The sequence below is a fragment of the Streptomyces sp. NPDC029466 genome (genome assembly GCF_055574515.1).
This window is the reverse complement of sequence record NZ_JBVHZH010000003.1, coordinates 196336-252527: the sequence shown is the minus strand read 5'-3', so window position 1 is coordinate 252527 and position 56192 is coordinate 196336. Positions and strand designations below refer to the sequence as shown.

47 protein-coding genes and 6 pseudogenes (2 of these 53 only partly in view) are annotated in these 56192 nt (G+C 70.8%); 21 read left to right on the top strand and 32 right to left on the bottom strand.

Features of this window, described 5'->3' with window-relative positions:
- On the top strand, positions 1-1735 hold the 3' portion of the coding sequence (locus ACZ4XD_RS04720; protein WP_468038352.1) for an alpha/beta hydrolase family protein. The gene continues 134 nt to the left of window position 1, outside the view; the window shows 1735 of its 1869 coding nt (coding positions 135-1869); its start codon lies beyond the left edge, outside the window; the stop codon is at positions 1733-1735.
- A 60-nt stretch (positions 1736-1795) separates the two neighbouring features.
- Here the strand turns inward: ACZ4XD_RS04720 and ACZ4XD_RS04715 are convergent.
- The 3 genes and pseudogenes from ACZ4XD_RS04715 to ACZ4XD_RS04705 all read right to left on the bottom strand — a co-directional run.
- Positions 1796-2236: pseudogene (locus tag ACZ4XD_RS04715) on the bottom strand (flavin reductase family protein); the annotation flags it as partial.
- 69 nt (positions 2237-2305) lie between these two features.
- Positions 2306-3520: pseudogene (locus ACZ4XD_RS04710) on the bottom strand (styrene monooxygenase/indole monooxygenase family protein); the annotation flags it as partial.
- Positions 3521-3598: 78 nt separating this feature from the next.
- Positions 3599-4819 (bottom strand): styrene monooxygenase/indole monooxygenase family protein, encoded by a 1221-nt coding sequence (locus tag ACZ4XD_RS04705; RefSeq protein WP_468038169.1) that lies wholly within the window; start codon positions 4817-4819, stop codon positions 3599-3601.
- Positions 4820-5390: 571 nt separating this feature from the next.
- Here ACZ4XD_RS04705 and ACZ4XD_RS04700 point away from each other — a divergent pair.
- Positions 5391-6371, top strand: coding sequence for an AraC family transcriptional regulator (locus tag ACZ4XD_RS04700; RefSeq protein ID WP_468038167.1), 981 nt, complete (start codon positions 5391-5393; stop codon positions 6369-6371).
- Positions 6372-6482: 111 nt separating this feature from the next.
- Here ACZ4XD_RS04700 and ACZ4XD_RS04695 read toward each other — a convergent pair whose 3' ends face one another.
- Entirely contained in the window at positions 6483-7664 is a 1182-nt protein-coding gene (locus tag ACZ4XD_RS04695; RefSeq protein ID WP_468038165.1) for an acyl-CoA dehydrogenase family protein, read from the bottom strand.
- Between the two features lie 84 nt (positions 7665-7748).
- Between ACZ4XD_RS04695 and ACZ4XD_RS04690 the strand changes: the two are divergent.
- Positions 7749-7913: pseudogene (locus tag ACZ4XD_RS04690) on the top strand (IS5/IS1182 family transposase); the annotation flags it as partial.
- Positions 7914-8015: 102 nt separating this feature from the next.
- On the opposite strand, the pseudogene ACZ4XD_RS04685 reads toward ACZ4XD_RS04690, so the two are convergent.
- From ACZ4XD_RS04685 to ACZ4XD_RS04675, 3 genes and pseudogenes are all read right to left on the bottom strand, one after another.
- Positions 8016-8120, bottom strand: a pseudogene (locus tag ACZ4XD_RS04685) (IS5/IS1182 family transposase); the annotation flags it as partial.
- Positions 8086-9045: an NAD-dependent epimerase/dehydratase family protein gene (locus tag ACZ4XD_RS04680; protein ID WP_468038163.1), complete on the bottom strand. Its 960-nt coding sequence runs from the start codon at positions 9043-9045 to the stop codon at positions 8086-8088. The pseudogene ACZ4XD_RS04685 and the gene ACZ4XD_RS04680, both read right to left, overlap by 35 nt.
- A gap of 80 nt (positions 9046-9125) precedes the next feature.
- On the bottom strand, positions 9126-9461 hold the full coding sequence (locus ACZ4XD_RS04675) for an ArsR/SmtB family transcription factor (RefSeq protein ID WP_468038161.1): 336 nt from the start codon (positions 9459-9461) through the stop codon (positions 9126-9128).
- Between the two features lie 175 nt (positions 9462-9636).
- Here ACZ4XD_RS04675 and ACZ4XD_RS04670 point away from each other — a divergent pair, with 175 nt between their 5' ends.
- Positions 9637-10719, top strand: a complete 1083-nt coding sequence (locus tag ACZ4XD_RS04670) for an EamA family transporter (protein WP_468038159.1) — start codon at positions 9637-9639, stop codon at positions 10717-10719.
- Positions 10720-10780: 61 nt separating this feature from the next.
- Here ACZ4XD_RS04670 and ACZ4XD_RS04665 read toward each other — a convergent pair.
- The 3 genes and pseudogenes from ACZ4XD_RS04665 to ACZ4XD_RS04655 form a co-directional block, all read right to left on the bottom strand.
- Positions 10781-10921: pseudogene (locus tag ACZ4XD_RS04665) on the bottom strand (IS481 family transposase); the annotation flags it as partial.
- Between the two features lie 190 nt (positions 10922-11111).
- Entirely contained in the window at positions 11112-12563 is a 1452-nt protein-coding gene (locus tag ACZ4XD_RS04660) for an amidase (RefSeq protein WP_468038157.1), read from the bottom strand.
- Positions 12564-12865: 302 nt separating this feature from the next.
- The gene (locus ACZ4XD_RS04655) at positions 12866-14038 is read right to left on the bottom strand and encodes an epoxide hydrolase family protein (protein ID WP_468038155.1); all 1173 of its coding nucleotides are present in this window, start codon (positions 14036-14038) and stop codon (positions 12866-12868) included.
- A gap of 82 nt (positions 14039-14120) precedes the next feature.
- On the opposite strand from ACZ4XD_RS04655, the gene ACZ4XD_RS04650 reads away from it, so the two are divergent.
- A complete protein-coding gene (locus ACZ4XD_RS04650) occupies positions 14121-14696 on the top strand; it encodes a CGNR zinc finger domain-containing protein (RefSeq protein WP_468038153.1) in 576 nt (191 codons plus the stop codon).
- A gap of 173 nt (positions 14697-14869) precedes the next feature.
- Here the strand turns inward: ACZ4XD_RS04650 and ACZ4XD_RS04645 are convergent, their stop codons facing one another.
- The 7 genes from ACZ4XD_RS04645 to ACZ4XD_RS04615 all read right to left on the bottom strand — a co-directional run bounded on the left by ACZ4XD_RS04645 (position 14870) and on the right by ACZ4XD_RS04615 (position 24512).
- Positions 14870-15628, bottom strand: a complete 759-nt coding sequence (locus ACZ4XD_RS04645; protein ID WP_468038151.1) for an alpha/beta hydrolase family protein — start codon at positions 15626-15628, stop codon at positions 14870-14872.
- Positions 15629-15750: 122 nt separating this feature from the next.
- Positions 15751-17295 carry an FMN-binding glutamate synthase family protein gene (locus ACZ4XD_RS04640; RefSeq protein ID WP_468038149.1) on the bottom strand — a complete coding sequence of 515 codons (1545 nt, stop codon included), beginning with the start codon at positions 17293-17295 and terminating at the stop codon, positions 15751-15753.
- 531 nt (positions 17296-17826) lie between these two features.
- On the bottom strand, positions 17827-18540 hold the full coding sequence (locus ACZ4XD_RS04635; RefSeq protein ID WP_468038147.1) for a hypothetical protein: 714 nt from the start codon (positions 18538-18540) through the stop codon (positions 17827-17829).
- A gap of 314 nt (positions 18541-18854) precedes the next feature.
- Positions 18855-19757, bottom strand: a complete 903-nt coding sequence (locus ACZ4XD_RS04630; protein WP_468038145.1) for an FG-GAP repeat domain-containing protein — start codon at positions 19755-19757, stop codon at positions 18855-18857.
- 362 nt (positions 19758-20119) lie between these two features.
- Positions 20120-21643, bottom strand: a complete 1524-nt coding sequence (adh, locus tag ACZ4XD_RS04625) for an aldehyde dehydrogenase (protein WP_468038143.1) — start codon at positions 21641-21643, stop codon at positions 20120-20122.
- A 66-nt stretch (positions 21644-21709) separates the two neighbouring features.
- Positions 21710-23026 (bottom strand): GAF domain-containing protein, encoded by a 1317-nt coding sequence (locus tag ACZ4XD_RS04620; protein ID WP_468038141.1) that lies wholly within the window; start codon positions 23024-23026, stop codon positions 21710-21712.
- 214 nt (positions 23027-23240) lie between these two features.
- On the bottom strand, positions 23241-24512 hold the full coding sequence (locus ACZ4XD_RS04615; protein ID WP_468038140.1) for a glycoside hydrolase family 18 protein: 1272 nt from the start codon (positions 24510-24512) through the stop codon (positions 23241-23243).
- A 405-nt stretch (positions 24513-24917) separates the two neighbouring features.
- Between ACZ4XD_RS04615 and ACZ4XD_RS04610 the strand changes: the two genes are divergently transcribed.
- Positions 24918-26126, top strand: coding sequence for an acyl-CoA dehydrogenase family protein (locus ACZ4XD_RS04610; protein ID WP_468038138.1), 1209 nt, complete (start codon positions 24918-24920; stop codon positions 26124-26126).
- An 87-nt stretch (positions 26127-26213) separates the two neighbouring features.
- Here the strand turns inward: ACZ4XD_RS04610 and ACZ4XD_RS04605 are convergent, their stop codons facing one another.
- Complete coding sequence (locus tag ACZ4XD_RS04605) at positions 26214-27371, bottom strand: pyridoxal-phosphate dependent enzyme (protein ID WP_468038136.1); 1158 nt, start codon at positions 27369-27371, stop codon at positions 26214-26216.
- A 177-nt stretch (positions 27372-27548) separates the two neighbouring features.
- On the opposite strand from ACZ4XD_RS04605, the gene ACZ4XD_RS04600 reads away from it, so the two are divergent.
- On the top strand, positions 27549-28682 hold the full coding sequence (locus ACZ4XD_RS04600; protein ID WP_468038134.1) for an Rv3169 family protein: 1134 nt from the start codon (positions 27549-27551) through the stop codon (positions 28680-28682).
- Entirely contained in the window at positions 28679-29863 is a 1185-nt protein-coding gene (locus tag ACZ4XD_RS04595) for a phosphotransferase family protein (protein ID WP_468038132.1), read from the top strand. Before ACZ4XD_RS04600 ends, ACZ4XD_RS04595 begins: the two co-directional genes overlap by 4 nt.
- A 31-nt stretch (positions 29864-29894) precedes the next feature.
- On the opposite strand, the gene ACZ4XD_RS04590 is transcribed toward ACZ4XD_RS04595, so the two are convergent.
- Positions 29895-30320, bottom strand: a complete 426-nt coding sequence (locus ACZ4XD_RS04590; protein ID WP_468038130.1) for a hypothetical protein — start codon at positions 30318-30320, stop codon at positions 29895-29897.
- Between the two features lie 209 nt (positions 30321-30529).
- On the opposite strand from ACZ4XD_RS04590, the gene ACZ4XD_RS04585 reads away from it, so the two are divergent.
- From ACZ4XD_RS04585 to fxsA, 5 genes are all read left to right on the top strand, one after another.
- Positions 30530-30970 carry an Lrp/AsnC family transcriptional regulator gene (locus tag ACZ4XD_RS04585; protein WP_026170119.1) on the top strand — a complete coding sequence of 147 codons (441 nt, stop codon included), beginning with the start codon at positions 30530-30532 and terminating at the stop codon, positions 30968-30970.
- Between the two features lie 57 nt (positions 30971-31027).
- Positions 31028-32692 carry an amidohydrolase gene (locus tag ACZ4XD_RS04580; protein WP_468038127.1) on the top strand — a complete coding sequence of 555 codons (1665 nt, stop codon included), beginning with the start codon at positions 31028-31030 and terminating at the stop codon, positions 32690-32692.
- A gap of 526 nt (positions 32693-33218) precedes the next feature.
- On the top strand, positions 33219-34895 hold the full coding sequence (lnt, locus tag ACZ4XD_RS04575; protein WP_468038125.1) for an apolipoprotein N-acyltransferase: 1677 nt from the start codon (positions 33219-33221) through the stop codon (positions 34893-34895).
- Complete coding sequence (locus ACZ4XD_RS04570; RefSeq protein WP_468038123.1) at positions 34892-35647, top strand: polyprenol monophosphomannose synthase; 756 nt, start codon at positions 34892-34894, stop codon at positions 35645-35647. Before lnt ends, ACZ4XD_RS04570 begins: the two co-directional genes overlap by 4 nt.
- A 90-nt stretch (positions 35648-35737) precedes the next feature.
- Positions 35738-36337, top strand: coding sequence for an FxsA family membrane protein (gene fxsA, locus ACZ4XD_RS04565; protein ID WP_468038122.1), 600 nt, complete (start codon positions 35738-35740; stop codon positions 36335-36337).
- A gap of 113 nt (positions 36338-36450) precedes the next feature.
- Here fxsA and ACZ4XD_RS04560 read toward each other — a convergent pair whose 3' ends face one another.
- The 4 genes and pseudogenes from ACZ4XD_RS04560 to yczE all read right to left on the bottom strand — a co-directional run bounded on the left by ACZ4XD_RS04560 (position 36451) and on the right by yczE (position 38925).
- Complete coding sequence (locus tag ACZ4XD_RS04560; protein WP_026170122.1) at positions 36451-36828, bottom strand: RNA polymerase-binding protein RbpA; 378 nt, start codon at positions 36826-36828, stop codon at positions 36451-36453.
- Positions 36829-37133: 305 nt separating this feature from the next.
- Positions 37134-37349: pseudogene (locus tag ACZ4XD_RS04555) on the bottom strand (MFS transporter); the annotation flags it as partial.
- 104 nt (positions 37350-37453) lie between these two features.
- Positions 37454-38254 (bottom strand): glycerophosphodiester phosphodiesterase family protein, encoded by an 801-nt coding sequence (locus tag ACZ4XD_RS04550; protein ID WP_468038120.1) that lies wholly within the window; start codon positions 38252-38254, stop codon positions 37454-37456.
- Positions 38251-38925 (bottom strand): membrane protein YczE, encoded by a 675-nt coding sequence (yczE, locus tag ACZ4XD_RS04545; protein WP_468038350.1) that lies wholly within the window; start codon positions 38923-38925, stop codon positions 38251-38253. The genes ACZ4XD_RS04550 and yczE overlap by 4 nt, the downstream gene beginning before the upstream one ends.
- A 107-nt stretch (positions 38926-39032) precedes the next feature.
- Between yczE and ACZ4XD_RS04540 the strand changes: the two genes are divergently transcribed.
- Positions 39033-40538: an SCO1417 family PLP biosynthesis transcription factor gene (locus ACZ4XD_RS04540; RefSeq protein WP_468038118.1), complete on the top strand. Its 1506-nt coding sequence runs from the start codon at positions 39033-39035 to the stop codon at positions 40536-40538.
- Positions 40539-40608: 70 nt separating this feature from the next.
- Here the strand turns inward: ACZ4XD_RS04540 and ACZ4XD_RS04535 are convergent, their stop codons facing one another.
- Both ACZ4XD_RS04535 and ACZ4XD_RS04530 read right to left on the bottom strand, forming a co-directional pair.
- A complete protein-coding gene (locus tag ACZ4XD_RS04535; RefSeq protein WP_468038116.1) occupies positions 40609-42402 on the bottom strand; it encodes a hypothetical protein in 1794 nt (597 codons plus the stop codon).
- 147 nt (positions 42403-42549) lie between these two features.
- Positions 42550-42744: a hypothetical protein gene (locus ACZ4XD_RS04530; protein WP_018092434.1), complete on the bottom strand. Its 195-nt coding sequence runs from the start codon at positions 42742-42744 to the stop codon at positions 42550-42552.
- A gap of 196 nt (positions 42745-42940) precedes the next feature.
- Here ACZ4XD_RS04530 and ACZ4XD_RS04525 point away from each other — a divergent pair, with 196 nt between their 5' ends.
- Positions 42941-43369 (top strand): YchJ family protein, encoded by a 429-nt coding sequence (locus ACZ4XD_RS04525; RefSeq protein ID WP_468038114.1) that lies wholly within the window; start codon positions 42941-42943, stop codon positions 43367-43369.
- A gap of 52 nt (positions 43370-43421) precedes the next feature.
- On the opposite strand, the gene ACZ4XD_RS04520 is transcribed toward ACZ4XD_RS04525, so the two are convergent.
- Both ACZ4XD_RS04520 and ku read right to left on the bottom strand, forming a co-directional pair.
- On the bottom strand, positions 43422-43799 hold the full coding sequence (locus ACZ4XD_RS04520; RefSeq protein ID WP_468038112.1) for an RNA-binding S4 domain-containing protein: 378 nt from the start codon (positions 43797-43799) through the stop codon (positions 43422-43424).
- A gap of 47 nt (positions 43800-43846) precedes the next feature.
- Positions 43847-44992, bottom strand: coding sequence for a non-homologous end joining protein Ku (gene ku, locus ACZ4XD_RS04515; RefSeq protein WP_468038110.1), 1146 nt, complete (start codon positions 44990-44992; stop codon positions 43847-43849).
- A gap of 30 nt (positions 44993-45022) precedes the next feature.
- Here ku and ligD point away from each other — a divergent pair, with 30 nt between their 5' ends.
- On the top strand, positions 45023-45985 hold the full coding sequence (gene ligD, locus ACZ4XD_RS04510; protein ID WP_468038108.1) for a non-homologous end-joining DNA ligase: 963 nt from the start codon (positions 45023-45025) through the stop codon (positions 45983-45985).
- On the opposite strand, the gene ACZ4XD_RS04505 is transcribed toward ligD, so the two are convergent.
- The gene (locus tag ACZ4XD_RS04505) at positions 45959-46384 is read right to left on the bottom strand and encodes a hypothetical protein (protein ID WP_468038106.1); all 426 of its coding nucleotides are present in this window, start codon (positions 46382-46384) and stop codon (positions 45959-45961) included. The two genes, ligD and ACZ4XD_RS04505, sit on opposite strands and share 27 nt — an antisense overlap.
- A gap of 156 nt (positions 46385-46540) precedes the next feature.
- Between ACZ4XD_RS04505 and ACZ4XD_RS04500 the strand changes: the two genes are divergently transcribed.
- The 4 genes from ACZ4XD_RS04500 to ACZ4XD_RS04485 all read left to right on the top strand — a co-directional run bounded on the left by ACZ4XD_RS04500 (position 46541) and on the right by ACZ4XD_RS04485 (position 50200).
- A complete protein-coding gene (locus tag ACZ4XD_RS04500) occupies positions 46541-47167 on the top strand; it encodes a class I SAM-dependent methyltransferase (protein WP_468038104.1) in 627 nt (208 codons plus the stop codon).
- A gap of 274 nt (positions 47168-47441) precedes the next feature.
- Positions 47442-48314, top strand: a complete 873-nt coding sequence (locus ACZ4XD_RS04495) for an endonuclease I family protein (protein ID WP_468038102.1) — start codon at positions 47442-47444, stop codon at positions 48312-48314.
- A 127-nt stretch (positions 48315-48441) separates the two neighbouring features.
- Entirely contained in the window at positions 48442-49704 is a 1263-nt protein-coding gene (locus ACZ4XD_RS04490) for a D-alanyl-D-alanine carboxypeptidase family protein (RefSeq protein ID WP_468038100.1), read from the top strand.
- Between the two features lie 292 nt (positions 49705-49996).
- Positions 49997-50200: a cold-shock protein gene (locus ACZ4XD_RS04485; protein ID WP_006601696.1), complete on the top strand. Its 204-nt coding sequence runs from the start codon at positions 49997-49999 to the stop codon at positions 50198-50200.
- Between the two features lie 162 nt (positions 50201-50362).
- On the opposite strand, the gene ACZ4XD_RS04480 is transcribed toward ACZ4XD_RS04485, so the two are convergent.
- The gene (locus tag ACZ4XD_RS04480) at positions 50363-50557 is read right to left on the bottom strand and encodes an antitoxin (protein WP_387244028.1); all 195 of its coding nucleotides are present in this window, start codon (positions 50555-50557) and stop codon (positions 50363-50365) included.
- A gap of 125 nt (positions 50558-50682) precedes the next feature.
- Positions 50683-51708 (bottom strand): alpha/beta hydrolase, encoded by a 1026-nt coding sequence (locus ACZ4XD_RS04475; protein ID WP_468038098.1) that lies wholly within the window; start codon positions 51706-51708, stop codon positions 50683-50685.
- 196 nt (positions 51709-51904) lie between these two features.
- Here ACZ4XD_RS04475 and ACZ4XD_RS04470 point away from each other — a divergent pair, with 196 nt between their 5' ends.
- Positions 51905-52210 carry a hypothetical protein gene (locus ACZ4XD_RS04470; RefSeq protein ID WP_468038096.1) on the top strand — a complete coding sequence of 102 codons (306 nt, stop codon included), beginning with the start codon at positions 51905-51907 and terminating at the stop codon, positions 52208-52210.
- 57 nt (positions 52211-52267) lie between these two features.
- Here ACZ4XD_RS04470 and ACZ4XD_RS04465 read toward each other — a convergent pair whose 3' ends face one another.
- Entirely contained in the window at positions 52268-55348 is a 3081-nt protein-coding gene (locus ACZ4XD_RS04465; protein ID WP_468038094.1) for an alpha-mannosidase, read from the bottom strand.
- Positions 55349-55397: 49 nt separating this feature from the next.
- On the bottom strand, positions 55398-56192 hold the final stretch of the coding sequence (locus ACZ4XD_RS04460; RefSeq protein ID WP_468038092.1) for an endo-beta-N-acetylglucosaminidase. The gene runs 1299 nt beyond the window's last position; 795 of the gene's 2094 nt are visible here — the last part of the coding sequence; the start codon falls outside the window, past its right edge; it ends in the stop codon at positions 55398-55400.

Below are 56192 nucleotides of genomic sequence, written 5' to 3'. Positions count from 1 at the left end.
CGGTACATGGGAGTTGTACGAGTGGGACCGGGCCAGTGACGCACGCCGCAGGCTCACCGACCGCCCCCACGGCACCGCCCTGGGCTTCCTCGACCCGGCCGGCGCCTGGGTGTGGTGGTTCGCCGATACCGACGGGGACGAACGCGGCGTCTGGATGCGCCGCCCGTTCGGCGGTGACCACGACGAACCCGCCGCCCCCGCCCTGGGCCCCGCCCACCAGGCCGGACTGGCCCTCGGCACGAACGGCCTCGCCGTCATCGGCACCACTGCGACCGGCGACACCACCATGACCGGCGGCACCACGATGACCGGCGGCACCACCATCCACGTCTGCCGCCCGGAAACCGCACCCCGGACGCTCTACACCCACCCCTCGGACGCCCACGTGGGGGCGCTGTCCGCTGACGACACCCTCGTCGCGATCGGCCACAGCGAACACGGCGACAGCCGGCACAAGGCGGTACGCGTACTGAGCCTGGACGGCACGGTGGTGGCCGATCTGTGGGACGGCGAGGGACGCGGCCTCGGCGGGATCTGGGACGGCCCGGGCAAGGGCCTCGGGGGTATGGCGTTCTCCCCGGTCCCCGGTGACAACAGGCTGCTCATCGAGCACGAGCGCCACAGCCGGCCCGAGCCCATGATCCTGGACGTCGCCACCGGCGAACAGCGCGAGATCGCCCTCGACCTGCCCGGCGAGGTCAGCGCCGCCTGGTACCAGGACGGCTCGGCGCTGCTGATCTGGCATACCCATCACGCCCGCGACGAGCTCTACCGACTGGACCTGGGCACGGCCGAAACCGGCGAACTGATCCGCCTGGAAACCCCCAAAGGCGTCATCAGAGGCGCCGGGACACGTCCGGACGGCACCGTGGAGTTCGTCTGGTCGAGCGCCGCACACCCTCCGGTCGTCAGATCCACCTCGGGCGGCACCGTGCTGGCCCCGCCCGGACCGACGGCCCCGCCCTCCGTCCCGGTGACCGACGCCTGGGTCGACGGCCCCGGGGGCCGCATCCACGCGCTGGTCTCCCGGCCCCCGGGGGCCGACGGCCCGCTCCCGTGCGTCTTCGAGGTACACGGCGGTCCGATCGGTTACGACGACGACGCCTTCGACCCCGTGGTCGCCGCCTGGGTCGACCACGGCTTCGCGGTCGTCCAGGTGAACTACCGGGGCTCCACCGGCTACGGCTCCCGATGGCGGGACGCGATCGAGGGCCGCCCCGGCCTCACCGAACTGGAGGACATCGAGACCGTCCGCGCATGGGCCGTCACCAGCGGCCTCGCCGCCCCCGAGCGCCTCGTCCTGTCCGGCCGTTCATGGGGCGGCTACCTCACCCTGCTGGGCCTCGGCACCCGCCCGGACAACTGGGCCGTCGGTATCAGCACCATGCCGGTAGCCGACTACTTCGCCGCCTACGAGGACGAGATGGAGGCCCTGCGCGCCTACGACCGCTCCCTCTTCGGCGGCTCCCCCGACGAAGTACCCGAGCGGTACCGGGCGTCCTCCCCGCTCACCTACGCGGACCACGTCACCGCACCGGTCCTGGTGATCGCGGGCGAGAACGACCCCCGCTGCCCGATCCGCCAGATCGACAACTACGTCAACCGCCTGGCCGCACTGGGCAAGCAACACGAGGTATACCGCTACGACGCGGGACACGGCTCCCTCGTCGCCGACGAACGCATCAAACAGATCGGGGCGACGATCGCGTTTGCCTGCGCTCACCTACCGTCATAGGACCACCTCGGGAAGCCCCTCTCCACCGCGCAGAAGTACGGAACCGATCCGCCTCCTCCTTCACAGATCTGGATGCTTCGTCGCCACGTGGTAGTACCCCGAGTGGAACACCAGAGGGGCCCCGCCGTCGGCCTCGTACTCTTCGACCTCGCCGAGGAAGATGATGTGGTCGCCTGCGTCCAGGCGTTGGACGGTGCGGCATTGGAAGCGGGCGACCGCGCCGTCCAGGAGGGGGGTGCCGGCGATGCCGGGGGTGGTGGGGGTACCGCGGAATTTGTCGTCGGCCGGGGTGGCGAACTGGCGGGAGAGGTGGTGCTGGTCGGCGGCCAGTACGTGGACGGCGAAGTGCGAGGCGTCGGTGAAGTCCGGGAGGCTCGGGCTGTTTTTGCCGGGGCACCACAGGACGAGGGGCGGGTCCATCGAGACAGAGGTGAAGGAGTTCGCGGTCATGCCGACGTTGCGGCCGTCGGGGGCGCGGGCCGTCACCACGGTCACGCCGGTGGCGTACTGGCCCAGCGCGCGGCGCAGCGCGCGGCCGTCGAAGCGGGCGGCGTGCTGGGCTCGTTTCTCGGCGAGGAAGCGGTGTGCCTCGGCCTCCTCGAACCACCAGCGGTAGAGGGTGCGCGGGTCGTCGAATCCGGCGGCGAGGGCCCCGGCGACCGAGGGGATTTCGGCCGCCGCTGTCAGGAGGTCGTGGTGGTGGGGACTCAGATCGGTCAGGAGCGAGTTGGTCCAGCCGACGGCCCATTGAGCCCAGCCGCGCCAGAAGTTGTCGAAGGTGCGCTGCATCCACTGCCGGGTGAATTCGGCGGTGCCGTGGCGGAGGATGCTGTCGAGGTAGTGGGTCGCGGCCTGGGCCGCATTGTTCGAACCCTGGCCGGTGATCGGATCGTTGAGGACCACGGCGTCGGCCATGCCGAGGACATGCCGGCCGGAGGCCAGGCGGGCGATGGGGTGCCGAACGGTCGGGGTGAGTCGGCCGCGCAACACACCGCAGCTGTCGGTGAGTTGGGCATGCCGACAGCGTTCGTACTCGTCGGGGAAGAACCGGCGGAGGATGTCGAGTGAGCGGGCGAGGTGGGCTTCGGGCGTGCGGATGTCGTCCCAGCAGTCCATGGGGCCGCCGGGGACGCCCTCGAAGACCATGATGTCGCAGGGTCCGGTGGTGGTCAGGGCGGGGAAGGAGAAGTACTCACCGACGCCTGGGACCGTGCGGTAGTGGACGGCGGCCTCCCCCTCCCGCGGTCCCGTTCCCGTGACGTACGTCAGGGCAAGCGCACGGCGCGGCCGGTCGTACGGGGAGAGTTCGGAGTTGCGCGGGAAGAGTTGGCTCAGCTCGCCCTTGCCCGTGGAGACCACGACGAGATCGTGCGTACGGGCGTACCACTCCAGGTCGTTGACGCCCGCCTCGTGCAGCACGATCTCGCCGCGGCCGCCGTCCGCGAACTGCTCGATCCAGGCGGCACACTTGACCCGCTGGTCGACGGAGTGGGCAGGGCCCTCCAGCGGCGCGCGCCAGGAGACGTCCGGAGTGCCGTGCGGACCGATGAGAGAGAACGCGATGCCGGAGATGTCCGGGGCCTGGTCCTCCCAGTGGTGCAGGCCGAGTTCCCGCTCGCTCTGGAGCGCGGTGTCGAACATGCACTGACTGGACATGACCGGCCCGCGACGTATCTCGTCGGGGCTGCGGTCGGTGACCAGGGTGACGTCATAGCCGTGTGCCTGGAGCCCCAGGGCGAGTTGGGCACCCGCCTGCCCGGCACCGATCACCGCGATCCTTCTCATGGTCCTGCTGTCCTGCTCTCGTTACGTACGTACCACTGACATGGCCCTCAGGTCGTTGCCCGTTGTTCCTGGGGGCCCTCAGGCACTGACCTCGGTCAGGTAGTTCTTCGCGGCGACCGGGTCCATGAACCAGTGGAAGAGGTCGCGCGGGTCATCGAAGCCGTTGACGAAGCGGGCGGCAATACGGGAGTTGGCGCTCGCCGCGCCGAAGAGCTCCAGGACGTGCTGCGGCGGAGCGCCGAGCATCGCGTTGGTCCAGGTCGTGGCGGACTGCGCGGTGTCCCAGAAGCGGCCGAAGGCCAGCTCCATGAACGCAGCGTCGTACGGGCGCTCGCCGTGGTCCAGGATGGTGGCGAGGTAGGAGGCCGCGCACTTCGAGGCGTTGTTGGACCCCTGGCCGGTGATCGGGTCGTTGAGGACGACGACGTCGGCGAGGCCGAGCACCTGCGCGCCGGAGGGCAGCGTGGCGACGGGCTTGCGGACGGTCGGCGCGAAGCGGCCCGCGAGGGTGCCGTTCTGGTCGGTGAGCGCGACATCGGTGCAGCGCTCGGCCTCCCACGGAACGTACGTTCGCAGCAGCTCCTGGAACTTCGCCAGCTGCTGGTCGGGGGTGAGCCCGTCGAAGCAGTCGAGCGGGCCGCCCGGGATGCCCTCGAAGAACATGATGTCGCACGGGCCGCTGGTGGTGAGGCTGGGCATGGTGAAGTACTCACCCACACCGGGGATGACATTGAAGCTGACGCCGGGGCGGTCGGGCAGCGCCGCCATGCCGGTGACGTACGCCAGGGCCAGCGCGCGCTGCGGAGCGTCGTACGGGGAACGCGAGGCGTCCCGCTCGAACAGCCCGGCGATCTCGCCCTTGCCGGCCGCGACGATGACCAGGTCGGACTCGGCGGCGTAGCGCTCCAGGTCCTCGATACCGGCCTCGCAGAGCTCCAGACGGCCGCCGCGGCGCGCGAACTCGCCCATCCAGAGCGGCATCTTGACACGCTGGTCGATGGAGCGGGCGGTGGCCTCAAGGCGGGCGTCGAAGGAGAGCGCCCGGCCACCCTGGCCGTCGGCGATGTTCACGCCGAGACCGGCAATCGACGGGCAGGCGTCGCCCCAGAAGTCGAGGCCGAGGTTGCGCTCGTGGGCCAGCGCGGTGCCGAACATGGCCTGGCTGGACATGACCCGGCCCTCGCGGATCTGGTCTCCGGTGCGGTTGGACACGAGGGTGACGTCAAAACCGTGGTCGATCAGGCCGATGCCGAGCTGGAGACCGGCCTGACCGGCTCCGACGATGGTGATCTTGCGCATGAGGGGGATCTCCGGGGGTTGGGGTGTGCGGGTTTTTGAGCGGTGCCGCGCAGTGCCGTGCATTGCCGTGCGGTGCCATGCACCGCAGTGCCATGCAGTGCCGTGCGCTGTGCAGCGTTGCGTCGCGTGGTGGCGTCAGCGAATGGGCAGCGGTTGTGGGGAATGCGGCTGCCCGCCGGAGGGGGGCCGGCGGGCAGCCGCGGGAGCCGGGTCTCCCGTAGGACCGGGGGAGGGGTCCCGGGTAACCCGGCCGGCTAGAGGGTCCCGGCCGAGTCGGCGAGCCGGGGCAGCAGAGGCAAGGGTGCCGCGATGTGCGGGGGTACGGCCATGGCGGCCCCCGCCGCGCCGGTCGCGCGTAATAAGCACAGCGCGCATACGACGGGCCGTCGGCAGGGCGTGACTCCGCTTCTGACAAGCGCAGCCCGGCCCGGCACTCCCTGCATTGTTGATTCCCAGGATTCTCTCGGGTCCGCGGCGGTCAGGCAGCAATCTTGGTATGGCAAGATCACCTTCGCTATCCGGATCACGCGGGTTGCTGTCCCGATCGCGCATCTCGGCGGTGGAGGTTTATATGCCCGCTGAAGAGTCCCCCCTCGCAAATCACCAGCGGTTTCATACAACGGACATCTGGGAAGCGCGGGCCGAGGTCGGCCGCGCCTTCTGTCCGCATGAGCTGCGCATCACGCGGCGTTCGGCAACGCTCGACGCCAGGCTGCACGGCGCACCCTTCGACCGGACAGGTCTCTATTACCTCGATTACGGAACGGAAGTCCGGATCACACCAGGCGATTTGGAGAGCTTTTTCCTGGTCCAGATCCCGCTCGCCGGTTACGCCGAAATCACCTGCGGCCGCGAGGAGATCATTTCCTCCCCGGAACTCGCTTCTGTCCCCTCTCCGAACGGAAAGTTGGACATGCGCTGGGGTGACGGCAATCCGCAGCTGATCGTGTGGTTCGACCGATCGTCGCTGGAATCGCACCTGGGGAGTTTGCTCGGCCGCGCCGTGCGCCGCCCGCTCTTCTTCTCGCTCGGCATGAACCTCACCACACCGGGCTCCCGGTCCTGGCTCAACATCGTCGACCTCATGCGCCGGGAGGCCGAGGGACCCGGTGACATGACAAGCCGGCCCCTCGTGACAAAACAGCTTGAATCACTCCTCATGACCCAGCTGTTGATGGCTCAGCCCCACAACTACACATCGGCGCTGCTCGGCGAGCAGCCGCGCGTAGCACCACCCGCGGTCCGCCGCGCCATGGAGGTCATCGAGGGACACGCGGCCGAGCCGCTCACGGTCGCGGAGATCGCGGAATGCGTCGGCGTCGGCGTACGGGCCCTTCAGGAAGGCTTCCGCCGGCACCTCGACACGACACCGCTCGCGTACCTGCGCGAGGTCCGCCTGGACCGCGTACGCAAGGAACTCCTGGCCTCCGACCCTGGTGCCGCGACCGTCACCGCCGTCGCCTCCCGCTGGGGCTTCCTGCACCCGGGGCGTTTCTCACTTGCCTACCGCCAACAGTTCGGGGAGTCGCCTTCGGAGACGTTGCGGTCATAGGAGGAAGTCGGACTTTCGACCGCCCGTGTCGCAGCACGCACCACGAAATCCGGGAGCCGGGGGGGAACGCCGGCTCCCTGTCCTGCCGGTGCGCGCTCGCCGGCCCGGTGGTCACGGCGTCAGGTCGAGAAATTCCCAGTGCGCTTGCGGTTCCGCTCCGCTCAGCCATTTCCCGCAGTTCTGCAGGACCGTGGGGCTTGAGGTGATGTGCTGGGTACCTGTGCCGAGATCACGCAGAAACCGGTCGATCGGCCCGCGCCGGATCGCCGCCGTCCCCGCCCATCGATGCACCGTCTGACCCACGTCCTGCACGGTCCACGTCGCGTGGTTGAGCGCCAGCCTGAGCAGCGTGTCCTGCTCGGTACTCAGCAACTCGCCCGCATCCAGCGTCCCTTCGATACCTCGCCACACCTCCATCGCCCACGCCCGTGCCGAACGAAGCTTGGCTTCGGCGGTCGCGTACTCCGCGTGGAACTGCGCGGTGTCGACAGCGGCGTTACGTGTGCCGGATTTGGCCGCGGCGACCAACTTCAGTTCATCGAGCAGGCGCCGCCCGACACCGAGCGCCCACCCGGTGTGTCCGATCGCGGACATGTTGACCAATCCGAGGCGGTAAATCGCGCCGCCGTTGACCGGGTTCGTCGTCGTGGCGAGGTACGTGTGCGACGCCGGGACAAGCACATCGGCGCAGTGGTAATCAATACTGTGCGTCGCACGCAGCCCGAGCACATCCCAGTTGTCGACGAGTTCCACCTGCGACTTCGGCATCGCCAGCACCCGCAGCTCCCCGGTGCCCTCGACCTGGATCGCACTGTGGATATGGGTGGCGTGCGCCATACCGGAGGCGAACTGCCAACTGCCGCTCACCAGATAGCCACCCTCCACCGGGACGGCCCGGCCGGGCCGGGTACCGTGCCCCGCCAACAACGCGTGATCCCCACCCGCGACATCCGGGAACAATGCGGCCGCCGCAACCGCATCGAGATAAGCCGCAGTGGTGCCGGTCATCAACTGCAGCGCCATCATCGTCCAACCGGCCGCGGATTCGTGATAACTGACCCGCTCGACTGTCTCTATCAATTGGCGCGGGGAGAACTCATAGCCCCCGAGGCTCTGCGGCAGCGCGGCCCCCACGACCCCAGCACCCAGCAACGCCCGCGCGACGCCCTCGGTGAGTCTGCCGAGTTCCTCGGCCGCATCCGCATCCGCCTCAAGCACCCCGCCGAGTGCGTCAATCCGCTCCAGCATCGCGGGAAATTCCGTGCTGACATGCAATCCGATCGAGTCCGCCATGGTGGTTGCTCCTCGCCGTTAGTTCTGAGTCAGCGTCACCATAGGGGAGGGCGATCTCGTTCCTCGGCCTGCTCAAGGAACTCTCGTGCTGCCGGGGCTCGCAAAAAAGGGGCTCTGGTAGGCGAACCGGGCGACGATGCCATCGACCGGTCCCGCGGCGGGCTGACCACAAAGATCCCTCTTACTGCCGACGACCGCTGCCGGCCACTGCGCTTCGTTCGCACCGCCGGTCAGGCCGGCGACGCGCCGGGCATTCTCCTCTGGAACGCCGACGACAAGCGAACTGCCTAAAAGGCTGTCCCGTAAGTGCTCTACGGTGCCGGGTGACCTGCTCGTTTCCCCGTTAGCCACGAGAGCGAGGTTATGCAGTCGGGCGATGCCGCTCATGGCGTGGTGGACGCCGTTGCCCTTCAAACGGCAGTCACGGAGAATCTTCCAACTCTTCATGCGGGCGAAGCACGAGGCGGGTGTCGGCGTCGATGACGACCTGGTGATTGGTCGAGTCACTCAGGCCCGAACCACCCGCGGCCTCGCGCAGTAGTTGCCGAACTCCGCGAACAGGCCGGTAACCGAAAGCGTTTGCGGCGGCAGTCGAGTCGTACACCCGGTCCAGGCGATCGGGCACTGGCCACCCCTGGTCGCGGAATGCCTGGACGACATCGGGAACCCGTTCGGCGAGCACCGCGCCCGCATCGCGGGCAAGGGCAAGGCAGTCCTCTCGGTGAAACGGGTGCGGCCCGGAGATATTGAACCTGCCGGTAACGGTGGAGTGCGTAATGGCCAGGACCCCCGCCGCTGCTACGTCGGCAACGTCGACTCCCCGGTGCAGCAGGTGGCGGGCCCGCACCGGCAGTGGCTCCGGAAAGCATCGCGATATGCGCAGCGTCACCGAAGAAACGGCGCAGGCGGCCACCAGCTCCTCTGCAGCCAGTTTGGTCTCGTCATAGATGTCCCTGGGAAGCGGCGTGAGCTGCTCGTCCACCCAGACCGCACGCTCGGTGGGCACCAGGGCGTGTCCGTAGACACTCGTACTGCTGATGTAGACAACCCGCCGGGCGCCGAGGCCGGCGGCATCGTCGAGTAGGCCCGCGGTCGCACCGACGTTCACGGCTCGGAACTCTTCATCTGGCACGCGCCCGACGTGTGGGGCGTGCAGCGCGGCAGTATGGACCAGGGCATCGGCCGACTGCAATGCGGCCAGCCGCACCGGCCGCTCTCGCAGGTCTCCGACGACGTTCGTCCATCGGCCGGGAACCCGGTCCACGCCGCGGACCACCCAGCCGGCTGCGTCGAGTGCCGCAGCCAGGGCCGCTCCGACCAGGCCCGAACTTCCGGTAACCGCAACCAGTCCAGCGGGGGCTCTTTTCGTCGCTAAGTGCACGCGTCCGACTGTACGGCGTGGAACCGATCTCCTGAGAGGGCACAGCGAAAGAGGGAGGCGGACTCAGTTCGCGGTTGCCCCTATTCGGCCCGGAGAACCAGGTCGAGGAGGCCAGGGAAGCGGGCGTCGAACTCTTCGTGGCGCAGGCGGTTGAGCCGCTTGGTGCCCTGGTCGCGCTGTTCGACGAGGCCGGCGGCGCGCAGGACCGAGAAGTGGTGGCTCTTGGCGGCTCTGCCGACGGATACGTCGAAGTTGCTGCAACTGAGCGTCCAGTCGGGGTGGTTCGCCAGAGTACGGATCAGATGCATGCGCACAGGGTCCGCGAGCGCGGACAGGGCAGTGAGCACAGGGACGTCGTCGGGGTGGGTGTGCACGGGCGCCGGCCGATGTCCTGCGGCTCCAGCCTGCTCCGGCATCCCTCAGCCACCTCCGCGGTCGGCACTCGCTTGCTGAATGTTCGATACCCATCGTACATTACTGATGTTCGCTTCCGGTTGAACATTCCCCGGCAGGCAGTTCACGTCGCAGGCCGCCTACAACAAGCACGGCCCGGGCAGCCCCATGCCCGGGCCCAGAACCGCGGACGGAGAAATGCAGCAACGAAGTGCGGACCAAGGATTCTCCGCCGTCGCGGGCAAGGTGCCCGCGCCCTGTCTCGTACTGGCGGGAGTGAGCGGGATCCAGTTCGGAGCAGCCCTCGCCCCCAGCGCCTATCCGCAGGCAGGAGCCGCGGGCGTGGTGTTCCTGCGGCTCCTCATCGCCGGCCTGATCCTCTGCGTGGTGTGGCGCCCGCGGCGCCGAGTTCTCAAGTCGGCCAAGGGAGCCTGGAAGACCGTGCTCGCCGCCGGAACCCTGCTCGCCGGACACCACATCGCCTTCTTCGAAGCCGTCAACCACGTCCCGCTGGGAATCGTCGCCACGATCGAATTCCTCGGCCCCTTCGCCATCGCCCTCGCCGGCTCCCGCCGCGCGCTCGACCTGCTCCCCGCGTGCCTGGCCGCAGGAGGCGTACTCCTGCTCGGCGGCGGAGGCAGCACCTCTCTGCCCGCCGTCGGCCTCGCCCTGGCCGCAGGGGCGGCCTGCTGCTGGGCCGGGTACATTCTGGTCTCCGCCCGTATGGCCACCCGCCTCAGCGGCGGCCAGGGCCTGGCCGTGGCCATCGGCTGGGCCGCGCTGCTCAGTGCCCCCTATGGCATCGCGCGCGCCGGGTCCGGCCTGCTGGACCCGCATGTCCTGTGGGTGGCGGCCGTTGTGGCAGTGGTATCCAGCGTGCTGCCGTACTCGCTCAACCTGGAAGCCTTGCGCCGGGTTCCGCCGCGCGTCTTCGGCGTACTGACGAGCCTGGAGCCGGCCGCGGGCGCCCTGTTCGGCCTGCTCGTCCTCGGCCAGAACCTCGACCGGTCCCAGTGGCTCGGCATCGCCGCAGTCGCCTGCGCCTCCATCGCCGCCACCTACCTGGGACCGGGAAAGCGCAGGACTTCACGCGTCCGGGCAACGAGCGGCTCTCTCCCCGAGGAGGGATTTACGGAAAACGGAACCGGCATCCCGAGGGCGCCCAGCGCGCCCGGTAAGGCGACAATTCATTCCCCTGACCGGTCATCCGGCAACGTCGAAGATGTTCATGTCTCGGGTCCGCGACATGCTGCAAACGATGATTCCGGCGAGAGGTCCTAGGTGTACGAGGCCATGACGAGGCCATGGCGTTGGTGACACTGGCCGGAGCGCGGGACGCCGAGGCTTGCCATCTGCCGTTCCGTGGGGCCGATGGTAGGGAGACTCCCATCTCTTCGGCGACGTGCGCGGTCGGCCGTGTACGGCATCGTTCGACCAAACGTCGGCGGCCTTCGACGGACCGTGGTGCGTGGCAGTGGAGCACGCAGGTGGCTTTCTGGAACGGCTCTGGCGCGACGTTGAGACGCCGCGCCAGAGGAGACGGTTGGTTGTTCAGGCGAATTGGGTGCCGCCGTCGACGGGGAGCACTGGCCCGGTGAGGAATCCGTTGCGCCGCAGATACTGGCCGCGACGGGCGCCGTGCCTCGTCCTCGACGGGTGCCCGGTACGACGCGTTACTTCGGTGCCTGGAAGCCGCCGATCCGCTGTTCGAGCAGTTCGGCCAGCCGCAGTGTGGTGCGGTCCTCGTACATCGGGCCGATGAGCTGCACTCCCGTCGGCAGGCCCTCGGGGGACCGGCCCGCGGGTATCGCGGTGGCGGGCAGGCCGGGCATGGTGGCCAGACCGGCCCAGACGAGCTGGTCGAAGTAGGGGTACTCGACGCCGTCGATGTCGATCCGGCGTTCCAGCGGATCGGGGTTGTGGTCGTGCGGGAACGCGGGAGTGGGCGTGATCGGACACACCACGGCATCGAACTCGGCGAAGAGCTGCCGCCAGCCGTGACGGTGGAGCTCGCGGCGGTTGTTCGCCTCGATCCAGTCGCGGTGGCTCATCACCATCCCGCGCAGCACCGCCGCATCCAGACTCTGGTCGTCTGCGCTCAGTCCGGCGGCGCGGGTCCGCAGCTGCTCGTAGGAGTCGACGGGAAAACGTGCGACGGAGCCCGAGAACAGCAACTGCCGGTAAAGCATGGCGGCTTCGGTCAGATCGGGCAGCAGCGGAGTGTGCCGTTCGACGCGGGCGCCGCCGTCGGCAAGCGCTTCGGCCACCCGCTTCACGCCCGCTCGCACGGCGGACCCGGTCGGAATGAGTGGATGGTCGTCGAGGACCAGGACCCGGAAGTCGGCGAGCCGCTCGTGGCGCGCGGGCGGCAACGTCACGTCGTACACCTTGCCGAGGGTAAGCGGGTCCGGTCCGGCCATGATGTCGAGGAGGAGTTCGAGGTCGCGGGCGGTGCGCGCCATCGGGCCGACGACGGCCAGATCGAGGTCGACCGGCAATGGCGGTGCCGGCGGCGCGACCATACCGCGGGTTGCCGCGAGTCCGAGTGTCGGCTTGTGCGCATAGACACCGCAGAAATGCGCGGGGGTGCGCAGCGAACCGGCGAGGTCGGAGCCGATGGACAGCGCGCCGAATCCGGACGCCAGGGCCGCCGCCGACCCGCCGGAGGATCCGCCCGACGTGCGACCGTGATCCCACGGGTTGTTGGTGGTGCCGTAGATCTCGTTGAAGCTCTGGATGTCTTGCAACCCCAACGGCACATTGGTCTTACCGAGCACTACCGCGCCGGCAGCCTTGAGCCGCGACACCTGCACCGCGTCCTCGGCCGGTACAAAGTCCCGGTACTGCGGCATGCCCCAGGTCGTGGGCATCCCGGCCATGTTGTAAGACTCCTTGACCGTCACCGGAATACCCAGAAGCGGCCGATCCTCGCCCCGGCCGAATGCCTGGTCGGCATGGCGCGCAGCCGCCCGGGCACGATCGAAGTCAGACACACAGATCGCGTTGATCCCTCCCTCATCCCGCTCAATCCCAGCGATCGCCGCCTCAGTCAATTCCACCGAGGACACCTCACCAGCGCGCAACGCGGCTGCCAACTCTCCGGCTGACCGAAAATTCCAATCCATGAATCCGACGCTAACGGACCCTCACAGAGGGCATAAAATTCCGCTTCCCGCAACGAAAAGTCCGCGAACTCTCGCCTGGCGGGGGCACGGCGTAGTGTCAGTTGGCGTGACAGTCGGCGGTGGAACCACATGGCACAGGTTGTGGATCGCGTCTCGTGCGGTCCAGGTGGTCCAGATGGCCCAGGTCAGGAGCGTCGGCGCAGGCCAGACCCTTGTGGTCCAGGAGCGTCAACTGGTCCAGGAGCGTCAATGCTGTTGAGCCAGCTCAGGCGGTGATCGAGTGCCGGGTCACCGAGCCGCGTTCACCGATTAGCGGCCAGCACTGCCGCGAGGCCCTCTTGCAGGTCTTTGACGAAATACTCGGGAACCTCCAGCGACGGGAAATGCCCTCCGATTTCGGGCGACCCCCATCGGACGATCTGCCGGTACCGCTCCTGCGCCCAGGGGCGCGGACACTTCTCGACATCGCGGGGGTACATAGTGATGGCTGACGGGACGTCGACGCGAAGTTCGGGGTCCAGCGAGTTGTGGCTTTCGTAGTAAATGCGAGCCGACGATGCGCCGGTCCGTGTCAGCCAATACAGGGTGACGTCGTCAAGAATGCTGTCTCTGGAAATCTTCTCGAAGGGGCTGTCTTCGGTGTCTGACCACTCGGCGAACTTGTCGAGGATCCAGGCGAGAAGCCCAACCGGTGAGTCGACGAGCGAGTAGCCGATGGTCTGCGGTCGGGTGGCCTGCTGCTTCGCGTACGCCGCGCGGTGGCGCCAGAAATCGCGGGTTTCCTCGGTCCACTTGCGCTCGACCGCCGTCAGCCCGTCCGTCGTCAAACCGGGCGGTCCCTCCGCGAACGTGGTGTGGATGCCGAGAACGTGCGCCGGGAACCTGCCGCCGAGAACCGTGGTGATATTGCCTCCCCAGTCGCCGCCGTGGGCTGCGAACTTGCGGTAGCCGAGCCTTCCCATCAGTTCCACCCATGCGGCCGCGATCTTTTCGGTTCCCCATCCGGTGGTGGCCGGCTTTTCGCTGTAACCAAAGCCTGGTAGCGACGGGACCACGACGTGGAACGCCGGCGCGTCCGCATCTTTCGGATCTGCCAGCTCGTCCACTACATCGATGAACCGAGTAATGCTGTCCGGCCAGCCGTGCGTCAAGATCAGAGGAGTGGCATCCGCGCGCGCGGATCGGCGGTGCAGGAAGTGGATTCCCAGATCGTCAATGGTCGTGCGGAACTGGCCGATCTGGTTAAGGCGCTCTTCGAAGGGCCGCCAGTTGTACCCGGTGCGCCAGTAGTTCACGACATCGACGAGGTCGGCGAGAGGAACGCCCTGTTCCCATCGGCGAGGACCGGGCGCGGCGCGATGGACCGTCTCAGCCTCCGGTAGTCGCGCCGCGGCCAGTCGCGCGCGCAGATCGTCGAGGTCAGCGTCAGTTGCGTGGGCTTCAAATGCTTGCACGTCGCTGGTGGGACGGGGCATGAGACCTCCTGGCCATCGCGGAACCGGCTAAGGCGGTTCTAGCAGTTCTCCGAACCGCGCCGCAACCGGCTAAGGTGGTTCCATGCATGCTCGGTTCCCTGACTTCCGCCTCGGTAAGGTGCTGGCGACCAGCTTCACGGGGACTCTGTCGGAGCGTCATGGCGACGCCGTGGAGCGCATTCCCACGCCGCACCGACTCGTCGACTGGCTGGCGGTGAACGACCTCGCCGTGGACTCCTGCACCACTGCCCAGCTCGACCTCGCTCGGGAACTGAGGGAGTCGATTCACGCCGCCGCGACAGCGGCCGCGATGCAGGACGTTCTCCCCGCGTCTGCTGTCCAAGTCATCAATGACTGCAGCGCTCAGGGTCGGGCCGCGGCGATCCTGACGCCCGAGGGTAAGCGGCGATGGCGGCTCAGCTCGGCTTCCTGCGTGGAAGATGCCCTCAGCGTGATCGCCGCCGACGCGATCAGCATCATCGCAGGCGAACGAGACGGAAAATTGGCCTTGTGTGCGTCACCAACCTGCCAAGCCGCCTTCTTCGACACCAGCCAAAGCCGCACCCGCAAATGGTGCGACATGAACACGTGCGGGAATCGTCAGAAGAAGGCGCGCTTCAACGCCAACCAGCGCAAAAACCCCAGGTCAGCGGAGTGATCGTTACCTCGGTACAGCCGAGGGGCCCCACGCCTGCAACACATATGGCGCGTTGGGTTGCACCGTGCACCGTGCACCCCAACGGCACCACTGAGACCGCCCCACCCGCGACCCTGACCCCGTATCTATCCGAGTGAGCTCTTCACCGCCTGAGAGGTGTCTCCTGCGGGCCGTTACCCGTGGATGTACTGGTCGGCCCAGGCGCTGATGATGTGGGCGGCTCGCTGTGCTTGTCCTCGGGCGGTCAGGAGATGGTCTGCTCCTTCGAGTGAGACGAAGCTTCGCGGGTGTCGTGCCTCGCGGAAGATCTCTCCGGCGTTGTCGATGTGGACGGTGTTGTCGGTCGGCGAATGCAGGACGAGCAGGGGCAGGTCCAACTCGCCGATCCGGTCCCGCAGATGAGCACGGCGGACGTCTTCGACGAAGGCGCGCTTGAGGACCAGGGTCCTCCCGCCGACGAACCACTCGTGTGACCCCTCACTGAGCACGCGATCCACGACCGCGTCGTACTGTCGCTCGACGTGGCTGGGATCGACCGGCGCCCCGATCGTGGCGACCGCGCGGACGCCGGTTGCCTCGGCCGCCGCGGCGAGGACGGCGGCGCCTCCCCACGAGTGCCCCACCAGCAGGTCTGCCGGAGTCCCTCGCTCCGCCATCATGGCTGCCGCACGGATCGTGTCCTGGACCTTGACGGTGAAGGAACCGTCCCCCCAGTCGCCGTCGGAGTCCCCGATCCCGAGGTTGTCGAAGCGCAGCATGCCGATCCCCTCGCGGGCCAGCTGCTTGCTGACCCGCGAGGCGGCCGGCGAGCCCTTGCCGAGGGTGAATCCGTGCACGAAGATCCCCCAGCCGCGGATCTCGCCGTCCGGCAGGTCGATCGCTCCGGCCAGTTCGGGGCCGACGACGCTCGGGAATCTCACTTTTTCGCTCATGTTGTGATCACCTAGGCAGGGGCTGTTCGTGGAGCAGGGAAGACAAGGGTGCCACCGGCCGGCGCCACGCGCGCGCTCCGGGCAGGGGAGCGGCGAGCGCGGTGCCTGCCGTGATCGGCGCGTCAGGCGGTCGGCCTCTGGTCGGAGGACTGCCCGGTGGTGAGCAGCGCGGTGATCTCCTCGGCGAGGTGCGGGCCGAGTTCGCCCCAGCCGTCCTTGTAGCCGTAGACGCCGGCCAGGGTGCGGGCCTCGTAGTCGCCGTTCATGATCTCGATGTCCGTGGCCGTGATGAGCGCCGGGTGGGCGACACCGACGGCCGCCGAGACCTTCATCAGCTCCTTGCGGAGGGTCCGCAGGTAGACAGCGGCCCGGGTGGCCTTCGAGGCCGGGTCGAGGCCGCGGGCCAGCCACGGGCTCTGGGTGGCGATGCCGGTCGGGCACTTGTCGGTGTGGCACTTCTGCGCCTGGATGCAGCCGATCGACAGCATCGCCTCACGGGCCACGTTGATCATGTCGGCACCCAGAGCGAAGGCGACTGCGGCGTTCTCGGGCAGGCCGAGCTTGCCGGAGGCGATGAAGGTCAGGTCGTCGGTCAGCCCCTGCTCGGCGAAGGCGCCGTAGACCCGGGAGAAGCCCATCCGGAAGGGCAGCGACACCGAGTCGGAGAAGGTGAGCGGCGCCGCCCCGGTGCCGCCCTCGCCGCCGTCGATGGTCACGAAGTCGACACCACGGTCACCACGCGCCATCAGAGTGGCCAGCTCCTGCCAGAACTCCATCTCGCCCACCGCGCTCTTGATCCCGACCGGCAGGCCGGTCTCGGTGGCGAGCAGTTCGACGAAGTCGAGCATCGAGTCGACGTCGCCGAACGCGGTGTGCCGCGACGGGGAAGCGCAGTCCTCGCCGCGCGGGATGCCGCGGATCTGGGCGATTTCCGGTGTCACCTTCGAGCCCGGCAGCATGCCGCCCAGCCCGGGCTTGGCGCCCTGGGAGAGCTTGATCTCTATCGCCTTGACCGGGGCGCCGGCGACCACGTCCTTGAGCTTGTCGATGTTGAAGCTGCCGTCCTCGTTGCGGCAGCCGAAGTAGGACGTACCGATTTGCAGGACGAGATCGCCGCCGTTGCGGTGGTACGGCGAGAGACCGCCCTCGCCCGTGTTGTGCAGGGTGCCCGCCAGCGCCGCCCCCTTGTTGAGCGCCGTGATCGCCGCGCCGGAGAGCGATCCGAAGCTCATCGCCGAGATGTTCACCACGCTCGCCGGCCGGAACGCCTTGGCGCGCCCGCGCGGCCCGCCCAGCACCTTGGCTGACGGCAGCAGGGCCTGCGGGTCGTGCAGGTCGGGCAACGTGCCGGCGAACGTGCGCTGCTTCAGGTAGGCGTGCCCCTGCGTGTGCTCGACGTCGTTGTCGGTTCCGAACCCGAAGTAGTTGTTCTCCCCCTTCGCCGACGCGTAGATCCAGGTGCGCTGGTCACGGCTGAAGGGGCGCTCCTCGTCGTTGGAGGTCACTATGTACTGCCGCAGCTCCGGCCCGATCGTCTCCAACAGGTACCGGGCGTGCCCGAGCACAGGGAAGTTCCGGAGCAATGCGTGCTTCTTCTGGACAAGGTCACGAGCGGCCACCAGTGCCAATGCTGTTGCGGTGGCCGTGGCGATGCTCCGGGCGCGCATGAACGTTCCTCTCCTCGATGCTCGACTCCATTGCCATGCGGTGGAGTCGTCGTGCCGGACGTTGGGCGGCGGGCACGACTCAGCGGGCGTCAGCGTTCGTCGGAGAACGCCAAGTGATAGTAGGGGCTCGCCCGGTGAGAGGGGCGCGGGTGGGGTGGTCTTCCCGGTGGTGGGTGCTCCAGGCGCGTCGGAACAGGCTATGCACGGTGACGCTGGTGTAACACGGCGTGATGTCTGAGGACCGACCGAGCCGACCGAGCCGACCGAGCGGGGCGATCCGGGCGAGGCAAGGGCTGCCGAACGCCGTGGTGTCTGCCCGGCATCTGCCGGACAGGCACTCCTCGGACGGCGCCCGGATAACGGGGCTTTACCAGGTTCGTTGCACGCACTGGGCCAGTGGCACAGCTTGACGTGTGTCATGGTCAGGCCATGCATGACGCATGGTGTGCGTGAGTGCGCAGGCGGCTTCTGCCGTTACGGCGGTGGGGCTGCCCGCGGGAGGTGGCTGCTCCACCGCAGCCGGGCGGGTCTTTACTTGTGGGCGCTGATCACACCGCCGGCGCTGAGCACGATGTACCCGCCGTTGGCTTCGACCCCCACGTCGTGCCCCTTCGCCTCCAGCGTGGCGGCCACGCCCTCGAAGCCGATGATCTGCGCGCGGTACCGCAGCTCGCCGACCTTCGTGACCTTGGCCGTCCAGCCCCCCGCGAGCTGGAAAGTGCCCGGTCCCTGGTGCTCGCCGCCCATCCAGGAGTGGACCTCGCCGCCCATCGTGAGCACGACGTACATGCCGTTGGCATCGAGCCCGGCGTCGGCGTCCTGCCCCGTCGTCTCCATCGTGGCCACGACCGAACCGTGGCTGACGATCTCGGCGCGGTAGCGCTGGGAGCCGAGGTCGTAAACCTTGGCCGTGCTGCCGTCCACCAGGGTCTGGGTGCGGACCGGGGATCCCGTCTTGGCCCCGACGGACTGCGTGCCGCCCGACTGCTTGCCCGCAGCGACCGACTTGGTGCCGATGTGGGCAGCGGGGCTCACCTTGCCATCAGAGCTCTGAAGTCCGGACCAGCCCGAGGCGGTGGACTGGGCGGCGGCAGAGTTCGCGCTCGGGTGGCCCGCGGACTTCGTGTCGGCGGCGTCCGAGCCGGAGCAGGCGGTCAGGGTGAGGCCGGCGGCTGCGGTCACGGCCGCGGCGGCAATGCGCAGGGTGCGGCGACGGGCGGTGCGGGCAGTGGTGCTGGCGCTCATGTCAGGTCCCCCCGGGGGCGGTCGGTCGTTGTCTCCTCGGTACGTCACCCACTCTGGTCCGGGCCCCAATCGAGAAGCTGCCGCTCCGCTAACAACCGGCTAACACGGGTGTGAGTAGGGGAAGATGGCACCCGACCCATCGGACACGTCCTAGCTCGGTACCCGGGATCCGCCATGATCGCCCGGCGAGTATGGCGCCGCTCCATCGAGTCACTATGACGTTTGGCTGAGACGACCTGCCGGAGATGGGCGGCGTAGAGGTCTGCGTCCCGCTGCTGGGCGCAGCGCGAACGCCTCCCCCCCCGTAAGGATGGTTAGAACAGATCGCGGTACTGGTTGAAGCCAGAGCCGACCTTCACCCGGGACGTGAATGGCGACGACGCCTTGCCCGTGCCCTTGTACAGCCACAGGTTGCCCTTGGGATCGCGGGCGAGGAGGTCGCTGTGGCCGTCGCCGTCGACGTCACCCATGGCCACCAGCTTGTTGAACTGGTTCCAGCCCGGACCCACCTTCACGCGGGACGCGAACGGCTTCCGCAGATCGCCCGTGCCCTTGTACAGCCAGAGGACGCCCTGCTTGTCGCGGGCGACGATGTCCGGCTTGCCGTCGCCGGTCAGGTCGCCCTGACCGGCGATCTGGGTGAACTGGCTCCAGCCGGGGCCGACCTTGACGCGCGGTGCCAGCGAGCCGCCCGCCTTGGTCTGAAAGCGCCACAGGACGCCCCGCTTGTCGCGGGCCAGCAGGTCGGGGTGCCTGGCGCCGCCCAGGGTGCCGGGGGAGAAGGCGACGTTGTACTGACCCCAGCCGGTGGCCACCTTCTTGAGGCGCCCGTTGCGCCAGAGATTCAGCGCACCGTCGTCCATGACGTGGTACGCACCGTCCTGGTAGCCGGTCAGATCGGGGTCGATCGACACCCCGTACCGGAAGTGCGGCCAGACGTAGGCGCCCGACCGGTCGTCGAAGCCGCCCTTGCCGTCGGGCATGTAGACGTACATCTGGCCCGACGGCAGGATCCCGGAGAGGAGGAAGAACGGCGCGGCCGGGGTGGGCTTGTGCTGCCCGGCCGCTGCGGCGCTCCGGGCGACGTTCTTCGCCGGACCGGCCGTCGCAGGAGCGTCGGCCAGAGCGGTGCCGGCGGTGGCACCGACCAGGACGACGGAGAGCGCCGAGGTGACGAGACGCGGCAGGGCGCGTGCACGCCGGTAAGACTGGGTCACGTATGACTCCATGAGGTATGCGGAATCAGGCAGTGCGCTCCGCGTAAGTGTGGGGAGCGCCCGCCTCATTGTCCGGATCTTTGCACGTCTGTCCCAGTGGTTTATGCGGTGGGGTGGGGAATGCTGAATTCCGCCCGGGGGGCAACGCGGACGGGCGGCAACCCCGTTGGGGATAGCCGCCCTTGGTGATGTCGACGTGGGCCGAGCCCTCGGTGCGTTGCAGTACCTCGGACAGCAGGAGGGGTTGGGGCTTCGGGGCGTTGTTCTCCGTGCGCTTCGGGCGGTTCGCCGCGAACGGTGCAGACTCCGGCCGAAGGGCGCCTGCCGGGCATCTGCCCCGGTCAGGCGCCCTTTCTTCGCGTCTAGAAGAACCCCAGCTTCTTAGCCGAGTAGCTCACCAGCAGATTCTTCGTCTGCTGGTAATGATCCAGCATCATCTTGTGGGTCTCCCTGCCGATGCCCGACTGCTTGTAGCCGCCGAAGGCCGCGTGGGCCGGGTAGGCGTGGTAGCAGTTGGTCCAGACGCGGCCGGCCTGGATGGCGCGGCCGGCGCGGTAGGCGGTGGAGCCGTCCCTGGTCCAGACGCCTGCGCCCAGGCCGTAGAGGGTGTCGTTGGCGATGCCGATCGCGTCGTCGAAGTCGCTGAAGGGGGCGACGGCCACCACCGGGCCGAAGATCTCCTCCTGGAAGACCCGCATGTCGTTGTTGCCCTCGAAGATGGTGGGGCGGACGTAGTAGCCGCCTTCCAGTTCGCCGCCGAGTTCGGCGCGGGTGCCGCCGGTCAGGATGCGGGCGCCCTCCTTCTGGCCGATGTCCAGGTAGGAGAGGATCTTTTCCAGCTGGTCGTTGGAGGCCTGGGCGCCGATCATGGTGTCGGTGTCGAGAGGGTGGCCCTGGACGATCTTCTCCGTACGGGCCACGCCGGCTTCCAGGAAGTCCTGGTAGTGGCCGCGCTGGATCAGGGCCCTGGACGGGCAGGTGCACACCTCGCCCTGGTTGAGGGCGAACATGGTGAAGCCTTCCAGCGCCTTGTCGTGGAAGTCGTCCGCGGCGGAGGAGACGTCGTCGAAGAAGATGTTGGGGCTCTTGCCGCCCAGTTCGAGTGTCACCGGCCGCAGGTGCTCGGACGCGTACTGCATGATCAGACGGCCGGTGGTGGTCTCACCGGTGAAGGCGACCTTGGCGACCCGGGGGCTGGAGGCCAGTGGTTTGCCGGCCTCGGCGCCGAAACCGTTGACGATGTTGACCACGCCGGGCGGCAGCAGATCCGCGATCAGGCTCATCCAGAAATGCACCGAGGCGGGGGTCTGTTCGGCCGGTTTGAGGACCACCGCGTTGCCCGCGGCCAGGGCCGGGGCGAGCTTCCAGGTCGCCATGAGGATGGGGAAGTTCCAGGGGATGATCTGGGCGACCACCCCGAGCGGCTCGTGGAAGTGGTACGCGACGGTGTCCTCGTCGATCTCCGACAGTGAGCCCTCCTGGGCGCGGATGGCGCCCGCGAAGTAGCGGAAGTGGTCGATGGCGAGCGGGATGTCGGCCGCCAGGGACTCCCGTACGGGCTTGCCGTTCTCCCAGCTCTCCGCGACCGCCAGGGCCTCCAGATGCTGTTCCATCCGGTCGGCGATCTTGTTCAGGACGGCGGCGCGTTCGGCGGCGGCGGTGCGGGCCCAGCCGGGGGCGGCCGCGTGTGCCGCGTCCAGGGCGCGCTCGACGTCCTCGGCGGTGCCGCGGGCGACCTCGGTGAACGGTGCTCCGTTGACCGGCGTCGGGTTCTCGAAGTACCGGCCCAGGGCGGGCGCCACGTACTCGCCGCCGATCCAGTGGTCGTAGCGGGGCAGATAGCTCATCACGGCATCGGCGGAACCCGGGCTGGCGTAACGGGCCATGGTGCGGCCTCCCAATCGCTCTCGGCGCGGTGCCCGGCACTCCCTGTGACGGGCGTTGCGCGCAGGCTAGAACCGGGGAGGTTGCGTGAACGTTGCGACGCGCGCGGCGGCCGGTGCACCCACAGCGCCACCACCGGTCAGGCCGTACGCCGCGCGCAGCCGGTGCGCGGTGGCCAGCGGTGCGCTGCGGGCCGGGGAGCGTTCCGGCAGGGCGTCGACCAGGGCTTCCCAGATCTCCAGGTCGTCCTCGCCCCAGGGGGTGCGCGACCACTCGCGCAGCAGGCCGGGATCACGGGCGCCGAGCAGCGCGGACCGCATCCGGTCCGCCAGCGCGCCGCGCAGCCGCTGGACGCCGGGCGCCTCCGACGACGGCAGCAGCGGGCCGCGATAGGCGTTCAGCGCGGAGCGCACCTCGCCGGCGGCCAGCGCCTCCTCGACCGCGTCCAGATCGGTCTCGACGGGCCTGCTCAGCCGGTACGGACGGGAGTGCAGCAGGGTGCCGGCCAGCTGCCGCAGCCGGGACAGTTCGGCCCGCAGCGTCACCGGGCGCCGCTCGCGCTCGCCGTACAGCAGTACCGAGAGCTGATCGCCCGTCAGGCCCTCGGGGTGCCGGGCCAGCAGCGTGATGATCTCGCTGTGCCGGCGGCCCAGCCGGAGCCGCTCCCCGTCCATGACCAGCAGCGCCTCGTCCCGGCCGAGGGCGGAGAGGCAGACCCCCAACTCCGGTACGTCCGACGTGAGATGGGCTTCCGCGGCGCGGGCGGTGGCCTGCACCAGCGCCAGGCTGTGCGGACTGGCCACATGGTCCCCGCCGGTGAGGTCCACCGCGCCCAGCAGCCGGCCGGTCCGTGGATCGTGCAGCGGGGCGGCGGCACAGCTCCAGCGCTGCACCTGCCGGTTGTAGTGCTCGGCGGCGAAGATCTGTACGGCGTGATCGGCGGCGAGGGCGGTGCCCGGGGCATTGGTGCCGGCGTGCCGCTCGTCCCAGCGGGCGCCGACGACGAAGTTCATCCGCTCGGCACTGCGCCGCACCCCTGGGTGCCCCTCCACCCACAGCAGCCGTCCCTGCGGATCGCAGACGGCCAGCAGATGCGCGCCGTCCTGCGCGAAGCTGCCCAGCAGTTCCCGGAAGACCGGCATCGCGCGGGCCAGCGGATGGCCGTCCCGGTAGGCGTGCAGCGCGGCTTCGTCCAGCTCGATGGGTGCGGCGCCGTCGGCTGCCGCGTGCGCGTCGGCGGAACGGCGCCAGGAGTCGGCGACCACCTGGCGGACCGGCGGCGCGACCGTCCCGTCGGCCAGGAAGGCCGCATGGGCCCTGCGCACCGTGCGGGTGCGCTCCACCGGATCGGCTCCGGCCTCCATCGCCAGCCAAGGGTTGACCACGTGACACCTCTTCGATGCGGCTCCTGCCTCCGTACGGCCGATGGTGCTCGTAGCGGGCGGGACCGTAAACCCCGCGGGGCGCGCCGGGTGCCCGCGAGGGGCGCGCATCGAGCGATCGTGCGCCGTGCCGGCAGTCCGCGGGGGCAGCCGGCGGCGCCGGACGACGAACGGGCGGAAGGCCGCTGCCTCCCGCCCGACTCCGCGCCGGCTACCGCTACTTGATCGCCTTGATCAGCTCACCATTGGTGGTGTCGCCGCTCAGCTCCCAGAAGAACGTGCCGCCCAGCCCCTGGGCGTCCTTGAAGGCCATCTTCGTGCCGATGGTCTCCGGGGTGTCATAGCTCCACCACTGGTCGCCGCACTTGGCGTAGGCGGTGCCGCCCACCTTGCCGGTGGCCGGGCAGCGGCTCTTGAGGACCTTGTAGTCGTCGATGCCCGCCTCGTATCTGCCCGGTGCCGCGCCGGTCGCCGTACCTCCCGGGGCGTCCTGGGTGACGCCGGACCAGCCGCGGCCGTAGAAGCCGATGCCCAGTAGCAGCTTGCTCGCCGGCACGCCCAGGCCCTTGAGCTTGGCGAGGGTGTCGGTGCTGTTGAAGCCGGCCTTGGGGATGCCGCTGTACGACGTCAGTGGGGAGTGCGGAGCCGTCGGGCCCTTGGCGTCCCAGGCGCCGAAGTAGTCGTAGGTCATGGGGTTGTACCAGTCGACGTACTGGGCCGCGCCCGCGTAGTCGGCGGCGTCGATCTTGCCGCCGGCCGAGGCGTCCGCGGTGATCGCGGCGGTCACCAGATTGCTCCCGCCGAACTTCGACCGCAGCGCCCGCATCACCTTGGTGAAGGCGTCCCGGCCGCTGGTGTCGCAGGTCAGACCGCAGGCGTTGGGGTACTCCCAGTCGATGTCGATGCCGTCGAAGACATCGGCCCAGCGCTTGTCCTCGACCAGGTCGTAGCAGGACTGCGCGAAGGCCGCCGGGTTCTTCGCGGCCTCGCCGAAGCCGCCCGACCAGGTCCAGCCGCCGAACGACCAGATCACCTTGAGGTTCGGGTGCAGCTTCTTGAGCTTTCTGAGCTGGTTGAAGTTGCCGCGCAGCGCGCCGTTGTCCCAGGTGTCCGCCTTGCCGTCGACGCTCTGGTCGGCGGTGTAGGCCTTGTCGTAGTCGGCGTAGGAGTCGCCGATGGCGCACCTGCCGCCCTGGACGTTGCCGAAGGCGTAGTTGATGTGCGTCAGCTTGGCCGCCGAGCCCGATGTCTCGATGTTCTTGACGTGGTAATTGCGGTCGTAGACACCCCAGTTGGTGAAGTATCCGACGACCTTGCCACCTGCCGCGGCGGGTGCCGCCGGGGCGGTGTCACGCGGTGCGGTGGGGGCGTTCGCGGGGCTGGCGGCGGCCGGTCCGGCGAGCAGGGTGCCGGCCAGCGCCGCCATACACAGCGCGGTCATGGCGGCGATCACTCTGCGCGGGGCGCGCAGCCGGTGCGGTAGGGGCATGTCGTCTCCTCGGAGGGGGGTAGGGGTGTCCGCGCTCCCCAACGGCCCGCGCTCCAGACGGACGGCGGGGCTCTGCGGACACTCCCTGGGGGGGGGAGCCTGACCTGCGTTCCGAATTGGCATGAACGCGTTGAACGTTGAAGGTGAAGGTAGAAGGACTAGACCAGTGAGTCAATGGTTCGGACCAATTTCCCGTCCGGTCGCTACCGAGGCCGGATCCCCTTGGCCAGTAATGATCAACCCGTGACGCGGAGCCTCCGATCGGGCATACTCCTAGCGCCACAGTCGCAGGTCATCGCCTTCCGAGACCCGGAACGCGATCATCGGCCTGGCACTACGGAAACCGGCGCCGCCGCCCACCCCGCGCGTGTCGCCGCAGCGCCCGACAGGGAGGAGAGCGCCGCCATGACCGAGTACGGCCCCCGGCCGGTGGACCGCAGGCTGCCCACCGAAGAAGCCCGTGACCTGATGACGCTCGTACGCGAGCTCGCCGACCGCGAGATCCGGCCAACGGCCGCCGAGGAGGAGGACGCCGGCCACTTCCCGCGCGCGACCTTCACCCTGCTGTCGGAATCCGGTCTGCTGTCGCTGCCCTACGACGAGGAATTCGGCGGTGGCGGCCAGCCGTACGAGGTGTACCTCCAGGTGCTGGAGGAGCTCGCCGCGGCCCGGCTCACCGTCGGCCTCGGCGTCAGCGTGCACACCCTCGCCTGTCATGCACTCGCCGGATTCGGCAGCAAGGAGCAGCGCGCCGAACGCCTCCCGGACATGCTCGGCGGCGGACTCCTCGGCGCGTACTGCCTCTCCGAGCCCTCCTCGGGCTCCGACGCCGCCTCCCTGACCACCCGGGCCACCCGCGAGGATGGGGGCACCTCCCGCGCGAGCGAAGCCGAGCGTGGGGGAACCTGGACGCTGGAGGGCACCAAGGCCTGGACCACCCATGGCGGCGTGGCCGATTTCTATACCGTGCTGGCCCGCACCGGCGGCAGCGGCGCCCATGGCATCACCGCCTTCCTCGTGCCCGGCGACGCCGAGGGCCTGAGCGCCGCGGCACCCGAGCGCAAGATGGGCATGAAGGGCTCCCCGACCGCCCAGCTGCACTTCGACGCCGTCCGGGTCCCCGACTCCCGCCGCATCGGGGAGGAGGGCCAGGGCTTCGCCATCGCCCTGTCCGCCCTGGACTCCGGGCGCCTGGGCATCGCGGCCTGCGCGGTCGGCGTCGCCCAGGCGGCGCTGGACGAGGCGCTCGCGTACACCGCCGAACGTCAGCAATTCGGCCGCCCGATCGCCGACTTCCAGGGTCTGCGCTTCATGCTCGCCGACATGGCGACGCAGATCGAGGCGGGCCGCGCCCTCTACCTCACCGCCGCCCGGCTGCGCGACGCCGGTCTGCCGTTCTCCAAGGAGGCGGCGATGGCCAAGCTGTTCTGCACCGACACCGCGATGCGGGTGACCACCGACGCCGTCCAGCTCCTCGGCGGCTACGGCTACACCCTCGACTTCCCGGCCGAGCGCTATATGCGCGAGGCCAAGGTGCTGCAGATCGTCGAGGGCACCAACCAGATCCAGCGGATGGTCATCGCCCGGCATCTCGCCGGCCCCGAGAAGCGCTGAGCGGGACGGGGTGGGCGCGGACGTTCCCGCCCACCCCTCGGTTCCCGCCCGCCCGCCCCGCGGTTCCCTCCCGACCGGGTCCCGGTGTCAGCCCACCAGTCCCTTGAGCCCGGTCGCCGTCCCGATCGCCACCACCAGCGCGCCGGACGTACGGGCCTGCGCACGTGCCACGGTGACCCCCACGGCGGACGACGGTTCCAGGAGCAGGCCCTCGGCCGCCAGCCGCCGGTGCTCGGCCGAGATCGCCTCCTCGTCCACCGCGACCGCCGTGCCTCCGCTGCGCCACAGCGCGTCCAGCCCCTGCCAGCACGGCCGCTCCTCACCGAGGGAGAACGCCACCGTCGGCCCGGCCGCCACCCGGGTCCGCTCCTGGTCCGCACGGTCCGGGTGGCGCAGCGCGGCGGTGAACGGCGCCGCGGCGGCCGGTTCCGCGGCCACCAGCCGGGGCTCCCGGGCGATCAGCCCGGCGGCCGCCAACTCCCGGAAGCCGCGGCCGATTCCGGCCAGCAGGTCCGCCCGGCTGGTGGGCACCACCACCGTGTCGAGCCGCCGCCCGGCGAGGTCCCGCGCCAGCTCGTAAGCCACCGACTTGTACCCCTCGTTGGCATGGGGATTCCCGCCCGGTGAGGGGGCGGAGTAGCTGGTCAGCGGGTACCACCCGGGCTCCTGGACGGCCCGCGCCATGGCCGCGTTCCGGTCCGCGGTGGTGCCCGGGTGGACCACCCGCTCGGCGCCCAGCGCATCGATCTGGGCCCGCAGTCCCGCCGGTACCGCCTCGTTGGTGAACACCACGCAGCGCAGCCCGGCCCGCGCCGCGTACGCCGCGGCCGCCGCCCCCGCGTTGCCGGAGGACGCGGCGACGACGGTGTCCGCACCGGCCGCCACCGCCGCGGCCACCCCGACAGCCATCGCCCGGTCCTTGTGCGAACCGGTCGGGTTCCCGCCCTCGTATTTCAGCCACACCTCACCGGCGGGCCCGCCCGCGCCGTCCCGGTCCGGGTCGTTCCGCAGCCGGAGGAGCGGGGTGTTGCCCTCGCCCAGCGTGACCGGCGGTCCGGACACCGGCAGGGCCGTCGGCAGCCCCCACGGCCCGCCGGAATACCCGGCGAGGTCCACGCCGCCCAGGTCCGCGAGCGGCGGCATCGTATTGACGCCGATGCCCTCCGCGGCGCAGGTCCGGCAGCCGTCGAAACCCTCCGCGGGACGGGCGCAGCGCAGACAGTGCAGAGAGCGTGAGGTCACCATGGCTCCAGGGAATCAGCGGCGCGTGGACCAGGAGACGGTAACAGGCGAAGTGCCATGACGCCCCGTACTTAACCTTCCGGGTCTGGTCGTCCGCCCATAGCTGACGTACCGTCAATTCCCGTTCGTGGGCGTCGTGCCGGGGTGACGCCCGGCCGCCCGCGCGCCCAGGAGGAGACCGTGCCCGACCGCCCGATCGCGCTCGACGAGTACCCGATCCATCAGGTCCCGCTGTCCCTGCGGCATGTCGCCACCAGTGACCGCAACGCCTACGACCGGTGCATCTTCCATGTCATGGACCACGCCGGCCGCGCCCTGCTGATCGCCGGTCTCGGCGTCTACCCCAACACCGGGGTCATCGACGCCTATGCCACCCTCCGCCTCGGCGACCGGCTGTATGCCGTACGGGCCTCCGACGCGCTCACCGACGACCGCCTCGCGCTCACCGTCGGCCCGCTCACCGTCACCGTCGAGGAACCGCTCACCCGCCTGCGGCTGACCTGCGCCGCGGACCCCGGTGACCCGGACGGCCTGGCCTACGACCTGACCTGGAACGCGGTGTGTCCCGCCACCTGGGAGCCGCACCACACCCAGTACCGCGGCGACCGGCTGATGCTGGAAGGCCGCCGCTTCGTCCAGGCGGGCACCTGTACCGGCAGCATCCGCGTCGCCGGCCAGGAGCTCGCCGTCACGGCGGGGGAGTGGACCGGTACCCGCGACCGCAGCTGGGGCGTCCGCCCGATACCCGGCGAGGACGGCGGACGGGCCGCGGAGGAGCTGCGGCCCGAGGGCTTCCACTGGGTCTGGTGCCCGGTGCGCTTCGACGACCGCTTCGTGATGGTCATCGTCCAGGAGGACGCCGACGGCCATCGCACCCTGAATGAGGCCCTGATGGTCCACGGCGACGGCCGCGAGGTCCAACTCGGCTGGCCGCACACGGACATCGGCTACCGCCCCGGTACCCGCCACCCCGAACGCGCCGTCCTCCACCTCACCGGCCCCGGCCGCAAGCCCCTGGAACTCACCGCCGAGATCCTCACCTCCTCACCCCTCGCCCTCGGCGCCGGTTACCCTCCGGCCGACGACTGGCAGCACGGCACCTGGCGCGGCCGCGGCTGGACCGACCGCCGCAGCTACGACCTCACCGACCCGGCGGCCCACCCGCTCGCCGCCTACGGAGTCACCGACCACGCCGCCCGCTTCACCCTCGACGGCCGGACCGGCTACGGCATCTTCGAGCACGGCAGCTTCGGCCGGCACGATCCCAGCGGCTTCACCGGCTATGACTCCGTCGCGCGGGAGGCCGGCCGATGACGGCGCAGCCGCCGCCCGCCGCCACCCCCGGCGGAAAGGGGCCCGGGGGAGTGCCCGCCGGGCGGCGCCCCCGCACCACCACCCGCGACCCCGAAGCCCTCACCCGCCGGCTCACCGCCTGGCTCGGTACCCGGCTGCCCGGCGCCCGCGCCGTCGCCGCGACCGTCCCGGACTCCAACGGGATGTCCAGCGAGACGCTGCTCTTCGACATCGAGCACCCCGAGCCGCCGTCCCCCACGCCCCCGGCCGGGCCGGAGCGGAGCGCGGCTCCCGTCTCCTGCGCACTGCGGCTCGCCGCCGACCCCGCCGCGTACACCGTCTTCCCCCGGTACGACATGGCCCGGCAGTACCGCACCATGCGCCTGGTCGCCACGCACACCGACCTCCCGGTGCCCCGCACCCTCTGGCTGGAGGAGGATCCGGCACACCTCGGCGCGCCGTTCTTCGTCATGGCCCGCGCCGACGGCCGCGTCCCGCCGGACGTCATGCCCTATACGTACGAGGGGAATTGGCTGCACGACGCCACCGATGCCCAGCGCGACCAGTTGGAAGCCGCCAGTGTCTCGGTGCTCGCCCGGCTGCACGACCAGGTCCCGCCCGCGGCGGCCGACTTCCTCGCCACGCCCGGCACCGGGAGCGCGCTGCACCGGCACGTCGAGGCCCAACGGGACTACTACACCTGGGTCGTTGACGGCCGTCCGCGCTCACCGCTCATCGAGCGGGGCTTCGCCCGGCTGACCGACCACTGGCCGTCGGACCCCGGTGAGACCGTGCTGAGCTGGGGCGACGCCCGGATCGGCAATATCGTCTACGACGGCTTCGAGCCGGCCGCCGTCCTCGACTGGGAGATGGCCGCTCTCGGGCCCCGCGAACTCGACCTGGGGTGGATGGTCTATCTCCATCGCTTCTTCCAGGATCTCGCCGAGGCCGGCGGTCAACGGGGACTGCCCGGCCTGCTGACCCGCGACCGAGTCGAGAGCCGCTATGCCGCACTCACCGGACACCCGCCCCGCGATATGGACTTCCACACCCTCTACGCGGCCCTGCGGCACGCCATCGTCATGCTGCGAGTGGCCTACCGGCAGGTCCACTTCGGTGAGATGCCGGTTCCGGCCGACGCCGATGCGCTGATCCTCCACCGGGAGACGCTGGAGGCAATGATCGAGGGCCGCTACTGGTGAGCGCGGCCCCTCGTAAGGACTCGGAAACCTCTCAGGCGCCCGGACGCATCCCCGGCACCCGCACCGGACGGGTGCCGGGCCCGCCGAGGTGCGAGAACGGCTGACGGCGCCAGTCCAGGCTCTCCGGGAGCGTCAGCAGCATCGCCGCGTCCTGCTCCTGGGCGTCCAGGGTGTCCTCGGACTCCGGCGCCTCGGACGCCGCCCGGCCGGAGCCCTGGCACACCGTCAGCCCGAAGGGGTTCCACGGCGAGGCGCACAGCGCGTGCTCCGGCAGCGTGTCCTCGTCCGCCAGCAGCGCGATCGGCTGAAGGCAGTCGGGGCAGGTCACTCGGTAGATCTCATAGGTGTCGAAAGAGTCGTACGCACCGTCGTCGCCGGAGAGGCCGGAACTTTCGCCCTCCTGGGCGCCGGTGTTCGCGGCAGCTGAGTCCTGCTTAAGGCGTCGCATGATGTCCATCCCCCTCGGGTGGGCCGGTCGTACCGCTGACTTCCTGTGACGGGCGGTCCCGGCCACCAGCAGCAATTCCCTTCATGCCGCACGCATAATCGCCGGCACCCCACCGACACCGGATCACGCGTGTGGCATTGGTCACATGGCCCGGCGCAAGGGTGTCCACGATCCGGCGCGCGGTGCGCACACGCGCCCGCGCGCAGTAGGTTGAGTGCGTGGAGGAGTTGGACCGACAAATCGTGGATCTGCTCGTCAAGGACGGGCGGATGAGCTACACCGACCTGGGCAAGGCCACCGGCCTGTCCACTTCGGCGGTGCATCAGCGGGTGCGCCGCCTGGAGCAGCGCGGTGTCATCCGGGGCTATGCCGCCATCGTGGACCCCGAAGCGGTGGGCCTGCCGCTCACCGCCTTCATCTCGGTCAAACCCTTCGACCCCAGCGCGCCGGACGACATCGCCGACCGCCTGGCCGAGGTCCCCGAGCTGGAGGCCTGCCACAGCGTCGCGGGCGACGAGAACTACATCCTCAAGGTGCGGGTCGCCACTCCTTTGGAGCTGGAGCATCTGCTCACCCGTATAAGGACCCTCGCCGGCGTCTCGACCCGCACCACGGTCGTGCTCTCCACGCCCTACGAGGCCCGCCCGCCGCGCATCTGACCGGTGATCGCCCCCCTGCGCGCGGTCCGTCCGCGCACAGGGGCCAGACTGTCCGGTATGAGCGAGCACATCCCCGATCCGGTCCGACCGCACTCCAACGGCCCGGCACGCCCCCGTACGGTCCTGCTGCGCGGCGGTGAGGTGCACAGCCCCGCGGACCCCTTCGCCACCGCCATGGTCGTCGAGGGTGACCGGATCGCCTGGGTCGGCGAGGAGGGCGCGGCCGACTCCTTCGCCGAAGGAGTGGACGAGGTCGTCCGGCTCGACGGCGCGCTCGTCACCCCGGCGTTCACGGACGCACATGTGCACACCACCGCGACCGGGCTCGCGCTCACCGGTCTCGATCTGTCCGGCGCCGGCACGCTGACCGACGCGCTGGCCCGTATCCGCGCGTATGCGTCCGCGCGGGAGGCGGACCGGATTCTGCTCGGCCACGGCTGGGACGCCAGCGCCTGGCCGGAGGGCCGCCCGCCGTCCCGCGCGGAACTGGACGCGGCCACCGGCGGCCGGCCGCTCTACCTCACCCGGGTGGATGTGCACTCCGCGGTCGTCACGACGGCGCTGCTCGATCTGGTCCCCGGCGTGCGTGAGCTGGCCGGATTCCGGGCCGACGCCCCGCTGACCGGTGACGCCCACCACGCGGTGCGGCAGGCCGCGTACGCCACCGTCACCCCCGCCCAGCGCGCCGAGGCCCAGGCAGCCGCGCTCGCCCGCGCCGCCTCGCTCGGCATCGGCAGCATCCACGAGTGCGCCGGCCCGGACATCTCCGGCGCGGACGACTTCACGGCGCTGCTCGCCCTCGCCCGGGAGGGCAACGGCCCGCGCGTCGTCGGCTACTGGGCCGAGCTGATCACGTCCGCAAAGGACGCGGAGCGGATCCGGGAGCTCGGAGCCATCGGCGCCGCGGGCGATCTTTTCGCCGACGGCTCGCTCGGCTCGCACACCGCCCACCTGCACGCCCCGTACGCGGACTCCGGCCACACCGGCGCCGGGCACCTCGACGCCGAGGCCGTCGCCGCCCATGTCGCCGTCTGCACCGAGGCCGGACTCCAGGCCGGCTTCCACGCCATCGGTGACGCGGCCCTGACCGGCGTCGTCGACGGTGTACGGGCCGCGGCCGAGCGCGTCGGCCTCGGCCGGATCCGGGCCGCCCGGCACCGCGTCGAGCATGCCGAAATGCTCACCGAGCGGACCATTGCGGGCTTCGCCGACCTGGCTCTGACCGCCTCCGTCCAGCCCGCCTTCGACGCGGCGTGGGGCGGCGCGGAGGGCATGTACGCCGCCCGGCTCGGCGTCGACCGGGCCCGCACCCTCAACCCGTACGCCGCGCTGCTCAAGGCCGGGGTCCCGCTCGCCCTCGGCTCCGACAGCCCGGTCACCCCGCTCGACCCATGGGGCACCGTGCGGGCCGCCGTCTTCCACCGCACCCGCGCCCATGGCATCTCCGCCCGCGCCGCGTTCACCGCCCACACCCGCGGCGGCTGGCGCGCCATCGGCCGGGACGACGCGGGCGTCCTGGTGCCCGGCGCGCCCGCCGACTACGCGGTCTGGCGCACCGGCGAACTGCTCGTCCAGGCCCCCGACGAGCGGGTGGAGCGCTGGTCCACCGACCCCCGCTCCGGGACCCCCGGCCTGCCCGATCTCACCCCCGGCAACGACCTCCCGGTGTGCCTGCGCACGGTCGTCGGCGGGCGGACGGTCTTCGGGCCGCCGAAAGAGTGACATCGCGCAGGCAGGTGCCACCACGGACCGTGCTTGCTGCTCCTTGGCCCACAGGCGGGCGCTCGCGGCTGACCTGGGGCGACGCGAAAACGACGCAGGCGGAGCACCTGTTGACAGCAGGCGGTCGGCGGCCGGTAGGTTCGGCCGAGTCCACCACAGGACGTCCGACCGGTAGATCTCCGCGCAGTCGTCGAACGCAGCTGGGCCATGGGGCGGTGCGCCACTGGGGCACACCGCCACTGGGAGCCAGGTCCAGGACCCGCGGCACGGGGCGACGGAAGGTTTCGGCCGGCCGGCGGGTGCGACCCGGGTGGGGCCCGGACGCTCAGTAGACAACGGCTCTCGGTCGACCCGCAGCCAGCGGGTCCCAGGTCGGCCCGAAGGGCGCCGGGCCCCTATCCGCACCGCACCGCGTCCCTGCGCCCTCCCGGATGGCCCTTCACCTTTTGTGCACCCCGCATCCGTAACCCCGGCCTCCCGATGTACGGTCAGCTCACCACCACGACCTGCAGGAAGGCTCGCGACCGTGCCATCGGGCTCCGACACCACCGAAGAAGCCGTCAGCGGCAGCACGCCCGACGGCCCGGTGCCCCCCGCCGGGACGGGCTCCCCGGCCGCCGCGCCCGTACGCCCCGGACGCGCCCGGCGGCTCGCCGCACTGGCCCGCCGTGAGGCGCCGCGCACCGGCCTCGCGGTCCTCGCCGGTCTCGTGCTCGGATTCGCCTTCCCGCCGTACGACCTGTGGCCGCTGTCCCTGGTGGCCGTCGCCGCACTGTCGCTGCTGACCCGCGGCCGGACCGCCCGCCAGGGCGCCTGGACGGGCTTCGCCTTCGGGCTGTCGTTCTTCCTGCTCCTGCTGAAGTGGCTCCATGTCATCGGCTGGGACGCGGTGGTGGGCCTCTCGATCGTCGAGGCGCTCTTCCTGGCACTGCTGGGCGCGGGGCTCGCCGTCACCTCCCGGCTGCCGGTCTGGCCGCTGTGGGCCGCCTGTCTGTGGGTCGCCGAGGAGTGGGCCCGCGACCGGCTGCCGCTCGGTGGCTTCCCGTGGGGCCGGCTGGCGTTCGCCAACACCGGTTCGCCGTTCACCCCGCTCGCGGCGCTCGGCGGCGCCCCGCTGGTGACCTTCGCCGTCGCGCTGGCCGGGGCGCTGCTCGCCGCCTGTGCCGCCACCCTCTGGGGGCTGCGCGGGAACGGGTCGCTGCGCCGGGCCGTGCCGGCCATCGAGGCGTTCGGGCTCGCCGCCGCGGTCGCCGCGGCCGGTGTGCTGGTGCCCGTGCCCACCAAGGCCGATGACACCGTTGACATCGCTGTCGTCCAGGGCAACGTCCAGTCACCCGGTATGGACTTCCTGGGCCGCCCCATGATGATCACGGACAACCACGCCACCGCCACCGAGAAGCTCGCCGCGGACGTCAAGGCCGGCCGGGTCAGGAAGCCGGACCTGGTCATCTGGCCGGAGAACTCCTCCGACCTCGATCCGTTCAAGTACCCGCAGGCGTACGACCGGATCGACGAGGCCGTGAAGGCCGTCAACGTGCCCGTCCTCGTGGGTGCCCTGGTGGATCACCCCACCAAGGAGGGCTATGTCTTCAACGAGGGCATCGTCTGGGATCCGAAGAAGGGGCCGGGCGCCTCCTACACCAAGCAGCACCCGGTGCCGTTCGGTGAGTACGTGCCGTTCAAGGAGCAGCTCAGCAAGATCATTACGCGCTTCCAGCGGGTGACCCGCAACTTCTACCCCGGTGACCACACCGGCCTGCTCAAGGTCGGCCCCGCCCGGCTCGGCGACGTCATCTGCTTCGAGGTCGCCTACGACCAGATCGTCCACGACACCGTCAACGCCGGCGCCCGCGCCCTGGTCATCCAGACCAACAACGCCACCTATGGCCGCACCGGCCAGCCCGAGCAGCAGCTGGCGATGTCCAAGCTGCGCGCCGTCGAACACGGCCGCGCCGTGGTCACCGCCGCCACCAGCGGAATCAGTGCGGTGGTCGCCCCCGACGGCACGATCACCCACCGGATCCCGGAGTTCACCCAGGGCGTGGTCTCCGCGCGGATTCCGCTGCGGGACGAAACGACGCTCGCCGACCGCGTCGGTGCCGCTCCGGAGTGGGCGCTCGCTATCGTGGGCCTTCTGTCCTGCGCCGCCGCGGCAGTCCTCGGCCGGCGTGGGCGTACGAAGGACGAGAAGGGGCAGCAGTGACAGACGGTCAGCGGAAGTACGGTCCGCTCGGCACCACGTTGGTGATCATCCCGACGTACAACGAGGCGGAGAACATCAAGCCGATCGTCTCGCGGGTGCGGTCCGCCGACCCCGAGGCACATGTCCTGGTCGCGGACGACAACAGCCCCGACGGCACCGGCAAGCTGGCCGATGAGCTGGCCGCCGGGGACGACCGGGTCCATGTCCTGCACCGCAAGGGCAAGGAAGGGCTCGGCGCCGCCTATCTCGCCGGCTTCCGGTGGGGCATCGACCACGGCTACGGCGTGCTGGTCGAGATGGACGCCGACGGTTCGCACCAGCCCGAGGAGCTGCCCCGGCTGCTCACCGCCCTCAAGGGTGCCGATCTCGTCCTCGGTTCGCGCTGGGTGCCCGGCGGCCGTACCGTCAACTGGCCCAAGTACCGCCAGCTGATCTCCCGCGGCGGCAGCACCTACTCCCGGTTGGCGCTGGATCTGCCGCTGCGCGACGTCACCGGAGGCTTCCGGGCCTTTCGCGCGGAGGCCCTCAAGGGGCTGGGCCTGGACGATGTCGCCTCCCAGGGCTACTGCTTCCAGGTCGATCTCGCCCGCCGCGCCGTGCAGGCCGGCTATCACGTCGTCGAGGTCCCGATCACCTTCGTCGAGCGCGAGTACGGCGACAGCAAGATGAGCCGGGACATCGTCGTGGAGGCGCTGTGGCGCGTCACGGCCTGGGGCGTCGGCTCACGGGTGGACAAGCTCCGCGGCCGCTGACACCCGGCTCGCCACCGCCCGGCCGACCGGAGTGGATCTTCCCGGTGACCCTTGGGAAAGGCGGCCGGACGGGCCAGGCACACTTGAGGCATGACGTTCGGAGCCACGCCCTCGCCGAGTCCCCGCCCGCCCCAGCGTTCGCGCGCCCGTAGGTTCGTCCCCTTGGGCATCGCCGCCTGGATGGTGCTGGAGATCTGGCTGCTGACCGTCGTCGCCGGTGCCACCAACGGTCTGACGGTGCTGCTCCTGCTGGTCGCCGGAGTGATCGTCGGCGGTTATGTGATCAAGCGGGCCGGCCGTCGTGCCTGGCGGAACCTCACCGAGAGCTTTCAGACCGCCGGCGATCCGGCCGCGGCCGGCAACTCCCCGTCCGGCAACGGCAGATCCGGCAACGACAAGCCGGGCAGCGGCAATACGCTCCCCATGGTCGGCGGGCTGCTGCTGATGCTGCCGGGGCTGGTGTCCGACGCCCTGGGGCTGCTCTGCCTCTTCCCGCCGACCGGGAAGCTGATGCAGCGCCGCGCCGAGAAGCTGCTGTCCCGGCGGACGGGCTACGCCCCGGGCTCGTTCGGTGATGCGTTCCAGCAGGCCCGGATGCACCGGCCGGACGGCAAGGTCGTCCAGGGCGAGGTCATCCGCGACGACGAGCCGCCGGCCCCGCGCCGCCAGGATCCGCCGCTGACCGGCTGACCGGCTGACCGCTGACCGCGCCGGCGGACCCACCGCGCGGACGGCAAAGGCCGGGGCCACTGCATGATGCAGTGGCCCCGGCCCTTGCGTGCTTGCCTGGCGCAGGTCCGATGTCAGGCGGACTTGCGGTTGCTGTCGCGCGGATGCACGGCGATGTTCATGGTGCCGGAGCGCAGGACGGCCAGCCTCTCGGCCAGCACCTCCTCCAGCTCCTCGCGGGTGCGCCGCTCCATGAGCATGTCCCAGTGCGTACGCGCGGGCTTACCCTTCTTCTCCTCGGGGCCGTCGCCATCCACCAGAAGAGAGGGTGCACCACATACCTTGCACTCCCACTCCGGCGGAATCTCGGCCTCAACCGAGAACGGCATCTCGAATCGATGTCCGTTCTGGCATGCGTACTCCACCGCCTGGCGCGGGGCCAGGTCGATGCCGCGGTCGGTCTCGTAGCTGGTCACCACGAGTCGCGTGCCGCGGAGAGCTCGCTCACTCATGAATCGTGCCTCCCGGGCTTGTCGCCCACAGGACAGGTGTCGCTGTCGTCGTCATCCGGTCAACGTCCGGTCGGCGGTGAAGATTCCCGAATCCGGGATATGAGCCCACCCGTCGCCCACCACCGCCCTTGACGGAGGCGCTGTGCGCCGCTGCCTACCTTCGTGCCGCCCCTTGTTGTACCCACCGGCGCCCGGTTTGTCACATCTGGCAGCAGATGTCACCCAGCGCCTTCCATGCTTGAGCGCGCAGTAACGGTCCGCCTGGTGAGCCAAAGGCGTACACTACCGCCCCGCACGCCCGGAGGCTAAATCCGGTCAGGTACCGGATTTCCGGCCGCCGCGATGGCCCGGCCCACCGGGACCCGCGCCAGCAGCACGAAACCGACCACGAAGAAGGCCACCAGGGACCCGATCGCGTCCCGGTAGCTCCCGGTGAGCTGATAGGCCACCCCGAACACCAGCGGTCCCAGCCGGCTCACACCCCGGTCGCTGATCTCGTACGCGGAGAAATACTCCGCCTCCTAGGCCAGGAGGAACGACAGGGTGAGGGGGTGGCGGCGCATCCCGCGCAGCGCCCACCACAGCCCCGCCGACGCCAGGCAGAGTCAGACGGCCCACGGGCGGCTCAGACCCAGCACCCCCGCTCGGTCAGCACCGTCCGCAGCGTCTCGATGTGATCGGTCATGATGCCATCCACGCCGAGATCCAACAGGGCGGTCATCCGATCCGCGTCATTGACCGTCCAGACGTGCACCTGCATGCCCAGCGCATGCGCGGCGCGCAGGAACAGCGGATCGACGACCGGGAGGCCGGACTGCCGCTCGGGGACCTGCACGCATACCGCGCTGCGGCGCACCGCCGCGCCCAGCAGCCGGTCGAGCGGCAGCACTCCGCGGCCGTACGAGCGCAGCCGCAGCCCGGCCACCCCACGGGTGCCGAGCGAGCTCGCCATCCGCCGGCCGGCCAGCCGCTGGGCCCGGGCCACCCGGGCCTCCGAGAACGAGCCGACGCACACCCGGTCCCAGGCGCCGGTGCGGCGGAGCAGGTCCAGCAGCGGTGGCAGCGCGGCCTCGGCCTTGAGGTCGACGTTCCAGCGCGCCTCGGGGAACTCCTCCAGCAGCTCCTCGAACAGCGGCAGCGGCTCCCGGCCGCCGACCCGGGCCCGGCGCACCGCCTGCCAGGGGAGCTCTCCGATCGCGCCGCGGGTGTCCGTGACGCGGTCGAGGGTCGCGTCATGGAAGGCGACGAGCCGGCCGTCCGATGTGGCGTGCACATCGGTCTCCAGGTAGCGGTAGCCGAGGCCGACCGCGCGCCGGAAGGCGGCCGCGGTGTTCTCCAGGCCCTCCGCGTCCCCGCCCCGGTGGGCGAAGGGCAGCGGTCCGGGGTGGTCGAGATAGGCGTGGCGGATGCGTATCGCTGAGGTCACTCCGGCAGTATGGCGCGCTCAGGTGAAGGCTCTCCGCGGGCCACCACCGGGGACGGCTTCACGGGCGCCCCCACCGCGAAGCGGCGGAGGAAGAACTGCGCCAGGGGGCCGATGGCCAGCGCGTAGACGACCGTGCCGACGCCGACGGACCCGCCGAGCGCGAAGCCCGCCGCCAGCACCGTCACCTCGATGCAGGTCCGCACCAGCCGCACCGGACGGCCGGTCCGCCGGTGCAGCCCGGTCATCAGTCCGTCGCGCGGCCCCGGCCCGAAGTCGGCGGAGATGTACAGCCCGGTCGCGGCGCCGTTCAGGAGGACGGCGCCCGCCAGCAGCGGGATACGGGCGCCGAGCGAGTCCAGCTCCGGCACCCAGGCCAGCGTCGCGTCCATCACCAGGCCGAGGACCACCACATTGGAGACCGTGCCCAGGCCGGGGCGCTGGCGCAGCGGTATCCACAGCAGCAGGATCAGTGCGCCGGAGACGATGGTGACCGTGCCGATCGAGAGCCCTGTATGACGGGATATGCCCTGGTTCAGCACGCTCCATGGCTCCAACCCCAGCTCGGCCCGCAGCATCAGGCCCATGCTCACGCCGTACAGCGTCAGTCCCGTATAGAGCTGGACCAGGCGGCGCACCGGCAGGCCCCTCCGCGGGCCGGGCTCACTGATCATGGACACGACTTTTCCCCCTCCTGGCAGGATTGGACCGACGCATGACACCATGTGGCGTGTCCGGGCTCGGGAAGTAGAGCCAATTCGGGGAAGGTGGACTGATCTTCATGGCTCAGTGGACTTCAGCGGTTGGCGCGACCCAACTCGCCCGGCTGCTCCGGTCGCAGGACCCGCGCGATGCCCAACTCGCGGTCGGCGGCCGCCGGTTGCCCGCCTACCGCAGCCTCGCCGACGGTGTGCGCCTGCTCGTGCTGGAAGGCCGGATACCGGTCGCCGCCCGCCTGCCTGCCGAGCGTGAACTGGCCGCGGCCTTCGGCGTCAGCCGCACCACCGTCGCCGCCGCCTACGAGGCGCTGCGCGCCGAGGGGTTCCTGGAGTCCCGCCGCGGCTCCGGCAGTTGGACCGCCGTCCCGGCCGGCAATCCGCTGCCCACCCGCGGTCTGGAACCACTGCCCCCGGAAGCCGCCGGCTCCATGATCGACCTCGGTTGTGCCGCCCTCCCGGCCCCCGAACCCTGGCTCACCCGCGCCGTCCAGGGTGCCATGGCCGACCTTCCGCTCTACTCCCACACCCACGGCGACTACCCGGCCGGGCTGCCCGTCCTGCGGCAGGCCCTCGCGGACCGCTACACCGCCCGCGGTATCCCCACCATGCCGGAACAGATCATGGTGACCACCGGCGCGATGGGCGCCGTCGCCGCGATCTGCCGGCTCTGTACCAGCCCAGGCGAGCGGGTCGCCGTCGATTCGCCGTCGTACGCCAACATCCTCCAGCTGATGCGGGACGCCGGTGCCCGGCTCGTACCGGTCGCCCTCGGGGACAAGCTGGCCGGCTGGGACATCCCCGTCTGGCGCCAGGTGATGCGCGATGCGGCCCCCCGTATGGCCTATGTCGTCGCCGACTTCCACAACCCCACCGGCACCCTCGCCACCGAGGACCAGCGCCGCCGCCTCGTCGACGCCGCCCGGTCGGCCGGCACCCTGCTCGTCGTCGACGAGACCATGACCGAGCTCCGGCTGGACGAGGACACCGAACCGCCCCGGCCGGTCTGCGCGTTCGACCCGGCCGGCAGCGCGGTGATCACCGTCGGCTCGGCGAGCAAGGCGTTCTGGGCCGGGATGCGGATCGGCTGGGTGCGCGCCGCCCCCGACATCATCCGCAGCCTGGTCGCCGCCCGCGCCTACTCCGACCTGGGCTCACCGGTCCTCGAACAGCTCGCCATCGCCTCGCTCCTGGAGACCGGCGGCTGGGAGCAGGCCATCGGCATCCGCCGCGAGCAGGCCCGCGAGAATCGCGACGCCATCGTCGAGGCGCTGCACCGGCATCTGCCCGACTGGGAATTCAGCGTGCCCCGCGGCGGCCTCACCCTCTGGGCGCGGACGGGCGGGCTCTCCGGCTCACGGATCGCGGAGGCGGGGGAGCGGCTCGGCGTACGGGTGCCTTCCGGCCCGCGCTTCGGTGTCGACGGCGCCTTCGAGGGCTTCGTACGGCTGCCGTTCACGGTCAGCGGGGCGGTCGCCGACGAGGCCGCGGTCCGGCTGGCCGGCGCCGCGCGACTGGTGGCGACGGGTGCGCCGGTGGAGGCGGAGCTGCGGCACACGTTCGTGGCCTGACCGCTCGCCCGGCCCCGTCCTTGAGGGCTGGGGCAGCCCCGCCAGGGCCGGTCCGCCCCACCGGACGGACTCAACCCTCCGCCCGCACGGCCTCCACCGACCCCTTGATCACACGGGGCTTGCCGCCCTGGTCGGTCCGCACCCGCGCGCTCGCGCCCACCGGTTCGGCTACGGACCCGGACTCCCCGTCCTCCGGTGCCGCCTCCGCCGCAGCGGACCCGTCGTCCGCCCCCGCTCCGTCGGCGGGCGCGGACGGGCCGGCCGTCACCGCCTTGCCGACGTCCACCCGCTTGCCGCCGGCCACCGGCTCGCCGGTCCCCGCCCCGTCGGCCGGCACGGTGTGCTCCGGCAGCAGCGCCATGACCGCCTCCCGGTGCGCCTGGCCGGTGGCGTCGTCGAGCGGATCGGGCGTGGCCGGCACCTGGAGCCGCAGTACGGGTGCGTTCCCCAGCCGCGCATAGCCGCGGCCCGGCGGAACCTGGGCCGGCGGTGTGGTGTGCGGCGGCGCCCCCAGCACCGCCCGGACCTCTTCCGTCGTGGCGGGGCCGAGCACCACCCGCGCCTTGGTGTGCGCCCGCACCGGATCGCTCAGCAGCTCGGCGGTCTCGAACTGGTCGGCCACGACCACCGTGACCTGGGCGGCCCGGCCGTGCCGCAGCGGCACCTGGAGCCATCGCTGCGGATCGTCCCGCTCCTCGGCGACCGCGATATGGGACAGCGCTGTCGGACGGTCCGCGATGATCCACAGCGGCCGCCGGGTCTCCTCCGGCGCCGCCCCGCCGGCCTGCCGCGCCCGGTTCCCCGCGATCAGCCGCCGCTCGCTCTCGTGCGAGGCCCACTCCAGCGTCGCCAGCGCCCCCGCAAGCCCGCTCTCCACCCCCAGCACGCCCTGGCGCCCGACCAGGCAGCCGTACTCACCGGTGCCGCTGCCGTCGATGACCAGCACATCGCCGTGCTGGAGCGCCTGGAGGGCGATCGAGCGCAGCAGCGTCGTGGCGCCGGTCCCCGGCTGCCCCAGGACGAGCAGATGCGGTTCGGTGGAGCGCTGCCCGGTACGCCAGACCACCGGCGGGGCATCCCGGGTCTCCTCCCCGCCGGTGACCGGCAGGGTCCGCTGTACGGAGTCCGGGTCGGTGAAGCCGAGCACCGTCTCGCCCGGCGAGGTGACGAAGCGCTGGGCGGCGATATCCGTGGGCAGCGCGTCCAGCACGGTCAGCGTGAGCTGATTGGCCAGCTCGTCCCACGTGAAGCGGTACTCCCGGCCCCGGCCGGCCTTGGCGTACAGCACCTGCTCGATGCGGACCCGGGACCGGTCCTCACCGTCGGTGAAGTACGCCGGATACTTCAGCTGGAGTCGTTCCAGCCGCCCGCTGTCGTCGAAGGCGTACTCGGCGAAGGCCCGCTCCCAGTCACCGCCGTGCGCATACAGCGGGCTGGGGTCCCCCTCGGCGGAGAGGTAGGGCACCAGCGCCTCGTACAGCGCCCGCAGCCGTTCGGTCTCGGCCTCGCTGGGGCCGGTCACCACGGGCGTCCGCTCCCGCCCCGCCCAGGCACCCGCGCCCATCACCCCGATCAGGGCGAGCAGCGGCCCGTACGGCACCAGCCACACCACCAGCACACAGGCGCCCACGAAGAACGCCAGCGGACCGCGCTGATCCTTGGGCGTCCCGGCCCAGCGCTCCCGGCCGGCCGCGCCCAGCCGGCGCAGCCCCCGGCCGATGGTGATCAGCGGATGGAACACATCGGAGGCGCTGTCGGCGGCGCTGCGCGCGAGTTCGCGGCTGCGGGCGAGCGAGGCGCTGTGTGTCATACGGGCGAGCGGTGCGCTGTTGGTCAGGATGCGGGGCAGGGGGCGCCGGGCCACATCTTCTCCTGATGCTCGTGTGGTGGTCGTGGGGGATCGGCGGGGCTGCGGGCAGGGGGCGCACACGGAGCCGCCCGGACGGGAGCCGGTGCGGCCCGTTCGGGCGGGTCCCGTGGCGGTGCGCCGGACGCGGTCTGCGGCCGCTCGCTAGATCTTGATCCCCCCGAGGAGGCTCGCCAGGCTCGCCCCGCCGGCCTTGATACTGGGCGCGATGGCGGAGCTGGCGAGGTAGAACCCGAAGAGCGCGGAGACCAGAGCGTGGGACAACTTCAGGCCGTCTTTCCGGAAGAAGAGGAAGACGATGACACCGAGCAGGACGACGCCGGAAATGGACAGAATCATGGGGGGTTCTCTCCTGGGTGGTGGGGACGGTCACCATGAGTTCTTCCAGCCTCACAGCACGTATCAAGCCATGAAAAGCTGCAAATGGGTGATTTATCAGGGAAATTCCCCAAATGGACGCAACGCCAGGGCGTGCCGGGTCCGGGTGTGCTCGGCGGGTCGCGGAGCGGCCCCGCCGAACCGGCACAATCGTGGGGTGTCGAAGCAGAAGAACAAGCCCCGCCGCCCCGCCGCCGTCACCCCCGCCTCGCCGTGCCCCTGCGGACGCGCCGAGACCTACCGCGACTGCTGCGCCCCGTTCCATCAGGGGCATGCCACGGCCCCGACCGCGGAGCGCCTGATGCGCTCGCGCTACAGCGCCTTCGCCGTCGGTGACACCGGATATCTGCTGCGCACCTGGCACCCGACGACCCGCCCGGCCGGCCTCGACCTCGAACCGGACCGGCGCTGGACCGGCCTGGACATCCTCGCCGCGACCGGCGGCAGTGCCTTCCACACCGAAGGCACCGTGGAATTCCGCGCCCACTACAGCCTGCACGGCCAGGCCGACAGCCAGTACGAGCACAGCCGCTTCGTCCGCGAGGACGGCCAGTGGGTCTATCTCGACGCGCTGCCGTCGGCGTAGCCCTCAACCATCGGGGCGGGCCCGTCCCCGTGCCCGGCGCGGCCGGGCCGGGTCACCGTCCGCCGCGCAGCTGGTCGATCTCGCGGCGGTCGCGTTTGGTGGGACGGCCGGTGCCGCGGTCGCGATGCCCGACCACCGGAATCTCCTCGCGCGGCGGGGCCGGCGGGCTGTTGTCGATGAAGCACTCCGCGGCGACGGCCGCGCCCACCCGCTTGCGCACCAGCCGCGAGACGACCACGATCCGCTCCCGGCCCGCGTGCCGCAGCCGCACCTCGTCACCGTTGCGTACGCCGTGGGCCGGCTTCACCCGCTCACCGTTGACCCGTACGTGCCCCGCGCGGCACGCGGCGGTGGCCAGCGAGCGCGTCTTGGTGAGCCGTACGGACCAGATCCAGCTGTCGATGCGGGTGGTCCCCTCGTCTGAAGCCATACCAAGACTCTAGAACGGACACCCGCCGATGCGGCGGCCCGACGGCCCTACGCGGACGACCTCTTGCCGGTCTTCTTTGCCGCGGTCTTTTTTGCCGCCGTCTTTTTGGCGGTGGTCTTCTTGGCGGCGCTCTGCGACGTGGTCTTCGTCGCCGTGCTCTTCCGGGAAGTACCGGCGGCTGCGGTCTTCTTGGCCGTCGACGTGCCCTTCGCCCGACCGCCGGCCGCCTTCGGGGCGGCCGCCGTCTTCTTCGCCGGAGCCTTCTTCGCCGCGGCCGGGGCGGTCTTCCTGCCCGGGGCCTTCTTCGCCGCCGTACCGCTCTTCTTGGCGGCGCCCCGCTCCGCCTCACCCTTCTTCGCCGTCTTCCGCCCCCGTATGGGCGTCACGGACGCCGACTCCGCCTCCGTATCGGCCTCCCCGCCGCCCCGTGCCGCCCGCACGCTCTTCTCCAGCGCCGCCGTGAGATCGATGACCTGGGCGCCGGACGTGCCCGACGCGGCGGGGGCGACCGGTTCGCCCTCCAGCTTGGCGGCGACCAGTTCTTCGACGGCCTCGCGGTAGTCGTCGTGGAGTTCGGCGGGGTCCAGCTCGCCCAGGGAGTCCATCAGGGTCTCGGCCAGCGTCAGCTCGTTCTCGCGGAGCTCGACATCGTCGGGTGCCACACCGGTGACGGGCCGGATCTGATCCGGCCACAGCAGGGTGTGCATCACCAGCGCCCCGTCGTGCGCCCGCAGCATCGCCAGGGATTCCCGTCCCCGCATCGCCACCTTGCCGATCGCGACCTTGCGATGGTCCTCCAGCGCCTCCCGCAGCAGCGCATACGGCTTGGTGGCGGACGCCCCGTTGGGGCCCAGGTAGTACGCCTTGTCCATCTGGAGCGGGTCGATCTCGTCCGGGTCGACGAACGAGAGGATCGACAGCGTCTTGGCGGTGGGCATCGGCAGCCGGGACAGATCGTCGTCGGTGATCGGCACGACGGTGTCGTCGCCCGGCGCCTGATAGCCCTTGCCGACCTCCTCGTTCGGGACTTCCTCGCCGTCCAGCTCACAGATCTTCCGGTACTGGATCTGTGCGCCGTCCTTCTCATGGATGCGTACGAAGGACACCGACGAGGTGCGGTCGGTGGCGCTGTAGGTCTTCACGGGGATGGTGACCAGACCGAACGATATGGACCCATTCCATATAGAACGCATATTTCATCCCTTGTGTGGGATTCTCATCGTATGTCGCCGATCACCGTCGTGGAGGGGCGGCGCCTCTCGCTGACCAATCTGGACAAGGTCCTCTATCCCGAGACCGGCACCACCAAGGGTGAGGTGCTGCACTACTGCACCACCACAGCGGGCCCGCTGCTCGCCCACCTCCACGACCGGCCGCTCTCCTTCCTGCGCTACCCCGACGGGCCGGACGGCCAGCGCTTCTTCACCAAGAACGTGCCGCCCGGCACGCCCTCCTGGGTGACGACGTGCGAGGTCCCCCATTCGAGGTCGGGGCCCACCCGGCAGGTCCTGCTCCAGGACCTGCCCGCGCTCGTCTGGGCCGCCAACCTGGTCGTGGAACTGCACACCCCGCAGTGGACCCGGCAGGCGCCGGGCGTCGCCGACCGGCTCGTCTTCGACCTCGATCCCGGCGACCCGGCCACCATCGTGGAGTGCTGCACCGCGGCACGGTGGCTGCACGACCGGCTGGCCGCCGACGGCCTCGATGTCCATGCCAAGACCAGCGGCTCCAAGGGCCTGCACCTCATCGTGCCCGTCGAGCCCACACCCTCCGAGCGGACCACCGCCTACGCCAGAAGCCTCGCCGTCGAGGCCGCGGCGGCCCTCCCGGACCTGGTCGTGCACAAGATGACCAAGGCGCTGCGCCCCGGCAAGGTCTTCATCGACTTCTCCCAGAACGCCGCCGCCAAGACCACCGCGGTCGCCTACACCCTGCGCGCCCGTGCCACCCCCACCGTCTCGGCCCCGGTCACCTGGGACGAGATCGCCGCATGCACCGACCCGGAGCAACTCACCTTTCTCTTCGACGAGATCGAGCCGCGCCGCGCCCGGTACGGCGATCTGCTCGCGCCGCTCCTCGACCCGGACCGCGCCCGCCCGCTGCCGGCCGCGGCGTCCCGCCGGCCGGGAACGGCCCGGGGCGAGCCCCGGGCCGGCCGCTCATACCGCGTGCGGCCGCGGCCATGACGCGCGCGTGGCGGTCCCGAGCCAGTTGATGACGGCACCGGCCGTGGTGTCGCCCAGGGCCGCGATCTGCGCCAGGGCGGCCAGGTCCCCGTCCGTCGGAGCGACCCCGGCCGCGGTCAGCGCCGCCTGGAGGTCCTGCCGCCGGCGGTCGGGCAGGGCCACCGGCCCCTGCCGCTGCTCCTCGGGGCGCGGGGGCAGGAACGGCCGGTCCTGCTGTGGCGGGCCGAACGGAAGCCGGTCCTCCGGGCGCGGCGGCGGCAGCACATGGTCCGCACGGGACGGGGGCGGCGCCCCCTGCGGATCCGTGGGCGCGCCGAGGCGTTCCTCGGGGCGCGGGGGAGCGAGCACATAATCCGGCGTCACGCCGTACGGCGGGGGAGTGGGGCGAAAGTGCGCCATGGGGCCTCCACAACTCACGGTCCGAAGAATCCAAGGGATTCGGAGAATGCGGCTGTCACTTCTCCGGAAGCCGGGCGGCGCCTGTTCGGTTGCGCGGGGCGCATGGGTTCACCCGATGAGCCCAAGGTGCGCCGCCGTCCTCGCTACGGTGGCCGGATGCCTCGCCGTGACGCAGCACCGGACCCGTACTGGAACCACAACGTGCACTACCACCGCCTGGTGCTTGACGCGGTGCCGGACGGCTGTGGCCGGGCGCTGGACGTCGGCTGCGGCGATGGGCTGCTGGTACGCAAGCTGGCGGGGCGGGTCCACGAGGTGACCGGGGTGGACCGTTCGGCCGCGATGGTGCGGCTGGCCCGCGAGTGCAGTGCAGAGGTCCCGAACGCACGCTTCGTCGAGGCCGACTTCATGGCGCCGGACGGTCCCCCGTCCGGCGGTTTCGACCTCCTCACCGCCGTCGCGGTCGTCCATCACCTGGACTTCGCCGCCGCGGTCCACCGGATGGCCGAACTGCTCGCCCCCGGCGGCCGCCTCGTCCTCGTCGGGCTCGCCAGGAACCGGACGCCCCTGGACTGGGCCCTCAGCGGCGCGGGCGTGCCCGCGGCCCGCTTCCTCGCCCGGCGCCACGGCGGCAAGACCGGGCCGCCGGAGATGCCGGTCCTGGACCCGGCCATGGCGTGGGGCGAGGTCCGGCGGGCCGCCCGGGAAAGCCTGCCGGGCGGCCGTTTCCGCCGTCATCTGCTGTGGCGCTATTCGCTGGTGTGGGACAAACCGCGTCGTTGAACGATGCGCAGGGGGCCGGCGCTTCGGCCGCGGGACCGGGCCGGGCGGCCGGAGGCAGCCAACTCAGCGACAGCGCAAGGCCCTTGGTCAACCGGCGGCATTTTCAGGCGAATTCGGTGATTGCCACGGGGCGGACACATAACTCTCCCCTGATGTTCACACTGTGGTGATTACCGCGATGGAAAGCTGTTAACGGCCGCTCCCAACGGCCGGTGCCGGTCGTGCCCCACATTTTCGCGACTCGGCGCCACAATTCGGGGAGAGGACACCCCTCGTGGACAACAAACGCGTGACCCGTCGCGCCCGTATAGCGCTGGCTCTCGCCGGCGGCACGGCATTGACCGCGGTGGTCGCACAGATTCCGGCGAATGCGACGGCCGGCCAGGCCGCACCGCACCGTGCCGCATCCGCCGCTCAGCATGTGTCCCGGTCCGCCGGCACGGCTGACGGCGCGTCCTATGACGACTACTACAAAGACGCCGAGGGCAAGACCGGCCAGGCGCTCAAGGACGCGCTGCACCGGATCATCAGCAGCACCCAGACCGGAAAGCTGACGTACGACCAGGTCTGGGACGCCCTCAAGGAAACCGACCAGGACCCGGACAACAGCGGAAATGTCATTCTGCTGTACACCGGCCGCTCGCAGAGCAAGGACGCCCACGGCGGCAACCCGGACGACTGGAATCGTGAGCACGTCTGGGCGAAGTCGCACGGTGACTTCGGTACCGATACCGGTCCCGGCACCGATATCCACCATCTGCGCCCGGAGGATGTCTCGGTCAACAGCATCCGCGGCAACAAGGACTTCGACAACGGCGGCACGAAGGTCGACGAGGCGCCCGGAAACAACACCGACGACGACTCCTTCGAGCCCCGTGACGCGGTCAAGGGCGATGTCGCCCGCATGATCCTGTACATGGCCGTCCGCTATGACGGGGGCGACGGATTCCCCGATCTGGAGCCCAATGACAAGGTCGACAACGGCACCCAGCCGCATATCGGCCGGCTCTCCGTCCTCAAGAAGTGGAGCGAGCAGGACCCGCCGGACACCTTCGAAAAGCACCGCAACCAGGTGATATTCGACAAGTACCAGCACAACAGGAACCCGTTCATCGACCACCCCGAATGGGTCGGCGAGATCTGGTAGCCCTGCCGGCCGGGTCCGGTGGTCACTCCGCCGGGCCCGGCCCACCGCCTACGGCAGTCGGGGCGCTCGCGCATCGGATGGAGTAGGCCAACCAGCGCTTGGCCGCGGTCGTTTTTAGCGTGGCCACATGTCTAGCGTGAGTTGGGCCTCCGTCAGAGTCGTTACCGCCGCCACTGTTTGTGCCGCGAGCCTGTGGGCCGTGCCCGCCCCGGCGGTCGCCGATGGCCCGCACGGCATCGACGATCTGCGGCCCGCGGCCCACACGGCCGACCCGGCCGAGGCCGAGGCCGAGAGCCGGCTGGACGGGCGCGGAGTGCGGTTCCGGCCCCGGCCGGACGTGCCCGAGCCGCCGGAGGTCACCGCCCTGTCGTGGATGGTGACCGACGTGGCGAGCGGAAAGGTCCTCGCGGCCAAGGACGCCCACCGGCCCCTGCCGCCCGCCAGCACACTCAAGACACTCTTCGCCCTGACGGTGCTGCCGAAGTTCTCCCAGGGCGAGGTGCACACCGTCTCCCTGGAGGATCTGGCCGGGATCGAGTCGGGCAGCTCCCTCGCCGGTCTCAGGGAGGACATGCCCTACCAGGTCGCCGACCTGTGGCACGGCGTGTTCCTCAGCTCGGGCAGCGATGCGGTGCACACCCTGGCCAGCATGAACGGCGGCTGGCGCAAGACGATCGACGATATGCAGGAGACCGCCCGTCGCCTCGGCGCCCGCGACACCCGGGTGGCGTCAGCGGACGGCTTCGACACACCGGGACAGGTCTCGTCCGCCTACGATCTGACGCTCTTCGGGCAGGCCGGGCTGACCAACGCGGACTTCGCCCATTTCGCCTCGACGAAGCGGGCCCAGCTCCCGCTGGACGGCGGCCCGGACGCGTTCACCATCCAGAACACCAACCGGCTGCTGGTCGGCTCACACGGCGTCAGACCGTACGACGGCCTGATCGGGGTGAAGAACGGCTATACCACCCACGCCGGCAACACCCTGATCGCCGCCGCCCGGCGCGACGGCCGGACGCTGCTGGTCACCCTCATGAATCCGCGGTCCGGCGGCCGGAACGCCGTCTACGAGGAGACTCGCGCCCTGCTGGACTGGGGCTTCGAGGCGGCGCCCCGGGCCGCGGCGGTCGGCGTGCTGCCCGTCATGGAGCCCGATGAGCTCACCGGTGAACCGCGGCCCGTCGCCCACCGGCCGCGGCCGGTGCCGCTGCACAAGGCAGGGATCGCGGCGCAGACCGACGGCGCGCCGTTCACGCGGTACTGGTGGTTGCTGTCCGCGGTCGGCGCCGTCGGGGTCATCGGCGCCGCCGGGCTCGGGACCGCGCTGTGGCGGCGCCGGCGCATCGCGCGCGCGAGCGGGGGCGGCGAGTCCGGGTCCGGGTCCTCCTGAGGCCGTCCCCGCGCCGTCGGCTGTCGTACATCCATCCGATCGGTCAGGGATACGGAGGACAGCCGATGGCCTTGCCCGGTGAAGGGCGACGCGTCAGTCACGGTTGTGCGGCCTGCCGGGCGTTGCTCGGTGTAGCGTCCTGATCAGCTGTCGTGGTTCCGAAGTGCCGGACGCCCGTGTCGCCTTCACGGGCGTCCTTGCTGTGTAGCGCGTCTCCGGGCCAGGGCGATCACCTCCGGGTTCCGCAGCACGCGGAAGCCGATTCGAGCCCATTGAACGAAGGAGACGGAATATGGCTTCCGGCACAGTGAAGTGGTTCAACTCGGAGAAGGGCTTCGGCTTCATCGCCCAGGACGGCGGCGGCGCCGACGTCTTCGCGCACTACTCGAACATCGACGCCACGGGCTTCCGCGAGCTTCAGGAGGGCCAGAAGGTGACCTTCGAGGTCACCCAGGGCCACAAGGGCCCCCAGGCGGAGAAGATCCGGCTGGCGTAGGTCCGCCGGCTCGCCCCTCGGTGCCCGCTCCCGACCCCCGGGGCGGGCACCGTCGTGTGGCGCGCACCGTCGGGTGGCGCGGCCCGGACGGACCACGCGGTGCTCATCCGTACGGCGCAATCGGTGGGCGGCGGTGACCGCCGCCGGTTCAGGGCCGCTGTTTCAGGGCCGCGGCGGCTGATCCGGGCCCTGCCCGCCGCCGAACTCGTCCCTGAGCTTCTCCTGGCCGGTGTCCACCTGGCCCTTGAACTTGCCCTGGCTCTTGTCGTCGGCCATGTCGCCGGCCTTGTCGATGCCCTTTTCCGTCTGGCTTTCGTGGCCCTTCAGCATGCTCTTGATCTTGTCCATCATGGACATGATGCGTCCTCCTCACGAAGGTCCCCCACGACTCCAGCATCACCCCCTCCCAGGCGATCTGCATCCGCGCGCCAGGGGCACCGCCAGAGGCACCGCCGAGCGCCTCGGCCGCCGGGGCGCCCCGCTCAGGAACCGCTCGGGACCGGGGCCTTCATCCGGTCGCTGATGAACTTGATCGAACCGGCCGCCATGCCCTTCTGGTAGTCCCAGGCGTTGTGCCGGCCGTCGGGGATGATCTGCAGGGCGGTGTGGATCGGGCCCTTGCCGTAGGCCTGCCGGAAGCGGTGTATGGGGGCGGTGACCTTGGTGCCCTCCCTGGAGCCCGCCTGGAAGGCGAGATAGACGTCCGGGCCGCCCTTCCGCAGCAGGCGCTGGGCGAGCTTCGCCGGATCGTTGGTGTCCTTCTCCGCCTGGTGGCCCGCCCACAACGGCGAATCGGGGGCCAGATCCGGACCGCTGGCTATCGCCGCCTTGAACTTCTCCGGGTGTTTCAGTACCGACTTCAGCCCGGCGAAGCCGCCCGAGGACGACCCCATGAAGGCCCAGCCGTCACGGGACTTGAAGGTACGGAAGTTGGCGCGGGCCAGCTGGACGACGTCCTCGGTCAGCCAGGTCCCCATCTTCTGGCTGCCGGGGATGTCGCTGGCGTCGTGGTACTGGGTGTCCGGGTTGAGCATCGGCATCACCACGAGGAACGGCAGGCTCTTGCCCTCCGCGGTCCACCGGGTGAGGTTCTCCTGAAGCTCGATGTCGCCGCCGACCCAGTAATTCGTGACCCCGCCCGGTTCCTTGGGGCTGCCCAGGCCGCCCGGCAGGGCTATCAGCACCGGAAATCCGCTCTTGGCGTATTTCGGGTCCCCGTATTCCTTGGGCGCCCAGACCCAGACGCTTCCGGTGACGCCGGATTTCTGGCCGTGCAGCGTCGCCCGCGCTATATGGGTGCCGTCGTCCAGTGTCCGGGTGATACGGAAGTCGCTCTTCGGGCCGGTCGGCATCAGGGTGTCGTCGTCGACGGGCTTGGCCCGCGCGGCGCCGTCGCCCTTCCCGCCGGCATTGAAGTCGACCGGCTGACCGGCGTCCGAGCAGCCGGCGAGCAGCACGGAGGAGGCGGCGAGCGCGGTGGCGAGCACGACGGCGTAGGGGCGTTTCACAGGAGACTCCGCGGCTGGGTGATCATGTTCAAGTGCTCATAAAGAGGGAAAAGGGGTGCCGCGGGTTCCCTTGCCGCGAGCCGGGCCGCGGGGCTCGTACCACCCGTATGGAGCAGCGTCTCCCGGGCGGTTTCCACGGGGCGGTCCCCGGCTCGCTCGACGGGCACGGTCCCGTGGTCCGGCCGAGAATGCAGCGGTGAGCGATGAACACCGCAGTGCCGAGGACCCCGCGCCGCGCGCCGTGCCGTGTGACGAGGAACGGCGGCTCGCCAGGAAGGCGCTGGCCGGCCATGCGCGGAACGCGGACGACCTGTCGTTGTTGATGGACATGCTGGGCCTGGATCCGAGCCGTGATCCGGACCATGAGGCGGCGTACGGCCATGAGAGGGGGCGCGGGCAGGACTGTGGCGGCGGCCCGGGGAACGGGCACGGCTCCGGACGGGAGCGGCGTCCGGAGCCGCGCCGGGACGTCCGGTCGCGATGGGGCGGGCCCCGGGCGTAAACCCACGCCCCGGGCGCTCCGCCCGCACCGTGAGGGCGCTTCGCCCCCGTCCGGCCGCTACCGGCCGCCCGCCCGGGTCAGCCGCACGGTCACGATCTGGAACGGGCGCAGCCGCATCCGCAGGGTGCTGCCCTGCCGCTCGATCGCCGGCCCGTCGTCCGTGGGGCGTTCGAGCAGATCCGTGGTGACCGCGCCGGCCGGCTCGAAGGCGGTGGTGAGGGTGGTGACGGCTCGCCCACCGTGTGCCTCGTGGAGGCGGACGATCACATCGCCGCTCCTGTCGTCGGCGAGCTTGACCGCGGTGATCACGGTGGCGTCATTGTCGGCCGTGACCAGCGGCGTCACCGCCGCGGCGCCGGTGATCCGGCGCTCGGGCAGATTGATGCGATGGCCCTCGCGCACCGCGTCCCCGATGCCGGCGCCCGGTACGAGGGCATGGCGGAAGCGGTGGACGCCCTGGTCGGTCTCCGGGTCGGGGAACCTCGGGGCGCGCAGCAGGGAGACCCGGACGGTCGTGGTGGTGCCCCGGTCGCCGTCCTCCCGGACCGTACGGGTGACGTCATGACCGTAGGTGGCGTCATTGACCAGTGCGACGCCCCAGCCCGGCTCCTCCAGGTGCACGAACCGGTGAGCGCAGGCCTCGAACTTGGCGGCCTCCCAGCTGGTGTTGGTGTGCGTGGGCCGGTGGTGATGGCCGAACTGGGTCTCGGCCGCATAGCGCTCGGCGTGCAGGTCCAGCGGGAAGGCCGCCTTGAGGAACTTCTCGGTCTCGTGCCAGTCGACCTCGGTGCCGAGATCCAGCCGCCGCTGTCCGCGCGCCAGCGTCAGCGTCTGCACCACCCGCGAGGCACCGAAGGTCCGGGTGACACGCACCGTCGCCGCCTCCCCGGACACCGCGCCGAGCGCGACCTCGTCCGCGCCCGTCAGATCGGTGACGACATTGCGGTAGAAGGCGTCCACGTCCCAGGCGTCCCACATATTGGGGAAGTCCGGGTGGATCTGGAGCAGGTTCGCCGCCGCGCCGGGCGCCACCGTCTCGCGGCCGGCCACCCGGTCGTACACGGAGACCACCAGGCCGCGGCCGTCGATCGCGACCCGCAGCAGACCGTTGGTGAGGGTGAATCCGCCGTCGTCGCGGGGTACGGCGGAGACCTCGGGCCCCTCGTGCACCGCGGGCCCCACGGCTCCCGCCGCGACGCCGCCGCGGGCGTGCGGGGCGGAGTTCACCACCAGCTCCGCCCCGCCGGGGCCGGTCAGCGCGGTCAGTGCGGCGGCGATGAGGCCCTCCAGCTCGGTGGCGACCGCCGCATAGGCCGCGGCCGCCTCGCGGTGCACCCAGGCGATGGAGGAGCCGGGCAGGATGTCATGGAACTGATGGAGCAGCACGGTCTTCCAGAGACGGTCCAACTCCGCATAGGGGTACGGATGTTGCGTCAGTACGGCTGCCGTGGCCGACCAGAGTTCGGCCTCCCGGAGCAGCTGTTCGCTGCGCCGGTTGCCGCGCTTGGTCCTCGCCTGGCTGGTGAGCGTCCCGCGATGCAGCTCCAGATACAGCTCGCCCACCCACACCGGCGCCTGCGGGTACTCCGCCTCCGCCTTGGCGAAGAAGTCCGCGGGCCGCTCCCACTCGACCGTCGGTGAACCGTCCAGATCGCGCAGCCGTCGGGCCTTGGCGATCATCTCGCGGGTGGTGCCCCCGCCGCCGTCGCCCCAGCCGGTCGGCGCCAGCGAGTGCCTGGCCACCCCCTTGTCCTTGAAGTTCCGTGCCGCATGGGCGATTTCTCCGCCCGCCATCTGGCAGTTGTAGGTGTCCACCGGCGGGAAGTGGGTGAAGATCCGGGTGCCGTCGATGCCCTCCCAGCGGAAGGTGTGATGCGGAAAGGCATTGGTCCGGCTCCAGGAGATCTTCTGCGTCAGGAGCCATTTCGACCCCGCCGCCCTGATGATCTGCGGCAGCCCGGCGGCGAAACCGAAGGTGTCCGGCAGCCACGCCTCCTCGTTCTCCACGCCGAACTCCTCCAGGAAGAACCGCTTCCCGTGCACGAACTGCCGGGCCATCGCCTCCGACCCGGGCATATTGGTGTCCGACTCCACCCACATGCCGCCCGTCGGCACGAACCGCCCCTCCGCGACCGCCTTCTTGACCTTCGCGTAGACCTCGGGCCGGTGCTCCTTGAGCCAGGCGTACTGCTGCGCCTGCGACATGGCGAAGACGAACTCCGGCTCGTCCGCCAGCAGCGCCGTCATGTTCGACGTCGTCCGCGCCACCTTCCGCACCGTCTCGCGCAGCGGCCACAGCCACGCCGAATCGATATGCGCATGCCCCACCGCGCTGATCCGGTGCGCGGAGGCCCCGGCGGGCGCCGCCAGCACCTCCCGCAGTGCCGAACGGGCCGCCGTCGCCGTCCCGTTGACGTCCTGGAGATCCACCGCGTCCAGCGCCCGGCCCGCCGCCCGCAGCAGCTCCCAGCGCCGTGGGCTGTCCACCGCGAGCTCGGCCATCAGCTCACCGAGCACTTCGAGGTCCTGGATCAGCTCCCACACCTCGGTGTCGAACACCGCCAGATCCATCCGCGCCAGCCGGTACAGCGGCGCGCTGCCCGCCGTCTCCGGGTCGCCGAGCGGCGTCGGCCGGAACGGGTGGACATCGAGGATGACGGGGTTGGAAGCGGCCTCCAGATGCCATTCGACGCGCTCCCCGCCGTGCACCGGGGCGCCCACCCGCACCCACTGGTTGCGCGGGTTGAGCGCCTTGACCGGGCTGCCGTCCGGCAGATACACCAGCGCCTCGCACTGGAATCCCGGCATCCGCTCGTCGAAGCCCAGATCCAGCACCGCCTCCACGGTGCGGCCGGCCCACTCCCGCGGCACCTGACCGCAGACCTTGAACCAGGTCGTGGCCCAGGGCGCGCCCCAGGCGTCGCCCACCGCCACCGGCGTATGGGCGGCGGCCAGGCCCTCCGCCACCGGCACGGTCCGCGGCCCTCCCGATGCCGCTCCGGTGGGAGAGGCCCCCATGTCCGGTGCGACCCAGGCCGCGACCTCCAGGGGAACCGACGCCGGATACAGGGCGGGCCGGATGCGCTCGTCCAGGACGCGCTTGAGGCGGGCTTCGGTCAGGGCACGGTCGTCATGCATGGGAGAGCTCCGTAGCGTCGTGAGGTGGGGGCGGCAGGCTGACGGCCACTTACCAGGGGAGCTGGACCGTCGACGGCTTCGAGACGGTGAACAGTTCATGCACCGCGCGCACTTCGAGCCGGGCGGCCGGCTCGTCCCCCGCGCGCCGCAGGCCCGCGACGTAGTACGCCGTGCCGCAGGTGCCACCGAGGAACTCCCGCCGCCGGTCGGGGAGTTGACGATGCAGTACGTAGTGGCGTACCGGGCCCGTGGCGTGCCGCCAGCGCAGCCGTACCGCGGTCGCCCCCTCCGTGGCGGCGGTCCCGGTGATCGTCAGTCCGCTCGGCGCGGCGGGGGACGCGGTGCTGTCGCGGACCGCGAGCGCCCCCAGCCGCCAGGCCACCGCCGCGCCACCCCGGCCGGTCAGCCGCACCCCCAGGGCATGCAGGGTGCCGGTGCCGAGGGCACCCAGGCGCACGGAGAGGGTGCGCCAGCCGTCGCCCGGCTCCAGGGTCCCGCCCGCCAGATGGACGTACGGCGCGGGCTCGCCCGGCGCCGGGGCATCCCGCGGGGCGACCGCCACCTCGACGGTCACCGGCCCCGACGACGGGTCGAGGCGATGGGTGAGGTCGAGGACGGTGGCGCCACCGGCCGGCAACCGGGCGGGGAACAGGTCCAGGGTGGCCGGCCGGTCGAGGGCGCCCCGCACCAGCAGACTGCTGCCACCGCGCCAGGCGTCGGCGAAGTCGAAGGACACCTCCGGGCGCCGGCCCTCGGTGCGTATGGCCCAGCGTCTCGGGGGCAGCCGGTCCTGTAGCCCGAGGTGGTTCCAGGGGGTGTCGGAGGTGGCCGTACCGTCCTCGTA

Coding starts and splice junctions, on each gene's coding strand:
- adh (WP_468038143.1), bottom strand. CDS start 21,643: ATGGCCCGTTACGCCAGCCCGGGTTCCGCCGATGCCGTGATGAGCTAT.
- ku (WP_468038110.1), bottom strand. CDS start 44,992: ATGCGTTCTATATGGAATGGGTCCATATCGTTCGGTCTGGTCACCATC.
- ACZ4XD_RS04480 (WP_387244028.1), bottom strand. CDS start 50,557: ATGTCCATGATGGACAAGATCAAGAGCATGCTGAAGGGCCACGAAAGC.
- ACZ4XD_RS04530 (WP_018092434.1), bottom strand. CDS start 42,744: ATGATTCTGTCCATTTCCGGCGTCGTCCTGCTCGGTGTCATCGTCTTC.
- ACZ4XD_RS04520 (WP_468038112.1), bottom strand. CDS start 43,799: ATGGCTTCAGACGAGGGGACCACCCGCATCGACAGCTGGATCTGGTCC.
- ACZ4XD_RS04580 (WP_468038127.1), top strand. CDS start 31,028: ATGAGCGAGCACATCCCCGATCCGGTCCGACCGCACTCCAACGGCCCG.
- ACZ4XD_RS04655 (WP_468038155.1), bottom strand. CDS start 14,038: ATGCCCCGTCCCACCAGCGACGTGCAAGCATTTGAAGCCCACGCAACT.
- ACZ4XD_RS04615 (WP_468038140.1), bottom strand. CDS start 24,512: ATGCCCCTACCGCACCGGCTGCGCGCCCCGCGCAGAGTGATCGCCGCC.
- ACZ4XD_RS04605 (WP_468038136.1), bottom strand. CDS start 27,371: ATGGTGACCTCACGCTCTCTGCACTGTCTGCGCTGCGCCCGTCCCGCG.
- ACZ4XD_RS04660 (WP_468038157.1), bottom strand. CDS start 12,563: ATGGATTGGAATTTTCGGTCAGCCGGAGAGTTGGCAGCCGCGTTGCGC.
- ACZ4XD_RS04640 (WP_468038149.1), bottom strand. CDS start 17,295: ATGCGCGCCCGGAGCATCGCCACGGCCACCGCAACAGCATTGGCACTG.
- ACZ4XD_RS04635 (WP_468038147.1), bottom strand. CDS start 18,540: ATGAGCGCCAGCACCACTGCCCGCACCGCCCGTCGCCGCACCCTGCGC.
- fxsA (WP_468038122.1), top strand. CDS start 35,738: ATGACGTTCGGAGCCACGCCCTCGCCGAGTCCCCGCCCGCCCCAGCGT.
- ACZ4XD_RS04490 (WP_468038100.1), top strand. CDS start 48,442: ATGTCTAGCGTGAGTTGGGCCTCCGTCAGAGTCGTTACCGCCGCCACT.
- ACZ4XD_RS04700 (WP_468038167.1), top strand. CDS start 5,391: ATGCCCGCTGAAGAGTCCCCCCTCGCAAATCACCAGCGGTTTCATACA.
- ACZ4XD_RS04590 (WP_468038130.1), bottom strand. CDS start 30,320: ATGGACATCATGCGACGCCTTAAGCAGGACTCAGCTGCCGCGAACACC.
- ACZ4XD_RS04675 (WP_468038161.1), bottom strand. CDS start 9,461: ATGCCGGAGCAGGCTGGAGCCGCAGGACATCGGCCGGCGCCCGTGCAC.
- ACZ4XD_RS04650 (WP_468038153.1), top strand. CDS start 14,121: ATGCATGCTCGGTTCCCTGACTTCCGCCTCGGTAAGGTGCTGGCGACC.
- ACZ4XD_RS04705 (WP_468038169.1), bottom strand. CDS start 4,819: ATGCGCAAGATCACCATCGTCGGAGCCGGTCAGGCCGGTCTCCAGCTC.
- ACZ4XD_RS04560 (WP_026170122.1), bottom strand. CDS start 36,828: ATGAGTGAGCGAGCTCTCCGCGGCACGCGACTCGTGGTGACCAGCTAC.
- ACZ4XD_RS04670 (WP_468038159.1), top strand. CDS start 9,637: ATGCAGCAACGAAGTGCGGACCAAGGATTCTCCGCCGTCGCGGGCAAG.
- ACZ4XD_RS04540 (WP_468038118.1), top strand. CDS start 39,033: ATGGCTCAGTGGACTTCAGCGGTTGGCGCGACCCAACTCGCCCGGCTG.
- ACZ4XD_RS04610 (WP_468038138.1), top strand. CDS start 24,918: ATGACCGAGTACGGCCCCCGGCCGGTGGACCGCAGGCTGCCCACCGAA.
- ACZ4XD_RS04645 (WP_468038151.1), bottom strand. CDS start 15,628: ATGAGCGAAAAAGTGAGATTCCCGAGCGTCGTCGGCCCCGAACTGGCC.
- yczE (WP_468038350.1), bottom strand. CDS start 38,925: ATGATCAGTGAGCCCGGCCCGCGGAGGGGCCTGCCGGTGCGCCGCCTG.
- ACZ4XD_RS04695 (WP_468038165.1), bottom strand. CDS start 7,664: ATGGCGGACTCGATCGGATTGCATGTCAGCACGGAATTTCCCGCGATG.
- ligD (WP_468038108.1), top strand. CDS start 45,023: ATGTCGCCGATCACCGTCGTGGAGGGGCGGCGCCTCTCGCTGACCAAT.
- ACZ4XD_RS04505 (WP_468038106.1), bottom strand. CDS start 46,384: ATGGCGCACTTTCGCCCCACTCCCCCGCCGTACGGCGTGACGCCGGAT.
- ACZ4XD_RS04500 (WP_468038104.1), top strand. CDS start 46,541: ATGCCTCGCCGTGACGCAGCACCGGACCCGTACTGGAACCACAACGTG.
- ACZ4XD_RS04465 (WP_468038094.1), bottom strand. CDS start 55,348: ATGCATGACGACCGTGCCCTGACCGAAGCCCGCCTCAAGCGCGTCCTG.
- ACZ4XD_RS04595 (WP_468038132.1), top strand. CDS start 28,679: ATGACGGCGCAGCCGCCGCCCGCCGCCACCCCCGGCGGAAAGGGGCCC.
- ACZ4XD_RS04485 (WP_006601696.1), top strand. CDS start 49,997: ATGGCTTCCGGCACAGTGAAGTGGTTCAACTCGGAGAAGGGCTTCGGC.